This window comes from Sphingomonas phyllosphaerae, assembly GCA_036946405.1.
Taxonomy (GTDB): Bacteria; Pseudomonadota; Alphaproteobacteria; order Sphingomonadales; family Sphingomonadaceae; genus Sphingomonas; species Sphingomonas phyllosphaerae_D.
Genome location: JAQIJC010000001.1, coordinates 460,593 through 517,046, shown reverse-complemented (window position 1 = coordinate 517,046; position 56,454 = coordinate 460,593). Strand labels below are relative to the sequence as shown.

The following is a 56,454-nucleotide window of genomic DNA, read 5'->3' as shown; positions in this document are numbered from 1 at the left end:
GCTCGCGGTGGCGAGCGCGGTCGGCAAGCGTGACCTGACGCTCGACGTGACCGAGCGGCTGCGCGAGCGCGAGGCGGTGCCCGACCTGTGGCTGGTCGCCGCGCCGCTCAAGAAGGGGCGTGTCGACTGGATGGCGGAGAAGGCATGCGAGCTGGGTGTCGCCCGGCTGGTGCCGGTGGTGACGCGGCGGACCGTGGTCGACAAGCCCAATACCGAGCGGCTGCGCGCGCATATGATCGAGGCGGCCGAGCAATGCGGGCGGACCGCGGTGCCGGAGGTGGCGGAGATGGTGAAGCTGCCGGCCTTGTTGCGCGACTGGCCGGCGGAGCGCGCGCTGTTCTTCGCGGACGAGCTGGGCGGCGCGCCGGCGGTGGCGGCGATGCAGGCGCGGCGCGGGCCGGCGGCGATCCTGATCGGGCCGGAAGGCGGGTTCGACGACGAGGAACGCGCCGCGATCCGCGCGCACCCGGCGGCGGTGGGTATCGCGCTCGGGCCGCGGATCCTGCGCGCCGATACGGCGGCGGCGGCGGCGGTCGCGGTGTGGATGGCGGTCGCTGGCGACTGGTGACCCGGCTTTACCCATCGCAACCCGATCCGCTCTAGCGCCGGTGTTCATCGCGGCGTAAGGCGCGGCCATGACGACCAAGACGGTTTCGGACGCGCCGGCAGCGACCATCGAAACGCGCGACGCATTGATCGCGCGCTTCGCCAGTGGCGAGAAGCCCGCGGCGCGCTGGCGGATCGGCACCGAGCATGAGAAGTTCGTCTATGCCACGGACGACCATCACGCGCCGTCCTATGACGAGGCGGGCGGCATCCGTGCGCTGCTCGGCGAGCTGGAGCAGCATGGCTGGCGGCCGGTCACCGAAGGCGGCAACGTCATCGCGCTGAGCGGCGCGGACGGGTCGATCAGTCTGGAGCCCGCCGGGCAGTTCGAGCTGTCGGGCGCGCCGCTGGAGAACCTGCACCAGACCTGCGCGGAGACCGGGCGGCATCTGGCGCAGGTGAAGGCGGCGGGCGAGAAGCTGGGGATCGGCTTTCTCGGGTTGGGCATGTGGCCCGACAAGACGCGCGCCGAGCTGCCGATCATGCCCAAGGGTCGCTATGCGATCATGCTGCGCCACATGCCGCGCGTCGGCACGATGGGGCTCGACATGATGCTGCGCACCTGCACGATCCAGGTGAACCTCGACTACGCCAGCGAAGCCGATATGGTGAAGAAGTTCCGTGTCGGACTGGCACTGCAACCGCTCGCCACCGCGCTGTTCGCCAATTCGCCGTTCACCGAAGGCAAGCCCAACGGATTCCTTAGCTATCGCAGCCACATCTGGTCGGACACCGACCCGGCGCGGACCGGGATGCTGCCGTTCGTGTTCGAGGACGGCTTCGGTTACGAGCGCTATGCCGAGTATATGCTCGATGTGCCGATGTACTTCGTCTACCGCGAGGGGCGCTACATCGATGCAGCGGGGCTGAGCTTCCGCGACTTCCTGCGCGGCGAGCTGTCGGTGCTGCCGGGCGAGAAGCCGACGATCAGCGACTGGGACGATCACCTGTCGACCGCCTTCCCCGAGGTGCGGCTCAAGACCTTCCTCGAGATGCGCGGGGCGGATGGCGGGCCGTGGAACCGGATCTGCGCGCTGCCGGCCTTCTGGGTCGGGCTGCTGTACGATGGCGTCGCGCTGGATGCGGCGTGGGATCTCGTCAAGCACTGGACGCTCGACGAGCGGCAGGCGCTGCGCGACGCGGTCCCGAAGCTGGGGCTGGCGGCGCCGATCCCCGGTGGCGGGCAGCTGCGCGACATCGCCGGGGCGGTGCTCGACATCGCGCATGGCGGGTTGAAGGCGCGCGCGCGGGTCAGCGCGGCGGGCGAGGATGAAACAGGGTTCCTCGAGCCGTTGCGCGAGATCGTGCGATCGGGGAAGGTGCCGGCGGAGCGGCTGCTCGACCTGTACCACGGCGCGTGGGGCGAGGATGTGTCGCGCGTTTATGGCGCGGCGAGTTTCTGAGGCTTGCTCCCCTCCCCTTCAGGGGAGGGGCTGGGGTGGGGCGGGGTCTCACAGAGGGTTGCGCTCGTGAGTCCCCCACCCCAACCCCTCCCCTCAAGGGGAGGGGCTTTCATTCCGCGTGGGGCCAGCCTTCCTGATCCCATATCAGCCGCTGGATGCGTAGCGTCGGGGTGCCGTTCCGCTGCGTATCATAGGCATGGTAGACGATGCGGTCGCCGTCGGGCGCTTGCAGGATCGCATTGTGGCCGCGCCCGACGTAGCGGCTGCCGGTGCCCTGTCCCGAGGCGAGCACGGGGGTGCCGCCGCCTTTGAGCATCGGCGTCCCGGCGCGGTCGAGATACGGGCCGGTCGGAGCGGTCGCGCGGCCGACGACGGTGTTGTAGCTGCTCTTCGCGCCGCGACAGCAGAAGTCGAACGAGGCGAACAGATAATAGTAATGGCCGTGACGGATCACGAACGGCGCCTCGATCGCGCCGGGTGACGGGCGTCGGGCGAGGCTGTGCATCGGCGTGCCCGGCAGCCGCAGCCCGGTGGCGGGGTCCAGCGCGATCAGCTTGATCCCGCTCCAGAAGCTGCCGAACGCCAGCCATTGCTTGCCCTCGGCGTCGGTGAAGGCGGCCGGGTCGATCGCGTTGAAGTCGCCGCCGGTGGCGGATTCGACGACCGGGCCCTTGTCGACCCAATTGGCGGCGGGTGCGGCGGGGTCGAGCCTCCGCGCGGTGGCGAGCCCGATTGCGGAGCGGTTCTTCCCGAAGGTCGAGAGCGAGTAATAGAGGCGGTATTCGCTGCCGACGTGGGTGATGTCGGGTGCCCACATGCCGGCGGTGCCGGGGACGTGCTTGTCCGCCCATGTGGGGAGTGCAGGGAAGGATGCGCCGCGCAGCGTCCAGTGTTTGAGATCGGTGGAGGTGCGGAGCGGGATCAGCCCGTCGCGGCTGCGCACATGACCGGTGACGAAGAGGTAATAGGTGCCGTTGTCGGCGATGATCGCCGGGTCGTGGACGGTAGTCAGGTTACCGGTCAGCGGCGGCGGGACGGTCGCGGCGGGGACGGTGGCGAGCAGGAGCAGCGTGCTGGTGCTGCGGAGAAAGGTGCGCATGGCGGGGCTCCTGCCGGGAGGGCGGAAACGATTTGCAATACTCATACAATTAAGCGCGTGATCGCGGGGGAGCCGCGTCGTCATTGCGAGCGGAGCGAAGCAATCCAGGGCGTCCTGGTCCGGCTCTGGATTGCTTCGCTCCGCTCGCAATGACGGGCGAGGGTGGCGACGTCGTGCATCGCATCGCACCGCACCGCGCGATAACGGATTACGCCCCGCGCGGCAGCGGGCCGTTGGCGACCGGTGGGTCGAATTGCGGGACGCCGGCCGTGTCGTAGCGGATCGGCTGGACGCGGGTGTGACGGTTGGGATCGAACAGCGGGTCGCCGACGATCTTCTCGTAATCGCGCGCGTGGAACACCAGCATGTCGCGCCCGCGCTCGTCGACGGTGAAGCTGTTGTGGCCGGGGCCGAAGATCTTGTGCGCGCGCGAGGTCTTCATCACCGGCTCGGGCGATTTGGTCCACGCCGCCGGATCCATGATGTCGGCGTCGTCGCGCGCGGTGAGCATCCCCAGACAGTAGCGCGCGTCGGTGGCGCTCGCCGAATAGGTCATGAACAACCGGCCGTTGCGCGCCAGCACCGCGGGCGCTTCCGCGACCTTGTAGCCCTGGATTTCCCACGGCAGTTTGGGGATCGTCAGCCGCGCCGGCTTCGCCGCGAAGGTCAGCGGGGTGGCGAGCGGGGCGAGATAGAGGTTCGAGTTGGTGTCGATCCCCTCCTCGCGCTGCGCCCATGCGAGATAGCGGGTGCCGCGGTGGACGAAGCTGGTCGAATCGAGGTTGAAGCTGTCCCACGGCGTCTGGAGCTGCCCAAGCACCGTCCACGTGCCCGTCATCGGATCGGTGCCGTCGCAGACGACGGCGTGGGTGCGGATCCGAAACACATCCGCGCCGCCGCCGCTGGGGCCGGCGGCGAAATACATGATCCACTTGCCGTCGATCAGATGCAGCTCGGGCGCCCACAGGAAGCCCGAGAGCGGGCCGCTCTTCTCGTGTCGCCACAGCACCTTTTCGGTCGCGTTGGTGAGGCCCGCGATCGTCTTCGCGCGGCGCAGCACCAGCCGGTCATATTCGGGCACCGAGCCGGTCATGTAATACCAGCCGTCGGTGTGGCGGAACACCTGCGCGTCGGCGCGCTGGCGGACCAACGGGTTGACGATGGTGCCCGCCCCGGCGCGGGTGCGGGCCAGCGCGGGGGCGGCGGCAAGCGCCGCGCCCCCGGCCACGAACAGGCGGCGTGACAGAAGCGCCAGATCGTCGTTCATCAGTTGAGGTCCAGCATGACCACCGACTTGGCCGGCAGCGTGACGGTGAGCTGTCCACCGTTCAGCTGCGCGCCGTTGAAGGCGGCCGGAACGACGGTGTTGGGCTGGTCGAAGGTGTTGAGCGAATTGACCTTCGGTCCGGTCAGGATCGTGCCGCCGACGCGCGACGCGTTGACCCCGGTCAGCGTGGTGGTGACGGTGATCGTGCGGTTCGGATCGGCATTGGCGAGCGCGACGTGCGTCACCCCGGCCTTGTCGCGGACCGCCGAGGCGCTGACCGCCGGGATCGTCCACTGGTCCTTGTTGTACCACGGCGACTTGATGTCGATCGGCAGCACCGTGCCGTCCATGTACGGCTTGTACATCTTAAAGACATGATAGGTGGGCGTCAGCACCATCTTGTTGCCGTCGGTCAGGATCATCGCCTGCAGCACGTTCACCATCTGCGCGATCGCGGTCATCTTCACGCGATCGGCGTGCTTGGCGAAGATGTTGAGGTTGATCGCGGCGACCAGCGCGTCACGCAGCGAGTTCTGCTGGCGCAGGAAGCCCGGATGCGTGCCCGGGTCCTGACCGTACCAGGTGCCCCATTCGTCGACCGCCAGATACACTTTCTTCTGCGGATCGTATTTGTCCATGATCGCGCTGTGCTTGGTGACCAGCTCTTCCATCTTCCACGTGCCGGCGAGCGTTTCCGCCCAGCCCGTTTCGTCGAAGTCGATCGCCGACGCCCGTGGCGCCCAGCCGCCGGGGACGGTGTAATAATGGAGCGAGAGGCCGTCGAGCTTGTCGCCCGCCTCGCGCATCATCACCTCGGTCCAGTTGTAATCGTCGCCGTTCGCGCCGGACGCGATCTTCTCGATCCGGGTGTTGGCGGGCGCCTTGACGAAGGTGGCGTAGCGGCGCGTCACGTCGGCGGCATATTCCGGCTTCATGTTGCCGCCGCAGCCCCACAATTCGTTGCCGATGCCGAAATACGGCAGCTTCCACGGCTGCTTGCGGCCGTTCTTCGCACGCTCATCCGCCAGCGAGCCGGCCGGCGAGGTGATGTACTCGACCCACTCGGCCATTTCCTGCGGCGTGCCGTTGCCGACGTTGCCGGAAATGTAGACGTCGGCGCCGATCTGTTCGGTGACATCGAAGAATTCGTGCGTGCCGACGGTGTTCGGCTCGGTGACGCCGCCCCAGTGCGTGTTGATCTTGATCGGACGCTTGTTCTTCGGGCCGATCCCCTCGCGCCAGTGATATTCGTCGGCGAAGCAGCCGCCCGGCCAGCGGATGACGGGGGTGCCGAGGTCGCGCAGCGCGCCGACCACGTCGTTGCGGAAGCCGCGCGTGTTCGGGATCTTGCGGTCGTTGCCGACCCACAGCCCGCCGTAGATGCCGTTGCCGAGATGCTCGGCGAACTGGGTGAAGATGCGCTTGTCGTAGACCGGGCCCGGCGTGTCGCCGCGCACCGCCAGCGTCGCCGACTCGGCGGTGACGGCGGGGGCGTCCTGCGCGGTGGCGGGAGCGAGCGACGCGCACCCGATGGCCAGCGCTCCGGCATAAGCGAACAGACGTGCCTTCATCCTATCCTCCCGAAAGAAGCGCGGCGGGGCATTGCCCACCTCGCTGTTTTTGCTCATTACTCGGACATTAGGTTTGGGTATCGAGCATTGCAACGACCATTTGCCGGGCGGCGCGTGCTTGCCACGGCGCGATAAAGCAGGTCACAAGGGAGCGGTGATGGCGGATCGGGAGAGCGGCGTGCCGCAGGGGGAGGGCGATGCGAAGGAGGCAGCGCGCGCGTCGGTGCGGGGCACCGGACGGCGGCTGCACGGCGCGATCGCGCACAAGCTGGGCACCGCGATCGTCTCGGGCGAGTATCTGCCGGGCGACACGCTGTCGGGCGAGGTCGCCTTCTCCGAGGCGCTCGACGTGTCGCGCAGCGCGTACCGCGAGGCGATGCAGGTGCTCGCGGCCAAGGGGCTGGTCGAGAGCCGTCCCAAGGCGGGGACGCGCGTGCTGCCGCGCGAGCGCTGGAATCTGCTCGATCCCGACGTGCTCGCCTGGGCGTTCGCGGGGGCGCCGGACGTGCAGTTCGTCAGAGCCCTGTTCGAGTTGCGCGCGATCGTCGAGCCGGCGGCGGCGGGGCTGGCGGCGCAGCGGCGTGACCGCAACGACCTGAAGGCGATGAAGGACGCGCTGGCGGCGATGCGGCGGCATACGCTGGCGACCGAGGCGGGGCGCGCGGCCGACAAGGACTTCCATAATGCGGTGCTGCGCGCGACGCGCAACGATGCGCTGATGGTGCTGAGCGCGAGTATCGGCGCGGCGATCCACTGGACGACGCAGTTCAAGCAGCGCGCACGGGCGCTGCCGCGCAATCCGATCCCCGACCATGTCCGCGTGCATGACATGATCGCGGCCGGGGATGTGGTCGGCGCGACCGCGGCGATGCGGACGCTGGTCGATCTCGCGCTGGAGGATACCAAGTTCGCGATGGAGGGCTGACGGCGAAGACGCTGGCGATACGCGCAGGCTTCTGCCACGGAGCGCAAATGATTCCGTTTGCGTTGCTCCTGCTCGCCGCGGCCCCGGTGCAAGATACGCCGCAGGATGGCGACATCACCGTCCGCGCGCCACTGCCCGCCACCCCGCAGACCCCGGCGACGATGGTGGTCGAGCCGGTGGCGATGATGATCGCCGCCTGCGACCGCGACGGCGACGCAAGGGTCGAGCGCTACGAGCTGGAGGAATGCGTCGCTGCGTCGCTGGCGGCGTTCGATCCGAACAAGACCGGCAAGCTGCGCTATATCGCGTTCGGCGACTGGGCGCTCCGCTATCTGGGCGACCGGGCCGCCTTGCCGAGCCCGTATGAGGTCGATCGCGACAATGACGGCGAGGTGACGCTGGCCGAGTTGCAGGACCATTTCTCGCGGCTGTTCGCGCGCTACGACCGCGACGGCGATCACGCGATCAGCCGGTCCGAGCTGCTGACCTATCGCACGATGCCGGTCGATGCGCGCGGACCGACCGCGGGACGGCGGCCGGAGAAGAAGGATGACGCGCCCGACGCCGACAGGCCGCGACGCGGGGGGCGGCGATGACGCGCTTCGCGTTCGCGATCGCCGCGACCGATGGCGCGGCGCGCACCGGTACGATCACGATGCAGCGCGGCACGATCCGCACGCCGGCGTTCATGCCGGTCGGCACCGCCGCGACCGTCAAGGCGATGAAGCCCGGCGATGTCGAGCGCGCGGGTGCCGACATCATCCTGGGCAACACCTATCACCTGATGCTGCGCCCCGGCGCGGAGCGCGTCGCGCGGCTGGGCGGGCTGCACCGCTTCATGGGCTGGGACAAGCCGATCCTGACCGATTCGGGCGGCTATCAGGTGATGAGCCTGTCGGCGCTGACCAAAAGATCCGAGGAAGGCGTGGCGTTCGCGTCGCACCTCGACGGGACGCGGCACATGATCTCGCCCGAGCGCTCGATCGAGATCCAGCGGCTGCTGGGCAGCAACATCGTGATGGCGTTCGACGAGCTGGTGCCGACCACTTCGACGCGCGAGGTGCAGGCGGCGGCGATGGAACGATCGATGCGCTGGGCGCAGCGCAGCCGCGACGCCTTCGACAGCGGTGGCGACCATGCCGCGAACAACGCGATCTTCGGTATCCAGCAGGGCGCGCTCGACGAAGGGCTGCGCAAGGCCAGCGCCGACGCGCTGATCGACATCGGGTTCGACGGCTATGCGATCGGCGGGCTGGCGGTCGGCGAAGGGCAGGCGGCGATGTTCGGCTGCCTCGACTTCGCGCCGGGACAATTGCCGGCGGACCGCCCGCGTTATTTGATGGGGGTGGGCAAGCCGACCGATATCGTCGGCGCGGTCGAGCGCGGAGTCGACATGTTCGACTGCGTGATGCCGACGCGCTCGGGGCGGACCGGGCAGGCGTTCACGAGGCAAGGGCCGATCAACATCCGCAATGCGCGGTTCGCCGAGGATCAGGGGCCGCTCGACCCGGAATGCGCGTGCGCGGTGTGCACGACCTGGAGCCGCGCCTATGTGCACCATCTGGTGCGGGCGGGCGAGATGCTGGGCGCGATGCTGATGACCGAGCACAACATCGCCTTCTACGAAGCAATGATGGCCGATCTGCGCGCCGCGATCGTTGAAGGACGATTGGCGGCGTTCGCCAATGACTTCCGTGCGCGCTATGACGCGCCAAAAGGAGAGTGACGTGAGCGACGAGCAACCCAACGAGATCCTGGCAGCCGCCGCGGCCGCCAAGGCGCATGAGGAAGCCGGCGCGCCGGGGGCGGCCGCGCATCAGCGCAAGGGGCGGTGGCAGCCGGGCAAGACGTGGCTGGGGGTCGGGATCGGCTCGGCGGCGGTGGCGGCGGCGGTGCTGTTCGCGAACTCGCGCAAGGATGAGGGGAAGAAGTAGGGCTGGCGGGCGGGGCGCTCGGGGCGAACGTGCGGGCGGCCTCGGTTCGAAACGCGATCCATTTCAAGATCGAGCGTCACCCCGGCGAAGGCCGGGGCCCAGTCGGGGGACGCTGGTGATGGGCGCCGCGCTCCGTTTCTTGGGCCTTCCCAACTGGGCCCCGGCCTTCGCCGGGGTGACGAAGAAGGTGGCGCCATTGCGCGCGTAGCGAAGCAATTCAGGGCCACACCCGGACGCTCTGGATTGCTTCCCCCGGCCTGCGCCGGGGTCGCAATGACGATTGAGGATGTTGCGCCCTTAAGACATTCGGCCGCCGGCGTGGGGGGCACGCCGGCGGCCCCGACTGTCGCAGCCACGGGGCGACCCGAAGGGCTGTTCGGCCGGTACAAGGAGGAAGGGACCGGGACGCAGCCCGTTGGCCGCAGCCCGATCCCTCCCAATTCTTCAACGGCTTGCTAGACGATCTCTCAGTGCGTGACCAGATCAAAACGATCCGCGTCCATCACCTTGACCCACGCCCTGACGAAGTCCGCGACGAACTTGTCCTTCGCATCGTCGCAGGCATAGACCTCCGACAGCGCGCGCAGCTGTGAGTTGGAGCCGAACACCAGATCGGTGCGCGACGCGGTCCACTTCTGCTCGTGCGTGGTGCGATCGGTGCCGACGAACTCCTCGTCGCTTTCGTCGCTGACCTGCTTCCATGCGGTGTTCATGTCGAGCAGGTTGACGAAGAAGTCGTTGGTGAGCTGACCCACGCGCTTGGTGAACACGCCGTGCTCGCTGCCCTGCGCATTGGCGCCGAGCACGCGCAGCCCGCCGACCAGCACCGCCATCTCGGGCGCGGTGAGGCCGAGCAATTGCGCACGATCGACCAGCAGTTCCTCGGTCGGCACGTTGAACTTGACCTGCAGGTAGTTGCGGAAGCCGTCGGCCTTGGGCTCGAGCACGTCGAAGCTTTCGGCGTCGGTCTGTTCCTCGAGCGCGTCGGCGCGGCCCGGCGTGAACGGGACGGTCACGTCATGCCCGGCATCCTTCGCGGCCTTCTCGACTGCGGCGCTCCCGCCGAGCACGATCAGGTCGGCGATCGACACCTGCTTGCCGCCGGTCGCTGCGCCATCGAAGTCGGCCTTGACCTGCTCGATCACGCCGAGCACGCGGGCGAGGTTCTCCGGATCGTTGACTTCCCAGTCACGCTGCGGGGCGAAGCGGATGCGCGCGCCGTTCGCGCCGCCGCGCTTGTCCGACCCGCGATAGGTCGAGGCCGAGGCCCAGGCGGTCTTTACCAGATCCTGCACCGACAGCCGGTCGAGCAGCGTGGCCTTGAGCGACGAGATATCGGCGGCGTCGATCAGCGGATGGGTGACCGCCGGGATCGGATCCTGCCAGATCAGGTCTTCCTGCGGCACCTCGCTGCCGAGATAGCGGAGCTTCGGCCCCATGTCGCGGTGGGTCAGCTTGAACCACGCGCGCGCCCAGGCGTCCGCAAAATAGGCAGGATCGGCACGGAATTTCTCCATGACCGCGCGGTATTTCGGGTCGACCTTCAGCGCCATGTCGGCCGAGGTCATCATCGTCGGCACCTTCTTGCCCGGCGTGTGCGCGGCGGGGGCGAGCGTGTCGTCGGGGTTGCCGACCGGCTGGAACTGTTGCGCGCCGGCCGGGCTCTTCACGATCTCATATTCGTGGTCGAGCAGCATGTCGAAATAGCTCATGTCCCACGTCGTCGGGGTCGGCGTCCACGCGCCCTCGATCCCCGAGGTGATCGTGTGATCGCCCATGCCGCTTTCATGGGTCGACGCCCAGCCGAGCCCCTGCGCGGCGATGTCCGCGCCTTCCGGCTCGCGGCCGACCAGCTTGGGATCACCCGCGCCGTGCGCCTTGCCGAAGGTGTGGCCGCCGGCGGTGAGCGCGGCGGTTTCCTCGTCGTTCATGCCCATGCGCGCGAACGTCTCGCGCATGTCGCGCGCCGAGCCCATCGGGTTCGGGCAGCCGCCCGGGCCTTCCGGGTTGACGTAGATGAGGCCGTGCTGGATCGCGGCGAGCGGGCTTTCGAGCGCGAGCCCGGCTTCCTCGTCGATACGGGTCTGGCCGAGCCATTCCTCCTCGGTGCCCCAATAGACGTCCTTTTCGGGCTCGAACACGTCCTGACGGCCGCCGCCGAAGCCGAAGGTCGGGCCGCCCATCGATTCGATCGCGACATTGCCGGCGAGGATGAACAGGTCGGCCCAGCTCAGCGCGCGGCCGTATTTCTGCTTGATCGGCCAGAGCAGGCGGCGCGCCTTGTCGAGATTGCCGTTGTCCGGCCACGAATTGAGCGGGGCGAAGCGCTGCTGCCCCGCCGAGGAGCCGCCGCGGCCGTCGCCGGTGCGATAGGTGCCCGCCGAATGCCACGCCATGCGGATGAAGAACGGGCCGTAATGCCCGTAATCCGCCGGCCACCACGGCTGGCTGTCGGTCATCAGCGCGGTCAGGTCGGCCTTCACCGCCTTGAGGTCGAGCTTGAGGAATTCGGCGGCATAATCGAAGTCGTCGCCGAACGGATTGCCGCTCTTGCCTTGCTGGTGAAGGATATCGATCGACAGCGATTCCGGCCACCAGTCCTTCGACGTGCGCCCGAGCAGCGTGCGCAGCGCGGCGGGCTGCTTCTTGGGATCGTTGATCGGGCTACCTTCGGTGATGGCGTCCATGTCTCGTCTCCTCTCGCGACCGGTGTCCGGGTCTGCTGCTGCCACTACGCACGGGCGCGCACGACCTTTCCGGCGATCTGTGACGCCGGTGGTAGCGGACGGGGGGTAATCGGGAAAATGCGAAAAGATTGATGGTATGATCGAGTTTGTCGATCAGGGGCGGGATTACTCAGCCCGCCCCTTGATCGCGTCGGTGTAGGCGGCGCGATACGCCGCGACGATCCGGTCCTCCGCGAACCGCGTGAGCGCGTGCGGATCGCTGAGTCCGCCCGCGCGCCATGCCGCAGCGTCCGCTAGCGCGGTGTCCATCGCGGCGGCGAGCGCCTCGATATCGGTCGGCTCGTAGGTGATGGCGTGCGCTGCCAGGCCGGCGATCTCCGGAATGCCGCCGGCCGCGCTGCAGATCGCCGACAGGCCGTAGGACAGCGCCTCGATCAGCGTGCGCGGCAACGGCTCGGGCCAGACCGAGGCGATCAGCACGGTGTCGATCGCGCGGTAGAAGTCGCCGGGCGGCGCGAAGCCGAGCCACTCGATGCGCGGATCGGGATAGCGTGCCTTCAGCGCGGCGACATAATCGGGTGCGCCGACCCCGGCGATGCGCAGCCGCCAGTCGGCGCGGGTGATGCGCGTGGTCGCCTCCAGTACCACGTCGATGCCCTTTTCGGCCTCGATGCGGCCAATGAAGCCGAACACGAACGGCGCGTCGGGCGCTTTCGCATCGCGCGGCCGTTCGGCGAGGGGCACGATGTTGAAGATGCGTCGAGTGGGGACGCCGGGGAAGAAGCCCTCGGCATGGTGGCGACGGATGACGTAGTCGCTGTTCGCAACGAGCTGATCGACGCGCTCGGACCCGGTCTTGCCGGGTCCGGTGAGCAGGCGGCATTCGCGGCAGCGGGTCGTGCAGTTCGCGCCGTTCTTGAACAACCCCGATCGCGTGCACATCACGCCGTAATCGCGCAGCGTGTGGACGAGCGGCAGCTTGCGGCGCTTGATCTCGCGCCAGATCGACGGGCCGAAGCCGGTGATGACGTTGCAATGGACGACGTCGGGGCGAACCGCGTCGAGCAGCGTGCCAAGGCGACGCGCGGCGGCGCGGTTCCAGCGGTTGCGCGCGTGCCAGTACAAACGCTTCAGCGCCGGCTGAGCGGGCGCGTCGGGGTCATAGGGCCAATAGATGTTGTCGATCGGCAGGCGATGGACGGTGACGCCGTTCTTCATCTCGGCAAGCGGCGCGGCGATGTCGTCGAGCGTCGCGACGACTACCTCGTCGCCGGCGCGGACCAGCGCCTCGGCAAGCAGCGCCACCGACTTCTCCGCGCCGCCGATCCGGTGCGGGGGATAGAGGGTGTTGACGATCAGCACCTTCATCGCGTCGCAGCCGCCGCGCAGGCGTCGGCGAGGATCTGCGCCGATGCGCGCCATGTGAAGAGTGGGACGCGGCGCTTGCCCATCGCGACCCGTTGGCGGCGGAGCGCGCTGTCGTGGTCGTCGAGATATTCCTGCATCAGCCGTGCGAGCGTGGCATCGTCGTGCGGCGCGAAATATTCGGCCGCGTCGCCGCAGACTTCGATGATCGCCGATGCGGTGCTGGCGAGCACCGGGCATCCGTTGACGAACGCCTCGAGCGGGGGAATGCCGAAGCCTTCGTAGAGGCTCGGGAAGATCAGTGCGCGCGCGCCCTGCATCAGCCCGGCGACCTCGGCATCGTCGAGCCGGCCGGGGAGCAGCACGTCGGGGCCCGGCTCGGGCAGCCCGGCCGCGCCGAACACCGCGCGGTCGATGCGCCCGACCGCGACCAGCTTCGCGCTGCCGGGCTGGAGCCGCGCCAGCGCACGGAGCGCGACCGCGAGGTTCTTGTTGCGGGTGAGATTGCCGAGCGTGAGGAAATAGCCGCCTTCGGTCAGCCCGAGCCGTTCGACGATACCGGAATCGGGGGGGATCGAGAGATGCTCGGCACCGTTCGCGGCGACGACGATATCCGCTGCGGCGACCGGGAGCACGTCGGCGAGTTCGCGGCGCGAGAATTCCGATACGGTGGCGATGACCGCGCGGCGGGCGAGCAACCGGTCGAGCCAGCGATGCGCGACGACATAGGGCTTGCTGAAATGTTCGGGATGACGCTGGACCGCGGCGTCGTGGATCACCACCACCTGTCGGCGCAGCGCGACCGGGCCGGTCATCGCGAGGCACAAGGCGACGCCGGCACGCGCGGCGCGGGCGAACTCGACCTGATCCCAATAATGGCCGGCGCGCGTCCCGATCGTGCGGGTTTCGATATGGCGCAGCGGCAGCGTGCGCGCGCCCGGCGGGGTGAGCAGGACGTAGCGCGAACCGAGCGCACCCTCGCCGGCCAGCGTGTCGAGCGCGGTGACGATCTCCTGCGCATATCGCTGCACCCCGCTCACCGGCTGGGTGAGGAAGCGACCGTTGACGAAGACGGGCGGCATCAGCGCGGCTCGACCAATTGCCGGTACAGCATTTCGGTCTGGTAGATCATGCGCATCCCGTTCAGCTCGCGGCTGCGCCACACGGTGGCGGCGGCCATCGCGGCGCGCGCACCGCGGTCGGTGCCGATCAGGATCGCGGTGTCGGCGAGCCGCTCGATCACCGTGGCGTCGTTGGGGACGATCGTGCCGCAGCGGCTGCGGCCGATCACGTCGCGCGCGCCGGCCACATCGGTCGTGACGATCGGCACATGCGCGGCGAGGCTTTCGAGCAGGACGTAGGACAACCCTTCGTACCGGCTGGTCATCATCACCGCGTCGAACGCGGGCATCAGCTCCTGCGCGCGCGCGGCGCGTTTCCAGATGAAGCGCGCCGCATGGCCGGACGCGGCGAGGTCGCGCTCGACCGCAGCGGCGCATTCGCCGTCGCCGAGGATCACCGCGCGGAGATCGGGCACCTGCGTCATCACGCGGCGCATCGCCTCGACGAAGCGCTCGGGCGCCTTCTGGTAGGAGAGCCGGCCGACGAAGCCGATCACCGGCGCATCATCGGGCAGGCCGAGCGCCGCCCGCGCCTGTGCGCGCGTCACGGCTGGCACATCGATGATGCCGTTGCGGATCAGGTGGCAGCGGCCGGTGGCGATGCGCAGCTTGCGCGCGAACGCCAGCTCCTCGCTCGACACCGCGATCAGCGCGTCGGTGCGCGCCGCGCCGAGCACGATCTCCGCGCCGTTGAACATCAGCCGCGCAGGCAATGAGACACCGGGGTCGAGCCCGCGGAAGGCGTGCGGCGTGTAGACGCGTTTCGCCGGGCCGACATCGGCGAGGCGGACCAGCGCGCCGGCCTTCGAACTGTGCCCGTGGACGATGTCGAACGGCCCCGCGCGCCGCAGGGCCGCGGTGAGCGCGCGGGCCGCGAAGACGTCGTGCACGCCGGGCGCACGGCGCATCGTCACCGGCTCGCTGGTCACCGGCAGCGCAGCGATCTCGGCAAGATGTCGCGGCTCGGCACGATGTGGCGAGTAGATCAGGTGAACGTCATGCCCGCGTCCGTGCAATGCCCGCGCCAGATCGAGCACATGACGACCGGCGCCACCGCCGCCCGCCTCGATCACCAGGCAAATGCGCAAGTAGCGCTGGATCGTCAGCGGCGTGTCATCATCGCTGTGTCGGGCGGCAGGTGAGTCAAGCACGACTATTCACTCTCTGGCACAGGTCATCGAACCGATCGTCGTTCACCGCGTCGCCTCGATCGCAATGCGCGCGGAGGTGGTGGCGTCGATCCACAGACCGTTGCCACCGGCGAGGTATGCGCCGCGTGCGGGCAGCCGGGCGAGCGCGCCGGACACGTCGTCGCGATCCGCCAGCATCCGCATCGTCGCCGGCCGCCGGCCGAAACGCGTGCAGCGATTGTTCCGCAGCGTGACGTCGGTGGCGTTGGAGATGGCGATGCAGCCCTGATCGACTGCGTCGATCTGGTTGTCGCGGATCAGCAATCCGGCATTGAGCGGTTCCGCGGCGAGCGGTGCGGGGCCGCCGGGTGTGGCGGCCTCCAGCTCAGCGAAGACGGTGATCGCCGCCCAGACGCGGCCGGCGCGGTTGTCCTGCCCGGTGTCTTCGATCCGGTTGTCCGCGACCACGACGTTGAAGGCGCCGGTGCCTTCCTTCCACGCCGCGCTGGTGAGCAGGCGGATCGCATTGTAGCGCAGACCGGTGAAGCGGTTGTCCCGAACGAGGCCGTTCGGCGCCTGTGCCAGCACGCCGTGGCAGAGGCAGTCCGCAATGCGGTTGCCGACGATCGCATAGCGGGCGGACAGCAGGCCGAGATGACGCGCGTAGCGGACGGCACCCGCCGGCACCGGCGCGACCAGGGTGGCGCGAACCCGCCCGGCGGAATCGCGCGGCGTCCGCGTCGCGACGCTGGCGGTGCCCAGCAAGCGCAATCCGGCATCGAACAGGGCGAGCCGGGTGCCCGGAGCGACGCGCGACGCGACGCCGGAGAGCGTGAGGGTACGCCCGTCGGGGTCGAGGCCCGCGTCGATGATCGGCGTGGCGATGTTGATCGCGTCATCGCCCATGCCGGTGAAGTCGCTGTTCTCGACGAGCAGGTCGCCACCCGCCGCGGTGACGTGGATGCCATCATAGGCGATCGCGCTGCCACCCGCGCCGCCCAGCCTGGCACCGACGATCGCGAGGCCGCGGTCCATGAAGTCGACCGTGACGCCGCTGCCCGCGGAATCACGCACGGTGACATGATCGAGCGTGATGTCGTGCGACACGGGAACGTCGCCGGGGTCGCCGATGCGGATTGCGCCACCCCTGTACCAGCCGAGCTTCACCTGCACCGGGGTGTCGGGCGCGAAATCGTCCAGCGCGCCGGGCAGCGCGCCGTCCGCGCCGAGCGGTTGCCCGTGCCTGCCGAGCAGCCGCCGCGCGCCGGTGGGGCCGCGTGCCGAGACCTGATAGACCGGCGTGCCGGGGGCGGGAGCGGCACCCGCGAAGACCAGCCGTCCACCGGAAACGCGCGCCGCGACGACCGGCGGCTGCGCATAGCCGACCGACAGGCCGCGCAGCATCACCCGCGCCACATTCGAGAGCAGGATGCCGTCGCCCCATTGCGCGAAGACCAGTTGCGCACCGGGCCCGTCGATCAGCACGTCGTCGAGCCCGTCGAGCGACAGCCCGGGCGGACCAGCCGCGATCGGCCAGGTGCCGGGCGCGAGCCGCAGCGTGCCGCCGCCCGCCGCGCGCAGCCGCGCCAGCGCCGCGGCGATCGCGGGCCCGTTGTCGCCGGGGACGGGATCGAGCGCGATCACCGGGCGGCGATCGAGACGCGGCGCGAGCACCGTCACGGTCACCGGACCGCCATCCGCCCCGTTCCAGCTTCGCCGCACGCCATCGCCGCTGACGGGCGATTGCCGCGCCGCGGTGGCGAGCGCCGCCCAGTCGGTCGGCGCGCTGTGCGATGGCGTGGGCGCGCAGCAGGTGGTGAGGAGCGCGGCGAGCGCGACACGCCCTGGCGACGCGGGGACATGGGGCAAAGGAGTGTCCATGGCAGCGGCACGCTCTGCATAGAGCGGGCGGTGGCGCGGCGTGACGGCGTGCTGCCCCGAATTGGCGATTTGGCGCGTGGTTTGGCCGTTTTTTCCCGATGCCGCGGCCTGCGGAGCGACCCGGTGGAGTTGCGCAGGCGGTGGTGCGGACCGTATCGACGGCACGCAGACACGCCACCACGCAAGGACCCGGATATGGCGCTCGTTGGCGCAGACCGTTTGCCGTCCGGACGGCGCGCGCGACCGGCGAATGGGCGTCCGATGCCCTATGCCGCCCGCGCCCGGGCGTTCGGCGGCATGTTCGCGATCCATTTCGTGCTCGGCGCGCTGGTCGCCTTCGGGGCGGCGACCGCGCCGTCGCCGGGCTGGGCGTATGGGGCGCTGGCATTGTTCGGGTCGCTGTCCTTCGGGCTGCTGCGGACCGCGCCGGCGACCTTCCTGCTGTTCGTGCCGCTGATCGCGCTGCGCCTGACCGAGTTCATCTCCGGCGCGGCGATCGAGGGCGGGGCCTATATGGTCGAAACCGGGATCACCGGTCGCGCGACCGGGGCGTTCGCGCGGTTGCTGCTGATCTACGTGCTCTTCTTCCTGACCGCGACGATCGTGGTCGAGGCGGCGTGGCCGCGACTGAAGACGGCATTCCGCGAGGCACCCCGCCGCTGGCAGCCGCATGGGCGGGTCATCTGGACCGGGCTGCTGATCGTGATGGGCGCGGCGAGCCTGTATCTGGTTCGGCTGGGGATCAACAACGGCTTCCCGTTGCTCGATCACCTCGACCGGTTCGCCTATCTGCGCAAGATCGATTCGCCGATCTATTCGGCGTGGATGACCAACCGCCCCGTGCTGGTGCCATTCATCGGGGCGCTATTCTGCGTGCCCGGGTATCGCGTGCGCGCTGCGCTGATCCTTGTCTGGCTGCTGGCGCTGTCGGTGCTGTTCGGCGAGAAGTTCACCTCGCTGCTGATGATCCTCAGCATCTTCTCCATTCCGGTGGGGCTGGTGCATATCGCCAACGATCGGGCGATCCCGACCGGCGCGATCGGCGCGATCGTGGTGGCGATCGTCGTCGTGACGGTGCCGGCGGTGCTGATCGCCTATGGCGCGCTGACCGATGTCGACGCGGCGGTGCAGAAATACGGGCAGCGGGTCGCGCTGCAGGGCCAGCTCTGGTTCGTCGCGGACGACAAATATCTGACCAACGCGCGGTTCGACGATCGCGCGATCGGGGCGGATGTCGCCTCGTGGATGACGCCCGGCGCGCAGAATGCGGAGGGCGCGGGAACGCGGTTCGGCCTCTATTACGTCATGCAGCGCTTCACCCCGTCGCGGCTGCTCGGCTGGGCGATGGAAGGCGGCACGGGCTTCGTCTTCTCGCTCTATCCCTATCTGTTGATGACGATGGGGATCGCCGGGCTGCTGCTCGTCTCGTCGCTGCTCGCGGCGTTTCACGCGTTCGTGATGCGGATGGTCGCGCAGTCGATCGCGGAGAGCAACTGGATCGCGTCGATCCTGTTCGGTCGCGCGATGAGCTCGCTCTACGGCGGCTATACGACCGGCTTCCTGTGGAATTTCTTCGGCATCAAGAATCTGGTGACGATCGCCGTCGCGCTGTTCCTGATCTGGGAAGGGCGGCGGCGTGACAGTCGCGTGCGCCGGATGATGCAGGCACTGGCGCGACGGGGCTGACCGTCGTCACGGCACCCGTGGACGATCGGGGGTGCTTCGCCTACGTCGCCGACGGGCTTCGGGAAGGATCGTCGGTGCGGTTGTTCGTCTTCGGACCAGGCTATGCGGCGCGGGCGGTGGCGGCGGCGGCGGGTGCGCCAATGCTGGCGACGACGCGCGACGGGCGCGACGGGACGATCCGCTTCGACGACGCGGACGCGGTGCGCGCCGGGCTGGCGGCGAGCACGCATGTGCTGTCGTCGGTGCCGCCCGACAAAGTGGGCGATCCGGTGCTGCGTCAGTATGAGAACGCGCTGACGGGACGGTGGCTGGGCTATCTCTCCTCTACCGGCGTCTACGGCGATACCGGCGGCGCCTGGGTGGACGAAGATGCCGCCGCGGATCGCGGGCGGCGGCCGCTGCGCAACCGCGCCGATGCCGACTGGATGGCGCTGGGCGCGCGGGTGTTCCGGCTGCCGGGCATCTATGGTCCCGGGCGGTCGCCGCTCGACCGGGTAGCGCGGGGTGAGGCGCATCGCACCGGCGTCGCGGGGCAGGTGTTCAGCCGCGTGCATGTCGCCGATCTGGCGCGCGGGGTCGTCGCCGGATTTGAGGCGCCGGCGGGGGCGTACAACCTCGCCGACGATCTGCCGGCGGCGCAGGATGAGGTGGTGCTGTATGCGGCGCAATTGCTGGGGATTGCGCCGCCGCCGATCGTGCCGCTGGAGCAGCTCTCACCGGCGGCGCGCGGCTTCCATGCCGAGAACCGTCGCGTGGCGAGCGGCAAGGCGAAGCGCGTGCTGAACTGGCAGCCGCGCTACCCCGATTATCGCGCCGGCCTGCGCGCGCTGAGCGCCACCACCAGCCCGACCGCGGCAAGCCCTGCGCCGGCCGCCGCCAGCGACGTCCAGCGATAGCCCTCGAACACCGTCGACAGCAGCATCGCGATCACCGGAACGATCACGCCGTTATAGGCGGCCTTGGCGGGGCCGATCGTGCGGATGATGCGGAAGTATAAGGTGAAGGCGAGCGCCGAGGCGATGATGCCGAGGTACAGCACGCCCGCGACGTATCCGGGGCGGAGGTCGAACACCGGTGCGCCGGTGGTGATCCACGCCCAGCCGGCGTCGATCGCCGCGCCGATCAGCATCGCGGTGGCGAGCGTCGGGACCATCGGATAGCGCGCCGCGGTCTTCGTCGCCTGCATGACATTGGCGGTCGATGCCGACAGGATCGCGCAGAGCGTGAAGGCGATGCCGATCAGCGATTCGGCCGGCCCGCCGGGGTCGCCGCGCGCTTCCTTGATGAACAGCAGCGCTACCCCGCTCATCGCGATCGCCGAGCCGAGCAGCAATTGCCGCCCCATCCGCTGACCGAGGAAGAGGCGCGCGAACAAGGCATTGGGGACGAGCAGCAGCGCGAAGATCACCGCGACCAGCCCGGAGGTGATATGCTCCTCCGCGCGGTAGACGAAGTTGAAGTTGAGCACGAACTGGAAGACGCCGAGCAGCGCGGCGAACCGCCAGAAGCCGGGTTGCGCAAAGAGCGCGCGGGTGCCGGGCGCGCGCTGCCACGCCGCGACCGCCGCCAGCGTGAGCCCGGCGACGAGGAAGCGATAGCTGACCGACCAGCTCGCCGGCACCGCGACCGCGCCGCCGTGCAGCTGGTCGCGGATCACGATCCAGGTCGAGCCCCAGATCAGCACCACCAGCGCGAACGGCACCAGCACCGCGGCGCGCGTGCTGTTGGGGGGATCGGCGGGGCTCATCCCAGCGCGGCGATCGCGTCGGCGAGCGGGCGGATGTCGTCGGCGCGCTGGTTCCAGCTGACCACCAGCCGCGCCTCGCCGACGCCCCAGTCGTAGAAGTCGAACCCGGCGGCGCGCAGCGAGGCGGCCTCGCTGGCGGTGACGCGCAGGAACACCTCGTTCGCCTCGACGGGGTGGAGCAGCCGCGCCCCCGCCGCCTGCGCGAGCAGCGCCGCGCCGGCATTCGCGCCGCGCGCGCAGTCGAGCCACACGTCGTCGTCGAGCATCGCGAGCAATTGCGCGGCGAGATAGCGGCCCTTCGACAGCAGATGCCCGGCGCGCTTGCGGCGATAGAGCGTCGCGTCGGCAAGGTCGTGATCGAAGAACACCAGCGCCTCGGCGTTCATCCCGCCGTTCTTGACGAAGCCGAAGCTGAGCGCATCCGCGCCGCCGCGCCATGTGAGATCGGCGGGCGACGCGCCGGTCGACACCACCGCATTGGCGAAGCGCGCGCCGTCGATATGGAAGCCGAGCTTGCGCTCCTTCGCGAGCGCGCCGAGGGCCGCGACCTCGGCGGGGGCGTAGACGCGGCCATATTCGGTGGCGTTGGTGATCGACAGCGCGTGCGGGCGCTGTTGGTGCACGTCGTAGCGCTGGCGATCGAGCACCGCCGCGGCGCTGGCGGGGGTAAGCTTCGCGCCGTCGCCCTCGGCGAGCAGCAGCTTGGCGCCGTGCGTATAGAATTCGGGCGCGCCGCATTCGTCGTTCTGGATATGCGCCTCGCGGTGGCAGACGACCGAGCCGTGCGGCGGGCACAAGGCGGCGAGCGCGAGGCAATTGGCGGCGGTGCCGCTCGGCACCCACAGCACGCGTACCGCGGTCTCGAACAAGGCCGAGAAACGTTCGTCGAGCGCCTTCGACCAGCGATCGCCGTCATAGGCGGTATCGAGCGTATCCGCCGCAGCGATCGCGCGCAGCACGGCGGGATGGACCGGGGCGGCATTGTCGGAAAAGAAGCGCATGGCCCGTGCCTTCGGGCAGCGACGCGGGCGGGTCAATATCCGTTGGGGATCGTCCGGTCAGCGCAGCGTCGCGCTGTCGATCAGCGCGCGATAACTGGGGGCGACGCGGTCGAAGTAATGCAGCCGCGGGGCGTCGAGCGTCGCCATGTAGAGCTGCCCCTTAACCAGCGCGGCATGTGCCTCCCCGCGGCGCGGCAGATTGTCGTCGTCGACATATTCATAGGCGAAGCGGATGCCGTCGGTGCCGAGGAAGCGTTCGGGCCGGGCGTCGTGGAGCGTGAAGCTGGCGATTGCGCGATCGGTGCGATAGGTGGCCTCGAGCAACTCCGGCACCTCGGCGAGCAAGGTCTCGCGGGTGAGCTTTGGCAGCGGCCTGTGCTTCCGGTCGCGTTCGCGGAGCAGCGGTTCGCCCGGTGCGATCCCGCCGTAGAAGGTGACCTGATCGAGCTGTTCGCCGTCCAGCGTCCATCTCTCGGCCTTCTTGCCGGGCTTGCCCGCGAGCTGGTTCCAGTCGCGGTTCGGGATCACGACCAGCGTCGACGCGGCGACCGCGACCGGCTTGCCCTGTTCACGATAGCCGTGCGCCGCCGCCGGCATCGCGAACAGCGGCGCGGCCGCCGCGAACAGTGCCAGCGTGGCGGTCCTGGTCCTCGTCATCGTCATTGGCCCTGTCCTGCGGTGGCAACCAGCATCCCGATCATCGCGGCATCGGGCGCCGCGGGTTTGAGCTGGAGGTAGCGGCGCAGCGCCTCGGCACCCTCGGCCCGCCGCCCGGTCTTGAACAGCGACAGGCCCAGTCCGCGTTGCGCCTCCGGCAAATTCGGATCGAGCGCGATCGCGTTGGCGTAGAATTCGGCCGCTGACACCAGATCGCGCGGATAGCCGCGGGCGCGGTACAGGTCGCCGCGTGCGACCCATAATGGCGCGGTCGCGCCATGTTCGCCCAGCATCCCGATCAGATAGTCGCTGGCGCCGAAGTCGTTGAGCTTGATCTGATCGTCGAGGAACAGCGGCAGCCATGGCGCCAGCGCCGCGGCATAGCGCGCCGCGCCGTCGTCGCGCGTCGCGGCGTCCGGCCGGGCGAGCGCGGCCATCGTCGCGGCACGCTCGGCATCGGCGGGATGCGAGGCGAAGAACGGAATGCGGTCGAAGCGCGGGTGCGCCTGCCCGCGCGCGGCGGCGGAACGCTCCGCCTCGGTCATCACGTTCTGCCACACCACCGAGGCCGCCTGCGGGCGCAGCGCGCTGCCGTTCAAATAGCCGATGCCGTGCAGATCGGCGTCGCGCTCCTGATCGCGGCTGAAGCGCGAGAGCCGACCGTAGATCGAGATCTGCATGTTCCGAAGGCTATACGCTCCCTGTGCATAGGGGAGCATCCCGGCGAGCACCGCACCCCAGCTGAGGACATCGGTGCCGGCGCGGTGGGCCTTGAACGCGGCAAGCGAGTGGCGCTGTTCGAAATGGCCGAATTCATGCCCCAGCACCGCGCCGAGTTCGGCCTCGCTGCGCACGCGGAGCAAGAGCCCGCTGAACACGCGCATCGTGCCGTTGGGCGCCATGTTCGCGTTGAACAGCGGCGTCCGCAGGATGTAGAGGCGCGCGGCCTTGCAGCGATCCGCGCCGACGGTGGCGCACAGCACGCCGCGCACATAGGCGTTGAGCGCCTCGTCGCGGATCAGGACCGGCGAATTGGCGAGGACGCGCTCGTCCTCGTCCATCTCTTTCCACAGCCCGATCTCGTCGACGCCCTGCGGTTGATAGGCGCCGGTATAGGGTGGCGGCGGCGGCGCGGGTGTCGTCGCCGCCGCCAGCACGGGCGCGAGGACAGGCAATATGGCGCAAAGGCCGGCGCGACGGCGCGTCATTTCGTCGACGCGGCGGGTGCCGCCGGGGCGGCGGTGCTGCCGGGAAAATCCTCGAGCAACTGACCGATGCGCTTCTGCGCGCCCTCCGGCGTGCGAACGTCGCCGCCCATCGCCAGATCGGCGTTGAGCCACACCACGTCGCCGGACCTAAGGTCGACCAGCCCTGCATAGCCGGCATGTTCGCCGGACTTCACCGGAATTCCGGGACCGAGCGCGGCGAAGATCTGCAGGATCTTGCGACCGGTCGAGCCATAGGCATCCTTGTCGTAGATGAAGAGCGCGTAGTCCGCGTCCTTCGCACCGGGCAGTGCGGACACGCCGCTGCCCAGCGACCAGTCGAACACACCCGCCTTGTTCTCCCGCTTCTTGGTGGGAAGGCGGTTGCCACGAAAGAACTGGTATCCGATGACGGCGCGGGAAAGCGCACCGAACAGCGCCTGATATTCCTCCACCAGCCGGGCGTCGTCGCCGAACGCGACGGGCGCGGCGAGCACGATGTTGCCGAGTGCCGCCTGTCGCGCGGCGAGCGCGGCCTCAAGATTGGCGCGCGCGCGATCGGTCCAGTCGCCATTGGGTTCGAACAGGCCGCCGGTCGATTGCGCGCCGACCCGCACGGCAGGACGGAAGACGAGGATCGTCTTGCCGCTGTTCGCCGGGAGCGCAAAACCGGCCTTTACCGCGGTATGTTCCTGCGCGGCGGCGGGTTGAGGATAGAGCGCAGCCAGCGTCATGGCCGCAGCGACAAGGCGTGCGCGCTTCTTCATCCGGCTATCCCCCCGTCCGCCCCCGCGGACCCGATTTGCTATCGCGCGCTTGGGTGCGCGGCAAGGTCCGGTAAGGACCCATTTTGGTGAAGTGACGATCGGGCGTGTTCGGGCGACACGCGGCGAGATGATTTTCGCAGCCAACGCTTAAAGACATAAAGATATCTTTATGTCGATGTTGACAGCGGGTCCTCGATGGTGTTCATCCGCCCGGTCGAGGTTCCTCGTTCCAGGCATGGCGACGAGGCTAAGACGGGAAGCCGGTGCTGTCTTTCGGGGCAAATTCCGGCGCTGCCCCCGCAACTGTAAGCGGCGAGCGGCGGCTCCATTTCGTGTCACTGGACGCTCGCAAGGCATCCGGGAAGGCCGGAGCCACTGCGTCGACCCGTAAGCCAGGAGACCTGCCTGCGACGCGATAACGTTCCTCGGACGGGGGTTCCTCCGGTGGATCGCGCTCGACGCATGGCGCGTGGCGTAAGGCCGTCCGCGCCGGTCTTCGCCTGGCGCGCTCTTCCTGGACCCCTGCCCGCAACAGCAGGTGTGTCATGACGAGCAACGCATTGACCTTCACGATCAGCAGCATCCCGTTCGACGAGGATTACCGTCCCGCCGACAACACGCGCGTCACCACCAATTTCGCCAATCTGGCGCGCGGCGAAAGCCGTCGCGAGAATCTGCGCAGGACGCTGGCGATGATCGACCGCCGCTTCAACGCGCTGATGCACTGGGACAATCCGGCAGGCGACCGTTACACGCTGACGCTCGGGATCATCTCTGCGGCGTTGCGGATCGGCGACGAGCAGGGCGACCACGCCTTTCCTTTGATCGAGATCCTGCATACCATCGTCACCGACCGGCGCAGTGGCACCCGCACCGACGGCATGGTCGGCAACAATTTCTCGTCCTACATCCGCGATTACGATTTCAGCGTCGTGATGCCCGCGCATGTCGCGCAGAACGGCGGCGGGGCACCCGAGCAATTCGGCGAACTGCACGGCAATCTGTTCAAGCTTTTCCTCCGGTCGGACGCCTATCGCGAGCGCTTCGGCAAGCCGCCGGTGATCTGCCTGAGTGTGTCGAGCCGGGAGGTCTATCACCGCACCGCGAATGCGCATCCGATCCTGGGGGTGGAATATCGCAACGACACGCGGTCGGCGACCGATCTCTACTTCGCGAAGATGGGGATGAAGGCGCGCTACTTCATGCCGCCGCACAGCGTCGCGCCGCTGGCCTTCTATCACATCGGCGATCTGGTCGCGGAGTATTCCGCCCTGGAACTCGCCAGCACGATCAGCACGATGGAAAGCTTCCAGAAGATCTATCGTCCCGAAATCTATAACGCGAACTCGGCCGCGGCCGAACGTTACCAGCCGAGCCTTTCCTACCAGGACTATTCGCTGACCCGCATCGTCTACGATCGCGAGGAGCGCAGCCGACTGGCGGTCGAGCAGGGGCGGTTCGCCGAAGAACATCTCATCAAACCGCACGGTGCGGCGCTGGCGCGCTGGTCCGCGACCTGCGGGCTTTGATCCGCACCATCGACGAAAGGGATCGCATGACCATGACCTTGTTGCCGACCACGACCGCGGGCAGCCTGCCCAAACCCGCATGGCTGGCGCAGCCCGAAACCCTGTGGTCGCCGTGGCGGCTGGAGGGCGAGGACCTGCGCACCGGCAAGCAGGATGCGTTGCGGCTGGCGCTCGACGATCAGCGGCAGGCGGGGATCGATATCGTCGGCGACGGCGAGCAGACGCGCCAGCATTTCGTCACCACCTTCATCGAGCATCTGAGCGGGGTCGATTTCGCGAAACGCGCGACCGTCCGCATCCGCGACCGCTACGATGCCAGCGTGCCGACGGTGGTCGGCGCGGTGGCGCGGCCGGCGCCGGTGTTCGTGGAGGATGCGCGCTTCCTGCGCGCGCAGACCGACCGGCCCGTCAAATGGACGCTGCCCGGGCCGATGACGATGATCGACACGCTGTACGACGACCATTACCGCAGTCGCGAGAAGCTGGCGTGGGAGTTCGCCTGTATCCTGAACGAAGAGGCGCGCGCGCTGGAGGCGGTCGGGGTCGACATCATCCAGTTCGACGAGCCGGCCTTCAACGTGTTCTTCGACGAGGCCAACGACTGGGGGATCGCGACGCTGGAGCGCGCCGCCGCGGGGCTGACGGCCGAGACGGCGGTGCACATCTGCTATGGCTATGGCATCGAGGCCAACACCGCGTGGAAGAAGACGCTCGGTGCGGAATGGCGGCAGTATGAGCAAACCTTCCCGAAGCTGCAGCGCTCGGCGATCGACATCATCTCGCTGGAATGCCAGAATTCGCGCGTGCCGATGGACTTGATCGAGCTGGTGCGCGGCAAGAAGGTGATGGTCGGCGCGATCGACGTTGCGACCGACACGGTCGAGACGCCCGAACAGGTCGCGGCGACCTTGCGCGACGCGCTGCACTTCGTGGATGCCGACAAGCTGTTGCCCGCCACCAATTGCGGCATGGCGCCGTTGTCGCGCGCGGTTGCGCGCGGCAAGCTGGACGCGTTGACGGCAGGCGCGGCGATCGTCCGCGCCGAACTGGGCGGTTGAGGCGCCGTTCCGACCCGTAGATCAACGCGTCGTATCGGCCACAGACCGACGGAGCCGTGCAGTAGCGGTTCCGTCGGATGCGGCCATTTCGCCGCGCCGCCTGCGCGTTCGTGGAAGGTGACGGGACGGTGCCGCTTTGTCAGTCTGTGGCGACGGGAGCGATCGTCACGGCGACCAGCCTTACGCCGCCAGCCGTTCCGCGACGATCGCGCGGTCTCTGCCGGCGCGCTTGGCGCGGTAGAGCGCGGCGTCGGCGTCGGCGATCAGCGGAGCGTTTTCCCTGCCAAAGGGCGGGTGCCATTCGGAAATGCCGAACGAGAGGCTGATTGGACCGAGCAGTTTGCTCCCTTGCCGCGGGCGAAGGTCGGCGATGTTCGCGCGGAGCCGCTCGATCCGGGGGATGAGCACCTCGGCGGAGGCCCCGGGCGCGATGATCGCGAACTCCTCGCCGCCGAACCGGCATGCGACATCTCCGTCGCGGAAATGCTCGCGCATCGCCGCGCCGACGAGCTGCAGCACGGTATCGCCGGCATCGTGCCCGAACTCATCGTTGAAGCGCTTGAAGTGGTCGACGTCGCACATGACGAAGGTCAGCGGCGATCCGGCCCGCGCAGCGCGCGCGATCTCGAGATGAAGCGCCTCTTCCATGTAGCGACGGTTGTGCAGCCCGGTCAGCGCGTCCCGGACCGTCTGCTCCTTCAGATCGCGCTGCAGGCGATGATTGACCAGCGCCGACGCGATGTTCTCGCCCAGCGCCGCCAGTCGGAACGCTTCTTCGCTTCCGATCACGCCCTTGAGGAAAAGCAGGCCGATGACCTCTCCGCCGGCGAGCAGCGGTTCGCAGCGATAGGCGCCCATGTCGCCGGCGGCGTGACGGCATGCCACCTCGCGCCCGTCGCCGAGCACGACATGGCCCTGTCCCAATCGCAACGCCCAGCAATCGTCCGGACCGAAATTTTCCGGCAGATCGTCGCTCACGCCCCAGCCCGCCAGGCGCACGAGCAAATTGCGCGAATTGTTGTGGGCGTAGAGCGCGCCCGCGACGCCCGGCAGGACCTGCGGAACGAAGCAGTCGATGATCTGGGCGAGTTCCGCGTCGGTACGCGCCGCCTGCAGGCGATGCGCCATCTCGCCAAGCCGCTCGATCACCTGACCACGAGCCTCCAACGCGGCATGCTGCGCAAGCAGGTCCGCATTCGCGGCTTGCAGCCGGGTGTCGGTCTCACGCTGATCGGCGACCGCCTCGGTGAGCCGATCCGCCATCCGGTTATACCCTGACGCGAGCCGATCGAATTCGTCCGAGCCGGTGCGCGCCGTCAGCCGCTGTTCGGCCTGCCCGCGTCCCAGCGCCTCCATCGCCTCGAGCGTGCGGCCGAGCGGACGGCGGACCCCGAGCGAGATCGTCGCGATCAGTGATGCGAGGAGCGCTGTGACGACAAGTCCGCCACCCAACGCGACATATTTGGTCCAGGTCAGTCGCTTGTCCGCGTCGTCCGCGCGTTGCGCGAGCAGATCGCGCTCGCGTTGCAGCAGGGCGCCGGCCTGCCGATCGACCTGCGCCATCAGTTCGCGGCCCCGGCCACCGGCGATGCCGCGAGCAGCGACCACAAACTCGCCGCGACGCGCGAGCCGCATCGCTTCCCGCGTGAATGCCACCTTTCTGGATCCGGCATCGCGAACCGCTCTGGCGCGCTCGTTCTGGAGCGGATTGTCGGTGGTGAGGCTGACGAGATCATCGAAATGACGCATCACGTCAGATAATCGCTGATCGACGGTCGCGGCGAAGCGCTCATCATGGGTGAGGAGGTAGCCTCGCTGCCCCGATTCGGCTTCGCGCAATTCTGCCAGCGCTTCGTCCAGCGCAACGATGACTTGCTGCGAATGGCCGACCCAGGCGAAACTCTCGCGTGTGCTCCACGAGGACTGTAGCAAAACCGCCACCAGGCAGAGCAGCGCTGCCGCGATCAGACCGCCAATGGCGATCACTCGAGATATCAGCGAAGTGAACACGACTTTTGATCCAGATCAAAATTGCTGATCCGCTCTACGAATCCATTGTTCGCAACTGGTTAACGCGGGGCGTTGGATGCGGTGAGCCGCATGTCGGCGTCACGGAGTTGGGCGCGGCCTGAGGCGGATCATGCCGCCGCCACCATCGATCGCGATGCCGCGACGGAACGCGGCGGCGCTGCGCCACGGTGACGGCACCGGTTCGGCGTACCGGCGGGCAGTCGGGACACCGACACACGAGCCGCTGTCGCGCAATTTCGCCGATCTGAGAAGCGCGATCTCCGCGCAGCCGATGGGCCGCGCCGGACAGATCCTAGCGCCGCAGTCGCTCTATCCGGTCAGGCCAGGGGTGACCTCGAAATGACCGGATAGAGCTGACTTGCGTGGTGGGCGTGGCAAGGATTGAACTTGCGACCCCTGCGATGTCAACACAGTGCTCTACCACTGAGCTACACGCCCTCCGTAGGGGTGCGCCTCTAACGGGTGGGTCGGAGGGGCGCAAGCGGCTTTTTACGCTTTTGTTGCCGGAGCGTCAGATCAACTCGTTCGCGGTGCCGGTGTCGAAGAGGCGGTCGACCTCCAGCACCAGATCGCGCAGGTGGAAGGGCTTCGACAGCACGCGCGCCTGCGGCATCGCATTGCCCGCCTTCAGCGTCACCGCGGCGAAGCCGGTGATGAACATCACGCGCATCCCCGGCGCCAGCTCCTGCGCCTTCTGCGCGAGCTCGATCCCGTCCATCTCCGGCATTACGATGTCGGTGAGCAGCAGATCGAACCGCTCGCTTTCCAGCAACGGCAGCGCGGCGGTGCCGCGATCGACCGACGTGACCCGATAGCCCGAACGCTCCAGCGCGCGTCCGAGATACTCGCGCATCACCGCGTCGTCTTCGGCCAGAAGAATCCGTATCATCGCAACCACAACTCCCGTTCGGCACATTATATGCGCCAGGGACGTTGATTTTTCCACCATCGGACATGGTGAACGGCTGCTCCACGACGACACGTTGCAGCAGCGCGGCGGCTTCCATAGGGTAGGGCGGAATGACGCGTTCCTTCCGCATGTTCGGCGAGATGCTGCCCGAAAGCCCGGTGGTGCTGTCGGTGCCGCATGCGGGGCGCGACTATCCGCCGACGTTGCGGATGGCACTGCGCGCACCGCTGGCGAGCCTGGCCGCGCTGGAGGATCGCCACGTCGATGCGATCGCGCTGGCGGCACGCGACACGGAGACGTTGCTGCTCCAGACGTTGCCGCGCGCGTGGATCGACCTGAACCGCGCCGAGCACGAACGCGACCCGTTGATCGACGAAGGGGCATGCCGGGCGGCGTCGGGATCGGCCAAGGTGCGTGCGGGGATCGGGCTGGTGCCGCGGCGCACCGCCGCAGCGGGCGAATTGTGGCGGTGCCGGTTGAGCGCAACCGAGGTGGAGGCGCGGATCGCCGCCGACCACCGGCCGTACCATGAGAGGCTGTCGCAGGTGCTGGCCGCAGCGCGCGCACGATTCGGCTGTGCGGTGCTGCTGGATGTCCATTCGATGCCGCCGATCGCGGGCGGGCGGGCGCGGGTGGTGATCGGCGACCGGTTCGGGCGCGCCGCCGGGGCACGGTTCGTCGCGCGCGTCGAGGAAGCGCTCGGGCGCGAGGGGCTGCACCATATGCTCAACTCGCCATATGCCGGCGGGCATATCCTCGAACGCCACGCCGCGCCGCAGATCGGCATCCACGCGATCCAGCTGGAGATCGACCGCGCGCTGTATCTCGACCGGCGGCTCGACCAGCCGGGGGCGGGGGCCGCGGCGACGGCGCGGATGCTCCGTGCCATCATCGACGCGCTGACCGAGCAGGCGCTGAGCGACGGTGCGACGGCCCCACCGATCGCCGACGCCGCCGAATAGCCGCGCCCACAAAAAACCACCGGATGCACGCACCCGGTGGCCAAGGTTCAGGGAGGAGACACGCCGAAGCGTGTCATACGGGCCCGCGAAAGGGGGGACACGAGCGCCGTACATGCTTAACTTAGGGAGCCTGCTTTTGGTTGCAAGAGCCCGGCTGCAAAAGGTTCGAAGCGTGCGGTGAATCGCCGAAGAGGATGGGTTTCGACCCAGCGGCGGCGGTCCGGCCCGAATGGTGGCCCGCGATTATCGACAGGCATGGGCCCCTGCCTGCGCAGGGGCGCCGCGGATCAGCGTGCGCCGCGGGGCAACATGCGGAGCAGGACCGAGTCGCGCAGGATCAGGTGGTGGCGCAACGCCGCGGCGATGTGGAGCACCACCAAGATGAGCATCGTCCAGCCGAGGATCTCGTGCACTTCATGCCCGGCGCTCGCGCCACCGGCGTCGACGGGCAGATACGGAAGGTCGGTGACACCGAACCAGCTCAGCGGGCGACGTCCCTCAGGACCCGACACCATCGCCCAGCCCGATAGCGGCATCAGCAACAACAAGGCGTACAGCGCCCAGTGCGTCGCATGCGCCAGACCCCGCTCCCATGCCGGTGTGAAGGCCGGCAGCGGCGGCGGGCGATGCAGCAGCCGCCACGCGACGCGCAGCACGGTGAGCGCCAAGACGGTAATGCCGATCGCCTTGTGCCCCGGCATCCATGCCCGGAGCGCCGGCACGGCGTCATGCCCGATGCCGACGATCAGGTTGACGATCACCAGCACGGCGATCGTCCAGTGGAAGGCGATGGCCACCGTCGAGTAACGCTCGGTCACGGGTATCCGGGTGGCCATCGTCATCCTTTCGATCAGGCGTTCAGCTGCGGCTGCGGCATCTTGCCCAGCTTGACCTGGCGCGCGAAGATGTCACGCATCAGCGCGAGCGAGAAGAGGTGCGCGTAGAGCAGCGGGAGCATGCCCGACTGCGAAATCTTGCGCAGCTGGTCGCCGCGCAGCTCCGACAGCTTCTTCTCGTCGATCATCTGGAAACCGCGATAGACGAACGGCTGTTCGATGCCGTCCTGCTGGATGGTCACTTCACCCTCCATCAACAGGTCCAGTTCCTTGATCTCCTTCATGAACTGACCGGTGCGCGCAGCGGCCTGCTCGAAGTTCTCGTTGAACTTGAGGATGTTCTGGGTCAGCTCCGACGGCTGGCCATCGGTGAAGAGCGCATCGCCCTCCTCGAAGGCGCCGATCGTCGGCGACGACGGGTCGAAGCACAGCGACAGCTCGTCGGTGTCGGGACGCAGGCGTGCCAGCATGTACGGATAGCGGCGGACATAGGCGGGGACGTAGATGGTCTCGTCGAGCAGCCGGCCTTCCTCCGACACGAACACGTTCACGCCTTCGTTCAGGCCCATCAGCGCGATCGGAATGGCATCCTCGCCGGACGAGAAGACGATCGGCATGTCCCGCTGGATCAACGGAAATTCTTCGACCGTCACCGGGATTGCATGCTGGTTGACCAGGAACGTCGCGGTGTCGGACGGCTTCACCTTGTAATTGGCGTGAACCTCGCTCGAAAGCGGTTCGAGGCCGTTGTAGAAAAGCGGAAGTTGCGGCGCGCTGGCCATGAGTGTCTCCAGAACGGACGGTATCGTGTGTATTTGCGCAAGGGGACGTCACGTCCTGCCGCCCCCCCGGACATCGCAGGTGCTATTGAATGGGCGCGTCCGGCGCAAGCGTGACGAGCTTCCCGGGATTGAGCAGTTCGTGCGGATCGAAGGCGCGCTTGATCGCGCGCAATGCCGACAATCGCGCCGGCGGGCCGAGCCGTTCCAGCTCGCGCCGCTTCATCTGCCCGATGCCATGTTCGGCCGAGATCGACCCGCCCGCCGCGACGACAAGGTCGTGGACGAAGGCGGAGACGACTGGCACTTGTTCGCTATACCAATGGCTTGGGTCGGTGCCCGGCGCGGCGCGGACGTGGAAGTGGACATTGCCGTCGCCGAGGTGTCCGAACCCCGAGGCGTGCGTGCCGGGAAAGCGCGCCTCGCACGCCGCGGCAGCCTCGATCATGAAGCGCGGCATCGCCTCGACCGGGACCGAAATATCGTGCTGTGCGGCGGGGCCGGTGGCGCGCTCGGCATCGGAGATCGATTCGCGGATCCGCCAGAGCGCATCGGCCTGCGATTCGCTGGCCGCGAGCGTCGCGTCGGCGGCGAGCCCGTCCGCGAGCGCGGCGGCGAGGACATGCTCGACCAGCGCAGCGGGATCGTCATCAAGGGTGTCGGCGGTGACCTCGAGCAGGACGTGCCAGGGGTGCGCGCCGGCCAGCGGCGCGCGGGTGCCGGGAATGTGCGTCAGCACTGCGCCGAGCGATTCGGCGGGGAGCAGCTCGAAACTCTCCAGCGCGGGCGTGGCGCGCTGGAAGCGCCGCAGCAGCGTCAGCGCCGCCTCGGGCGAGGCGAGCCCGACCCAGGCGACGCAGCGCGCGGCGACCGCCGGCACCAGCCGCACCGTCGCGGCGGTGACGACGCCGAGCGTCCCTTCCGCACCGATCAGGAGCTGGTCGAGGTCATAGCCGCGATTGTCCTTCTTCAGCGCGGACAGGCCGTCGTACAGCGACCCGTCGGGCAGCACCGCCTCGACCCCGGCGACCAGCGCGCGCATCGTGCCGAAGCGCAGCACCTGCGTGCCGCCGGCATTGGTCGATACGAGACCGCCGATCGTCGCGACGCCCTTCGCGCCCAACGAGAGCGGGAAGCGGCGGCCGTGCTCCAGCGCCGCGGCGTGGAGGTTGGAGAGGATCACGCCGGCTTCGGCGATCGCCAGCCCGGCCTCGGCATCGAGCGTGCGGAGTCGATCGAGGCGGCGCAGTGACAGGATCGCGGCGCGTCCGTCGCCGGGCGGGGTCGCGCCGCCGACCATCGAGCTGTTGCCCCCCTGCGGCACCAGCGGCACGCGCTCCTCGCGGGCGGCGGCGACGATCGCCTGCACCTCCGCGACCGAGGCGGGGGCGAGCAGCAAAGTGGCCTTGCCATGGAAGCGGGCGCGCCAGTCGGTGAGCAGCGGCGCGATCGCATCGGGGTCGGTGACGATCGTCCGCGGCGCGACGTGCGGGGCGAGCCGGGCGGCGAGGCGATCAAGTGCGGCGGAGGGGGCGAAGGCGTGGGTCATGCGATTTCTCTTGGCTGCCGAGCGATGTGCGTCCAATTCATCACGCGTTCAACCGCCGATGGTCAGTGCTGCTGCCCCAAGATGACCTTGCGTAATCCGTCCGTTCTGCTGCTCGTGTCGGCGGCGCCTTTCGTGCTGTCGGCAAGCCCGCCGCAGCTGGACGGTGTCGAATATGCGCAGCTGACGATCCACGAGCGCCTGATCATCCGCGTGCCACGCGTCTCGCCCGCCCCGATGCGCGGACGAAGCGCACCGGCGCAGCCCCTGGTACGCTGGGACGAGAAAAAAGGGCCGGAATGCGTGGCGATGAGCGCGCTGACCGGGGCGGCGGTGGAGCGCGAGGGGGAGGTCGATCTGGTCGTGGGGGGCGCGCGGCGGATCCGCGCCAAGCTGGACGACGATTGCCCGACGCTTGATTTCTATCGCGGATTCTATCTGAAGCCGACCGCGGATGGGCAATTGTGCGCACGCCGCGACGGCATCCGCTCCCGATCGGGCGCCTATTGCGCGGTGACCCGCTTCCGCGCGCTGGTCCCGCGCAAGGCCAAGAAATAGCCCGCTGCGGAGCGGCCGGGGCGCAAATTCCTTGACTTTCGACGGCGGATCGGGAAGCGCGGAAGGCGATGGGAACCGCCACGCCGCGCCACCCGACAGCCCGGACATCTGCATGAGCTTCGCCGACCTCGGCCTTTCCGACGAACTTCTCCGCGCCGTCGGCGACACCGGCTATACCGAGCCGACGCCGATCCAGGCGAGCGCGATCCCGCCGGTGCTGATGATGCGCGACATCATCGGCATCGCGCAGACCGGGACCGGCAAGACCGCCAGCTTCGTGCTGCCGATGATCGACATCCTGGCGCACGGACGCAGTCGCGCGCGGATGCCGCGCAGCCTGATCCTGGAGCCGACGCGCGAACTGGCCGCGCAGGTCGCCGAAAACTTCGAGACCTATGGCAAATACCACAAGCTGAGCATGGCGCTGCTGATCGGCGGCGTGCAGATGGGCGATCAGGTCAAGGCGCTGGAAAAGGGCGTCGACGTGCTGATCGCCACCCCCGGCCGCCTCATGGACCTGTTCGGGCGCGGCAAGATCCTGCTGACCGGCTGTTCGATGCTGGTGATCGACGAGGCCGACCGGATGCTCGACATGGGGTTCATCCCCGATATCGAGGAAATCTGCACCAAGCTCCCCGCGCAGCGCCAGACGTTGCTGTTCAGCGCGACGATGCCGGCGCCGATCAAAAAGCTGGCCGATCGCTTCCTCAACAATCCCAAGACGATCGAGGTCGCGCGCCCCGCGTCGACCAACATCAACATCACCCAGTGGGTGGTGCCGGTGAAGGGCCCGTCGTTCGCGAAGCGCAAGGCGCTGCGTGCGCTGCTGGGGCAAGAGGAGGTGCGCACCGCGATCATCTTCTGCAACCGCAAGACGACGGTGCGCGAGCTGAACAAGAGCCTGCGCGAGCACGGCTTTTCCAGCGGCGAGATCCATGGCGACATGGACCAGCCGGCGCGGCTGGCCGAGCTGGAGCGGTTCAAGAAGGGCGACGTCAACATCCTGGTCGCCAGCGACGTCGCGGCGCGCGGGCTGGACGTGAAGGGCGTGAGCCACGTCTTCAACTATGACGCGCCATGGCACCCGGATGATTACGTCCACCGCATCGGGCGCACCGGGCGCGGCGGCGCGACCGGAGTCGCCTATACGTTCGTCGGGCCGGACGATGCCGAGAATATCGAGAATATCGAGAAGCTGACCGGGCAGAAGATCGCGCGGATCGCAGAGGTGCCCGAGGCCGCTGCGCCTGCGGAGGAAGCCCCGCGTCGCGAGCGCGGGCGGCGGCGCGAGCGGGTCGAGGCGCGTGCGGAAGCGTCGCCGGTCGAGCCGCGTGAGGAAGCACGACGGCGGGAGCGGTCGCGGCGGGATCGCGACGAGCGCCCGCGTGGCGGGCGTGAGCGCGAGCGGGCACCGGTGGTGGCCGAGGCTGCCGACGATGGCGGCTGGAACGGGCCGGTGCCGGACTTCCTGAGTGTCGGGCTGCGCTACTGACAAGCGCCGCTCGTCGGGTTGACCGGCGGCGGTGGTTCGTGGCAGGGACACTCCTGTCGCGGGTATAGTACAATGGTAGTACAGCAGCCTTCCAAGCTGAATACACGGGTTCGATTCCCGTTACCCGCTCCATTTCCCCATACCGATACATGTCCGTTCATGCGTGAACGCTGAGATGGAAAGCGGTTTGCGCTTCGCCTGCTACGGTGTGATCCATCCCGATTGAACCATTTCCCGCCGTCACCCCGGACTCGTTCCGGGGTCTACCGTCCCGCAAGAGCAACCGCCCGTCTGCTGGCGGAGCGGTGGATGCCGGAACGAGTCCGGCATGACGGGTGGTGGCGCCGCTTCAGTGTTGATGGATGACGCTTGAACCGGCCGGTTGACGTGGCCCGTGCTTCGACAAGCTCGGCATGAACGGGGCAAAGGTCGCACGGAGGGAGCGACGATCCCGGCTGGCGAGCGCCGGGTGCATCCGGCGCTTGACAGCGTCACGCTGTTTGTGTACAAACAGAGAACATCGAGATGGTGTGAACGGGCCGGGCGGCTCGGGGCCGCGGGCCCCGGTCGCGCCGGCCCGTTTGCGTTTCGATGCGCGGGGCAGCGGGCGGGAGGGTGCAGATGGGTGAGGGAGCGGGAGCCGATGGCGTGTCGGTGGCCAGCGTCGCGGTCGCGCGGGCGGCGAAACCTTCGCAGCGCTGGTCGCGTGAGGATCGCCTGACGTTTCTCGACCATTTCGCGATCGCTGGCGATGTCGCCAAGGCGGCGGCGGCGGCGGGCAAGACGGCGCGGTCGGCCTATGCGCTGCGGCGGCGGAGCACGAGCTTCGGCGCGCAATGGCGGCTGGCGCTGGACGATGCCTATGAGCGGATGGAGGCCGCCTTGGTGCGGCAGGTGCTGGGCGATACCGACACGAAAATGGACGTCTCGGCCGCGTTGCTGCTGCTGGGGCGGCGGCCGCCGGCGGTGATCGACGTGGCGACGACGCCGCGCAAGGTCGCCGATCGCAACACCCCGCGCGCCAAGGCCGAGCGTGAGTTGGTGCGGCGGTTGGAGGCGATGTCGAAGCGGTCGCGCCCGAAGGTCGCGGAGTGAGCGGCGCGGACCCGTATGGCGGGATCGCCGGCGTACGGAAGCTGGCGACCCTTGGCGCCGTGGAACGGAACGCGGTGCTGTCGACGCTGAGCGCCGATGCGAAGAGAGAGCTGGTGCAGAATTGGCCGCTCTGGGCACATGACGGCCAGTTGCCGCCGCCGGGCGACTGGCGCGTGTGGTTGATGCAGGCCGGGCGCGGCTTCGGGAAGACGCGGGCCGGCGCGCAATGGGTCGGCGCGATGGCGCGGGCGGTGCCCGGCGCGCGGATCGCGCTGGTCGGCGCGACGATCGAGGATGCGCGCAAGGTGATGGTCGCCGGGCCGAGCGGCGTCGTCGCGGTGGCGCGCGACGACGATGCCGTGGTGTGGCGGCCGTCGAGCGGCGAAGTGCGGTTCGGCAATGGTGCGGTCGCGACGCTCTATTCGGCGGCGGCGCCGGAGAAATTGCGCGGGCCGGAGCATCATTTCGCCTGGGCCGACGAGCTGGCGAAGTGGAGCCATGCCTCCGCCTGGGACAATCTGACGATGGGGCTGCGGCTGGGCGTGCTGCCGCGCGTGCTGGTGACGACGACGCCGCGATCGACCACGTTGATGCGGCAGGTCTGCGCCGGGACGGGGACGGTGGTGACGCGCGGAAGCACGCGCGACAACGTCCACCTTCCCGACGCCTTCGTCGCGGCGATGGAGGCGAGCTATGGCGGAACGCGGCTGGGGCGGCAGGAGCTGGACGGCGAGTTGATCGACGATGTCGCCGGGGCATTGTGGTCGCGTGCGCTGCTCGAACGCCAGCGCGTGCGTGAGGTGCCGGAGCTGGCGCGCGTGGTGGTGGGAGTCGATCCGCCCGCCGGGGTCGGTGGCGATGCGTGCGGGATCGTCGCCGCCGGGCTGGGGCGCGACGGGCATGGCTATGTGCTGGAGGATGCCAGCGTGACGGGGGCGAGCCCCGAACGCTGGGCCACTGCGGTGGCGGCGTGCGCGGCGCGGGTGTCGGCGGAGCGTGTGGTGGCGGAGGCGAACCAGGGCGGCGCGATGGTCGAGCAGGTGCTGCGCGCGGCGCAGGCGGAACTGCCGATCCGGCTGGTCCATGCGACACGCGGCAAGGCGGCGCGCGCCGAGCCGGTCGCGGCGCTCTACGAGCGCGGGCGGGTGTGGCATGTGCGGGCGTTTCCGGCATTGGAGGACGAACTCGCCGGGCTGGTCGCCGGGGGTGGGTATGAGGGGCCGGGGCGGTCGCCGGATCGCGCGGACGCGTGCGTCTGGGCGCTGACCGCGCTGATGCTCGACCGGCAGGGTGAGGTGCGGGTGCGGTCGGTTTAGCGGGGACGGCTCCTCGTCATTGCGGGCGTAGCGCGGCAATCCAGGCGTCCTGATCCGGTACTGGATTGCTTCGCTACGCTCGCAATTGTCTGTTGGAGATGACGTAGGGGGGTGGTGTCCTGCATGAGCGGGATGCCCGGCATCAGGTGGCCACCTGATGCCGGGCGCGGGCAACCGGGCCGTCTCGCAATAGGGCTTTTCGCCCGTCGTCATCCCGGTCGGTTGCCCGCTTCCCGTCACGCCTGGTGAGTTGCAGGGGCCGCTCGACGACGCCCGCAGACAATCGCAGGCTATCGCCGAGGATAACCGTCATGACCCGCTCCGCCAACCCCGCCACTGACGCCGCCGCCACCACGCCGACCGGGTTCGTCGGCTGCGACGTCGGCAAGGCCGGCATCGCCGTCTTCGACAGCGTCACCGGCCGCGCCACCACCATCGCCAACACGCCGCTTGCGCTCGACGCCTTTGCCGCCGCGCTGCCGCCCGGGCGCCTGCTGGTCTGCGAGGCGACCGGCGGCTACGAGGCCGCGCTGCTCGCGGCGGCGTCACGCGCCGGCCATGCCATCCACCGTGCCGATGCCCGCCGCGTCAAGGCGTTCATCCGCTCGCTGGGAACGCTGGCCAAGACCGATGCGCTCGATGCCCGTGCGCTCGCGCGCTACGGGCAGGAGCGCCACGAGCGCCTCGACCGCTGGCACCCGCGCGATGAACACCGCCAGGAGCTCGCGACGCTGGTCAACACCCGCAGCGATCTCGTCCGTGCCCGCACCGCGTGCACCAACCGCCTCAAGGCCCCCGGCGCCGGCCCGGTCGCCGCCGAGCTGCGCGCGCTGGTCGCCGCGCACGACCAGGCCATCGCCGCGCTCGAGGCCCGGATCGAGGCGCTGCTCGCCGGCTGCGCATCACTCGCCCGCACCGCCAGCGTCCTGCGCACCATCCCCGGCATCGGCGCGACCACCGCCGCGGCGCTCATCGCCCTCCTGCCCGAACTCGGCACGCTCGGACGGCGCCAGATCGCCAGCCTCGCCGGCCTTGCACCCCATCCCCGCCAAAGCGGCACCGTCGATGGCTATCGCCGCACCCGCGGCGGCCGCCCGGAGGTCAGGCGCGTCACCTTCATGGCTGCCCTCTCCGCCGTCCGCTTCGCGCCCGACATCAAGGCCTTCTACCAGCGCCTCCGTGACAGCGGCAAAAAACCCATCGTCGCCCTAACCGCCGCCATGCGAAAACTCATCACCATCGCCAACGCTAAAATCCGCGATGATGCCGCGCAACTGAGTTGATGACGGTGGGGTAGCGGGCGATTGTTGCGCTTCATCACGTGCTTCGAGACGATGATCGGGTGAACATGCCTGGGGCATGTTCACCCGATCATCTCGGCGTCGCTCGATGCCTCCTCAGCACGAACGGCATTCTTGAGATAACCTTCTCGGAGAAATCACATGGCTTGGTTCGGATGGAAGTCCGGGCGCGCAGCGGCGCGTCCGGCGTTGGGGCGTGTCGGTGGCGTGGCGCGGCCGGTCGGGGAGTGGCCGCAGGGCTATGAGGCGCAGGTACGCGCCGGTTATTGCGCGAATGCGATCGCGCAGCGCGCAGTGAAGCTGGTCGCCGAGGGCGTCGAGGGCGCGCCGCTCGATGCCGGCGATGCGCGGTTGCGCGCGCTGGCGGGCGGCCGCGGGGTGCTGGAGGCGGTGGCGGCGCAATTGCTGCTGCACGGCAATGCCTTCGTGCAGGTGTTGCGCGACGGCAACGGGCAGGTGGTGGAGCTGTTCGCGCTGCGCCCCGAGCGGGTGCGCACGACGCAGCTCAGCGTCAACGGCGAGGCGGTGGCGATCACCAGCAAGGATTCGGGCGGGTGGCGCGACCTGCTGTCGGGCGCGGGGGTGCGGTCGGTGAGCGTCGCGGCGGCGGGGGTGTTCACCGGATCGGCGGCGGAGCAGCGCGTCAAGGCGAGCGCGCTGGCCGGGACGCTCGACGATTACCGGCTGACCTTCGAGAGCGGCGAGACGATGACCGGGCGGTTCCTAGTGACGCGGCTCGACTATGCCGGGGATTACAATGGTGAGCGCAGCTACACGCTCGCGCTGGAAAGCTCCGGGCCGGTGGTGAGCGCATGAACCCGGTGCCCAATCACGTTCGGGGCGAGGCGGCGTTGCGCGTCGCGGGGGAGATGCTGGTGCTGCGGCCGACCTTCGCGGCGCTGGTGGCGGCGGAGCAGGAGCTGGGGCCGCTGTTCGCGCTGGTCGAGCGGGCCGCCGAGGGGCTGCTGCGGCTGGAGGAGCTGGTCGGCCTGTTCTGGCACTGCCGGCACGAAGCGCCCCCGGCGCTGACGCGCGAAGCGTTGGGCGAGGCGGTGGTGGCGGCGGGGGTGAGCGCGGCGACACCGGCGCTGAAGGTGCTGCTGACGCAGATCTTGTCCGGGCGATGACGACGTTCGCCGAGGCGGCAGTCAGGAGTTTCGCCGAAGCGGCGCGGCGGCTCGCCGGGCTGGCGGGAGCGGTGTTCGGATGGCGGCCCGACGATTTCTGGCGCGCGACGCCCGCGGAACTGGCGGCGCTGGTACGCGCGTGCGCGCCGGAGCCGACGACGCCCCCCGATGCCGCGACGATCGCGGCGATGCAGGAGGCTTTTCCCGATGGATGACGAGATCGAGCGGCTGGTGATCGGCGTGCGCGCCGACACCGGCTGCTTTGGACGCGACGTGGCGGTGATGCGCGCGACGCTGGAGGACGGGCTGGGACGGGGAGCGGAGCGCGCGGGGCGATCGGTCGAGGCGGCGCTGGCGCGCGCGGTGCGGACCGGCAAATTGGGGTTCGACGACCTGAAGTCGGTGGCGCTGCACGCGCTGGGCGAGATCGCGATGGCGGCGCTGAAGGACGGGGTCGCGAGCGTGCTGGGGGACGGCTCGGGCGGGGTGGCGCGGGTGCTGGGCGGGCTGCTCGGCCTGCCGGGGCGCGCGACCGGCGGGCCGGTGAGCCCGGGGCGTGCCTATCTGGTCGGCGAGCGCGGGCCGGAGGTGTTCGTGCCGACGACCAGCGGGCAGGTGGCGGTGCCGGGTGGTGGCGGTGCGCGCGACGTGCGGGTGGCGATCACGATCAACGCCGGTGGCGCGGGCGCGCCCGAGGCGATGGCGCGGTCGAGCCGGCAGGTCGCGCGCGCGATCCGGGCCGCGCTGATGGAGGCGGAGTGATGGCGTATTGGCTGACCGAGCGGCGCGCCGCGCAGGCGACGGGGGTAATGACGCGCTTCGATCCCGCTTACTGGACCGTCGACTTCCCGCGCCCGATGATGGCCGCGGTGACGACGGTGGCGGCGGATGCACTGCGCGTCGATGCGGTGTTCTACCATCGCGACGATCTGGCCGGGTTGATCTGGGAAAGCGCGGACCGGCATGACCATCCGCTGCTGCGCTACGACACGGCGCGGGATTATCGCGGGTGCCGGTTGTCGTTCCGGTGGCGGTCGGCGGGGGTGCTGGCGCTCGACGCGGTCAACGGTCCGGTGCTGACGATCGAGGGGCGTGACGCGAATGGCGTGCCGCGCGCCTGGTATGTGCGGCTGTGGAATTATGCGCGCGGCACGCCGGAGGATGCGCGGGTGTCGATCGACTTCGGCACGGTCGACGGCGGCTTCCTGCTGCCGGGCGAGCGCGATCCGGTGTGGGCGGGCGATATCGACCGGTTGTTCGTGTCGCTGGTCGCGCCGGGCTATGACCCGGCCGGCGGTGCATTGCCGCAGCCGGTCGAGGCGTGGGCGGAGCTGAGCGAGATCGCCTGCGACGGCGCCGGGGCGGTGCTGACGGTCGGTGATGTCGTGCTGCCCGAACACGATCTGCGGATCGCGAGCGGTTATGACGACAGCTATCACCTGACGCCGGCGCGATTGCTGCGCAACGCGCTACAGCTCGGCTATCGCGGCGCGATCGTCCATTATGTCGGGATGAGCCATTATTTCCGCCTCGACAGCGGGATGGTCGTGGGCACGATCAATGTCGCGTGCGCGGCATGGCATCGCGATCTCGCGACGCGCGCGAAGGCGCTGGGCTATGACATGATCTGGTCGCTGTCCTACGAAGTGTTCGACGCGCATTGCCCGGCGGCGTGGAAGCAGCGCGCGGCGGACGGATCACCCGCGCTGACCGGGTGGGTGCCGCCGTCGACCTTGCTGTCGCCCGGCAATGCGGCGGCGATGGCCTATCTGCGCGGGATCGCGCTGGCGTTCGTCGCGATCGGTGTCGCCGCGGGGCTCACGCCGCGCTTCCAGATCGGCGAGCCGTGGTGGTGGGTGCTGCCCGACGGGCGGCCGTGCCTGTACGACGACGATGCGAAGGCGGCATTCGCGCCGGTGGCGATCCGGTGACGCAGCAGGAGTATCTCGCGGGGTTCGTGCTGCGCGCGGTGGATCGCGGGCAATGGCGCGCGATCGTCGCGGCGGCGGGCGCGGCGCAGGCGCGCGGGGTGGCGCGCGTCTATCTCTGGGCGCTGCCGCAGATGCTGCGCGACGGGCTGGTCTATTGGCAGGAGGAGGATGCGGTGGAGGCGTTCGACGACGTAATGTTCCCGCTCGCCCTGGGGCGTGAGGCGGAGGTGACGCCGACCTTCTCGACCGGCGTGACGACGAGCGCGGGCGGGCGCGAGACGCGGCAGGTCGGCTGGGCGGAGGCGCGGACCCGCTACGACGTCGGGCCGGGCGTGCGCAGCGAGGCGGATGTGGCGACCTTGCTCGCCTTCTATCGCGCGCGGCTGGGGGCGGCGCGCGGGTTCCGGCTGCGCGATCCGTTCGACTGGCGCGCGACGGGCGAGACGATCGGGACCGGCGACGGCGTGACGCGGCGCTTCGCGCTGGTGCGACGCTATGACGCGGCGACGCGGCGGATCACGCGGCCGGTGGCGGGGAGCGTGCGCGTGACCGTCGGCGGGGTGGCGACGGGGGCGTTCACGCTGGCGGCGGGCGGGATCGTGACGCTGGATGCGGCGCCTGCGGCGGGCGTGGTGGTGGCGGCGTCGTTCGACTTCGACGTGCCGGTGCGCTTTGCCGAGGATCAGTTGAGCGTGACGCGCGCGACCTATCTGGCGGGTGCCGCGCCGTCGGTGCCGCTGATCGAGGTGCGCGAGGCATGAGCGATCAGTTGCTGACGCAGGCGCTATGCTGGCGTGTCGAGCGGCGCGACGGGGTGATGCTGGCGCTGACCGATCACGATCGCGACCTGGAGGTGGCGGGCGTGCGCTATCGCGCGGCGCCGGGGATGGTGCCGTCCGCGATCGTGCGCGGCGAGGGGCTGGACGCCGACACGATGGAGGTGAGCGGCGCGCTGGGCAGCGGCGCGTTCCGGCGCGACGACCTGCTCGCCGAGCGCTGGGACGGTGCACGCGTGGTGATCGTCGCGGTCGACTGGAGCGATCCCGCCGCGGTCGCGGTGCCGCTGGGCGAGGGGCGGATCGGCGAGGTCGAACTGACCGAGCAGGGCTTCACCGCCGAGCTGCGCGGCGTGCAGGCGCAACTGGAGCGGCCGGTGAGCGAGGTCACCTCGCCGTCGTGCCGCGCGACGCTGGGTGACGCGCGGTGCCGGGTGGCGATGGCGGCGCGGCGGCGGTTCGCGCGGGTGCTTGCGTGCGCGGGGGCGGAGGTGACGCTGGATCGCGGCGAGCCGGTCGACGATGCTTATGGCGAGGGCGTGCTGCGCTGGTTCGGCGGAGCGAACGCCGGGCTGGCGAGTGCGATCGAGCGCTCGGCGGGCGCGGTGCTGACGCTGCGCACCGCACCGGTGTTCGTGGCGGAAGCGGGGGTGCTGATCGAGCTGGTCGAGGGGTGCGACCGGCGGCTGGCGACCTGTGCCGCGCGGTTCGCGAACGTCGCGAACTTTCGTGGCGAGCCGCATCTGCCGGGCGTCGACCTGCTGACGCGCTATCCGGGCGGATGAGCGCGGGCGAGCGGGTGCTCGCCGCCGCGCAGCAACTGGTGGGGGTGCGATTCCGTCTGCAGGGGCGCGACCCGGCGCTGGGGCTCGATTGCGTCGGGCTGGTCGCGGTCGCGCTGTGGCGTGCGGGCGCCGTGGTGAGCGTGCCGCGCGACTATGCGGTGGCGCGGGGGCGGTTGCCGGGGGGCGCGGTGCCGGCGGAGCTGGTGCGCTGCGACGGCGCGCGGCCGGGCGACGTGCTGTTGTGCCGGGTGGCGGCGACGCAGCTTCATCTCGCGATCCGCGCGCCGGGCGGGATCATCCATGCCGATGCGGTGGCGCGGCGTGTGGTGGCGCGGCCGGGGGCGGTGCCGTGGCCGATCGAGACAGCGTGGCGCTGGACGCCACGGGGAGGGTGAGATGGCGACATTGGTGCTGAAGGCGGTCGGCGGCGTGGTCGGCGGACGTCGCGGCGCGGCGGTCGGGGCGGTGCTCGGCTATGTGATCGACCGCAGCCTGCTCGCGCCGACGCGGCGACGTGGCGGCGAGCGGCTCAGCGATCTCAAGGTGCAGACCTCATCCTATGGCACGCCGCTGCCGCGGATCTTCGGGACGATGCGCGTCGCGGGATGCGTGATCTGGTCGACCGACCTGATCGAGACGCGCAGCGTCACGCGCGGGGGCAAGGGGCGGCCGGGGGTCGAGGGCTATCGTTACGCCGCGTCCTTCGCGGTCGCGCTGTCGGCGCGCGCGATAAGCGCGATCGGGCGGGTCTGGGCCGACGGGCAGTTGCTGCGCGGGGCGGCGGGCGACTGGAAGGTGCCGGTGACGATGCGGCTCTACCGTGGCGACGAGGCGCAGCGCCCCGACCCGTTGATCGCCGCGCTGGAGCCGCAGGCGCCCGCCTATCGCGGCCTCGCTTACGCGGTGTTCGAGAACCTGCCGCTGGAGACGTTCGGGAACCGCATCCCGTCGCTGAGCTTCGAGGTGATCGCCGACGCGGCTGCCCCGACGATCGGCGCGGTCGCGGCGGCGCTTGGCGGCGGCGCGGTGACCGGCGTCGGTCCGGCGATGACGTTGCCCGGCTATGCGAGCGGCGGCGAGAGTGTCGCGAGCGCGCTGGAACTGCTGGCGACGATCGCCGGCGGCTGGTGGGTGCCGACCGGCGGGACGCTACGGCTGGAGAATCGGCCGGGCGCGACGCTGACGATCGCCGACGATGCCGCGATCGACGAGCGGCGGCAATCGATCGAGACGGTGCCACGCCGCGTGCGCGTCTCCTGCTACGATCCCGCGCGCGATTACCAGATCGGGGTGCAGCAGGCCGCGCGCCCCGGTGCCGGCTGGCGCGAGGAGGCGCAGGAACTGCCCGCCGCGCTCGAGGCGGGGCAGGCGCGCGGTCTGGCGCAGGCGATGCTCCGACGCGCCGAGCGCGCGCGGGTGACGCGGCGTGCCACGCTGGATGCGGGCGCGATCGGGATCGCACCCGGCGATACGGTACGCTGCCCGGGCGAGGCGGCGGCGTGGCGGGTGACGCGCGTCGAGGTCGGCGGGCAGGGCGTGACGCTATCGCTGGCCGCGCTCGATGGCGCGGCGGGGGCGTTGCCCGCGGACGCCGGGCGCGTGCTGGCCGCGCCGGATCGCCCGCTGGCCGCGACGATGCTGGTCGCCGCCGAGCTGCCGCCGATCGACGAGCCGCGCGGCGAGACGCTGCGGATCGCGGTGCTCGCCACCGGCGATGCGCCGGGTTGGCGCGGCGCGGCGCTGATGACGAGCGATGACGACGGCGCGACCTGGCAGGAGGCCGGTGGCACCGCCGGGCCGGCGATCGTCGGTCGGCTCGCGATGCCGGTTGCGGCGGGAACGGCGTGGCTGATCGATCGCAGCGCGACGATCGAGGTGGTTCTGGCGCACGACGCGCTGACATTGCTGTCGATCGACGATGCGGCGCTCGATCGCGGCGACAATCTCGCGCTGCTGGGCGATGAGCTGATCCAGTTCCGCGATGCCGAACAGATCGCGCCACGGCGCTGGCGGCTGTCGACGATCCTGCGCGACCGGCGAGGGAGTGGCGCGCGAGCGCACCCGGCCGGGACGGGCTTCGCGCTGATCGAGCGCGGGTGCGTGGCGACGATCGCGCTGCCACGCGCGCGGGTCGGCGACACGATCCGCCTGCTGGCGAGCGGCGTCGGCGATCCGCAGCCCGTCGCGGTGTCGGTCGTGACCACCGGCCGCTCGGTTGCGCCCCCGGCGCCGGTTCGGCTGCGCGCGATCCGGCGTCAGGACGGCGGGCTCGACGTCAGCTGGGTGCGGCGGAGTCGGCTCGGCTGGCGATGGAGCGACGATGGCGACGCGCCCCTGGGCGAGGAGCGCGAACGCTATCGCGTCACGATCGGCGCGGGCGCGGGTGCGCGGGTGATCGAGAGCGATGCGCCCGCGCTGACGGTGTCCGCCGCCTCGTTACCCGCTGGCGCGATGCAGGTGGCGGTCCTTCAGCTCGGCACGCTCGCCGTCTCGGCCGCGACCATCACCCTGATCGAAGGAGAGTGACGATGACCGATGAGGATAGCGCGCGGCTCGCACTGCCGCTGCTCGCCGCCGGACAGGCGCAGAAGGAGGTGTGGCACAATGAGGCGCTGACGCTGCTCGATCTCGCCGTGCAGGCAACGGTCGAGGAGGTCGACCGCAACGCGCCCCCGGCGGCGCCGCAGCCGGGGCAATGCTGGATCGTCGGTCCGGCTCCTTCGGGCGCGTGGAGCGGCCATGCGGGCGCGATCGCGGGATGGACCGCGGGGGGATGGCGGTTCGTCGCGCCGCGAGCGGGACTGCGGGCACAGCACCTTTCGAGCGGACAACTCGCGACCTGCGACGGGTCCGGCTGGCGACTGGGCGAGATACGCGCGGCGCAGGTGATGGTGGACGGCGTGCAGGTGGTCGGCGCGCGGGGTGCGGCGATCACCGTGCCGACCGGTGGTGCGACAATCGACGCCGAACTTCGTACCTGTGTCGAAACGATCTTGATTATGCTGCGAAAGCATGGACTTATCTCAAATTGACCGTTGTCGATGCAGCGGTTCGGGTGTGGCAATTGCATCACACCGAGCGGTATTTGTCGGCTTGTGACGAAACCATCCTTTCGATAGTGAGTTTGCGCTGTCCGTAGTGACACCATGGAAAGGGGATTATGATGCGTAAGCTAGCCATGATCATGGCGCTTGCCTCCACCGCCCTCGCCACGCCCGCGCTTGCGCGCGACAAGGCGTGGTATGTCGGCGTTGAAGGCGGCGCGATGATCGTTGAGGACATCGACTGGAGCGTCGTTGGTACCGCAGCGAGCCGCAGTGGTACCGCCACTGTCGACCACGATTACGGTTGGGATGTCGACGGCGTCGTCGGCTACGATTTCGGTGCGTTCCGCCTCGAAACCGAAGCCGGTTATCGTCGCGCGAGCATCGACAGCCTCCGCACGACCGCGGGCGTTCCGACCAGCGGCGCGACGCAGGCGAACCCGGGCACCTATGATGGCGTCGGCGGCCGTACCTCGGCGCTGAGCTTCATGGTCAACGGTCTGCTCGACTTCGGTGAGGACGACGGCCTGCAGGGCTTCGTCGGCGGCGGTGCGGGTGTGGCCCGCGTTCAGGCCCGCATGTCGGCGCCGAACGCCTATCGCTTCCTCGACGACTCGGACACCGTGTTCGCCTGGCAGGCGCTGGCCGGTATCCGTGCACCGCTGAGCGAGAACGTCGACGTTTCGCTGAAGTATCGCTTCTTCAACGCCGACAACGTTAACCTGTTCGACGCGCGCGGCAGTTCGTACGACGGTCGTTTCCGTTCGCACAGCCTGCTGGGTGGCGTGACGTACAACTTCGGCGCTCCGGAAGAAGCGGCTCCGCCGCCTCCGCCGCCGCCGCCGCCGCCTCCTCCGCCCCCGCCGCCGCCGCCTCCGCCGCCGGAAGTGGTCTGCTCGCCGGGTCCGTTCATCGTGTTCTTCGAGTGGAACAAGTCGGACGTCACCCCGGAAGCGGCGTCGATCCTCGACAACGCGGTTACCCAGTACCAGAGCTGCAACAACGCGCAGGTCATGCTGGCTGGCTACACCGACACCTCGGGTTCGGCGAAGTACAACGTGGGCCTGTCGCAGCGTCGTGCAGACGGCGTGAAGGCGTACCTCGCGTCGAAGGGTATCCCCGACGGCGTGATGACGACCGAAGCGTTCGGCGAGACCAAGCTGCGCGTCGAGACCGCCGATGGCGTCCGCGAAGTGCAGAACCGTCGCGTCGAGATCACCTACGGTCCGGGTTCGGGCCAGTAAGGTCGATCACGTTGACCGAAAAGAGGGAGGTCGGCGCAAGCCGGCCTCCTTTTTTGTTGGGCGGTGGGTTGCGTGCCAGAACCGATCGACATTTATGATTGCCTTCCCGGCCCTCGCCCCTCTTCGAGGGGAGAGGGCTGCGCAGACTTAGGCTTTGCGCAGCAAAGTCTTAGTCGGAGCTGGGTGAGGGGTGGCGCTCGCGCAAGCGAGCGCGCGAGCCTTCGGCTCGCTCAACCCCTCACCAAAGCTGCGCTAGCCAGCACGCTGGCAAGCTCCGCTATCCCTCTCCCCTGTCCAGGGGAGAGGGCAGCACCACCACGAATGTCGATCGGCCTTAGCTCAGGGCATCCCAGGCGTCTGTTCCGACCGCCGTCGCCAGCCAGTCCGGTATGCGCGCGTCGCCAAGCGTGTCGACGCGGCGGAGCGTTACCATCAAACCCGAATCCGGATAGACCGAACGCTTGCGCGCGTCGCTTTCGTCGATCGGTGCGACGACAAGCCGACGGCGGACCTTATCGCGGTGGTGCATCCGCGCGGTATTCTCCTGCCCGACGTAGCAGCCCTTGGTGAAGCTGACGCCGTGCAACTCGCGCGCGTTCGCCTCCAGCCACAGCGTCTCGCCGGCTCCCACGTCGGCCACGCCCTCCGCGACGCCCAGCGACAGGCGGTGTTCGTGCCACCCCGAGGCGGGGGCTGCGGGCGGTGCGATCCAGCGCATACCGAGTTCGGGCAGGCGCGGATCGGGCGCCTGCCCTTCGGCGTCACGCGCCCAGTGCACCGCCAGTCCATTGTCCGGCACGATCGTGATCGCGCGCCGCAGCCGGTACATGGTCAGCCGGCGCGCGATCGCATCGCGCTGCTCCTGCTCGACGTCGAGCAGGATGTCGTCGCCGTCCGCCCAGACGATCATGTCGAACAGCGCCTTGCCCTGCGGCGTCAGCAACCCCGCCCAGACCGGGAGCGCGCCCGCGACGTCGTTGGTCAACAGGCCCTGAAGGAAGCCGCGTACATCCTCGCCGGACAGCCGCAGCAGCGCGCGGTCCGCCAGCATCGTCGCCGGGGTGGTATCGTCCATGGCACCAAGGTAGGGAGAGCGGCGACCCCGCGAAAGAGCCGGAAAGGGCTGACAATGGCGACCTACGATCTCCTGCTGACCGGTGGCACGGTGCACACCCCGGGCGGACCGGTGGATGCCGATGTCGGCGTGCGCGACGGGCGGATCGTCGCGATCGGTGCGCGCGGCGACGCGGGGCGCACGGTCGATTGTACGGGGCTCGACATCCTGCCCGGGGTCATCGACACGCAGGTGCATTTCCGCGAGCCGGGGCTGGTGCACAAGGAAGATCTCGCCACCGGCAGCGAGGCGGCAGTGATGGGCGGCGTGGTCGCGGTGTTCGAGATGCCGAACACCAAGCCGAACACCGACTCCGCCGAGGCGATCGAGGACAAGCTGACCCGCGCCAAGGGGCGGATGTGGTGCGACCATGCCTTCTACGTCGGCGCGACCAACCACAATGCGCGCGATCTGGCCGAGCTGGAGCGGCTGCCTGGCACCGCGGGGGTGAAGATCTTCATGGGCGCATCGACCGGCGACCTGCTGGTCAGCGAGGATGCGCGGCTCGCCGAGGTGCTCGCGAGCGGTCACCGCCGTGTCGCGATCCACGCCGAGGACGAGGACCGCATGAACGCGCGCGCCGGCGAGCGCGTCGAGGGCGATCCGTCGTCGCATCCGGTGTGGCGCGACGACGAGAGCGCGCTGCTCGCGACGACGCGCATCCTGCGGCTGGCGCGCGCGGCGCGGCGGCGGATCCACGTCCTGCACGTCACCACACCGGCCGAGCTGGAATTGCTCGGCCAGAACAAGGACATCGCGACCTGCGAGGTGACGCCGCAGCATCTGACGCTGGCCGGCGAGGAAGCCTATCCGCGAATCGGCACGCTGGCGCAGATGAACCCGCCGATCCGCTCGGGCGCGCATCGCGACGGGCTCTGGCACTGGCTCAACCAGGGTGTGCCCGACGTGATCGGCTCCGACCACGCGCCGCATACGCTGGAAGAGAAGAACAAGCCGTATCCGGCGAGCCCCAGCGGGATGCCGGGGGTGCAGACGCTGTTGCCGCTGCTGCTAGATCATGCCGCGCATGGGCGGTTGTCGCTGCAGCGCGTGATCGAGCTGACCAGTGCGGGGGCGCAACGGATCTTCGGGCTGACCGGCAAGGGTCGGATCGCGGCGGGCTATGACGCCGACTTCACGATCGTCGACCTCAAGAAGCGCTGGACGATCGAGGAGCGCTGGCTGCGCTCGCGCGCGGGCTGGTCGCCGTTCACGGGGATGGAGCTGACCGGCAAGCCGATCGGAACGATCGTGCGCGGGCAGGTGGCGATGTGGGAGGATCAGCTCGGCGACGCGCCGCAGGGCGCGCCGATCCGCTTCGAGACGACCGGCTTCCCCGGCGGGCGCTGACGCCCCGCCGGTCAGGCGTGGGTCAGAACGGCAGCCACTTCGACGTCTCGGTGAACTTCATGTAGCCGACGTTGACCCCGGCGCGCCAACCCACGCCGAGCCGCACCGGGATCAGCACGACATTGCCCTTGCGCAAATAGGTCGCGGCGAACCCGCCGACGAAATACAGCCGCCCTTCCGCGCCGGGGAAGCGCGTGAACAATTCGTGCGAATCGTAGAGGTTGTAGACGAGCACGAACACCTTGTTGGCGTCGCCGCCGACGTCGAAACCGACCGACGGACCGGTCCAATAGACCGGTCGCTGCCCCTCGACCTTGTGCGTCATGATTCCGGAACCGTAGCGGACGCCGAGGATGAATGCCCCCGACGCCTCGCGCCCGGCGATATAGGCGTTGGGCTCGCCCTGATCCTTCAGGATCTTCTCGATGATCTGCGCGAATCCCTCGGCCCCCTTGCCGAACACGCCCTCACCCGCGCCGATCAGGTCGTCGCGTTTGTACGTCGCGGCGGCGGTGGTGGCGGCGTCCGCACGGACCTCCGCCCCGGTGGTCGGCGCCGCGGTCTGCGGCAGCGGCGCGGGGTCGGTCTCCTGTGCCGGCGCGGCGGGAAGCGGGCGCGCCGGTGCGGGCGCGGTCGGGGTCCGCACGCTGCGCGGCGGCGCGGTCGAGACATCGCCGTCGATCGCGGCATTCGGGTCGATGGTGCGTACCTGTGCCGCGGCGCCGAGCGGCGCACCGATGAGGGCGACGATCAGCATCGCTGCCCCGATGCTGCGTTGTGCGATCCGCTTCATGCCTGCCCCCTCGATCATCGCGCGGTTATAGGCTGCCCGGTGCTGTCGCCGCAATGAACGGCACGACGACCGGAGTCGCAGGCGCGATGTGCGGAAATCGTCCGCGCCCAGTTGATCGCCGCGATCCCTCTCGCTATAGCCGCGCCTCACGCCGGCCCGGAGACGTGGGTGAGTGGCTGAAACCAACGCTTTGCTAAAGCGTCGTACGGGAAACCGTACCGAGGGTTCGAATCCCTCCGTCTCCGCCAATCCACCGCGACATTCCAGACTCCGCTGCCAGCGGTTGGCGCATCGGTCGGGTGGGGACGACGAGAAGGTCGACGACGATCGTTCCCGCTCCCGCCATTAGGCCAGTCGCATGTAGCGGCGCCCAGACCGACGATGTGCAACACATCCGAGCACGAGGAACGATCCGGGCGGGAAGATCGTGGATCGTGGGCACCAGATGAGCCGATCGGTGCACGCAGCGTTCTGTGCCGGGACGACACGACGATAGGAAACGCATGCGGTGGAGACGACGTAATCTGGCCTCGATGAGCGCGGACGTCGGCGATGGGCTGGCGCCGGCGGTCGAGGCGGTCACCAGTCGCGACGCCGACGCGACGACGACCGCGCCGGAAGAGACGCGGCCGCGCGGGTATCGCGTGATCGCGCTTGTCGTCGCATCGGCGTTGTTCATGCAGCAACTCGACGGGACGGTGCTGACGATCGCCTTGCCGACCATGGCGCGCGATCTCGGCGCTCCGGCCACCAGCCTCAGCCTCGCACTCACCAGCTACCTGCTCGCGCTGGCGCTCTTCATCCCGGCGAGCGGCACGCTTGCGGACCGGTTCGGTTCGCGCACGATCTTCTGCGCGGCGATCGGGGTGTTCCTGCTCGGCTCGGTCGCCTGTGCGCAGGCCGGATCGTTGCCCGTGCTGGTTGCCGCGCGCTTTCTGCAGGGGATCGGCGGCGCGATGATGGTGCCGGTCGGGCGGCTCGTCCTGCTGCGCAGCGTCGCTCGGGAGGACATGGTGCAGGCGCTGTCGTGGCTGGTGATGCCGGCACTGATCGGACCGATCCTCGGGCCGCCGCTCGGCGGATTCATCGTCACGTGGCTGGACTGGCGCTGGATCTTCTATCTCAACCTTCCCATCGGCGTCGCAGGCGTGATCGGCGCGCTGTTGCTGGTGCCGGAGGTGCGCGGCGACGCCCGCGCGCGGTTCGACCTTCCCGGCTTCCTGCTGTCGGGGCTTTCGCTCGGCTGCCTGCTGTTCGGGTTCGAACTGGCGAGCCGTCCGGGCACGGGCAAGGTCGCGCTGGTGCTGCTGGCGTCGGGCGTCGTGCTCGGGCTCGGCTATGTCCGTCACGCACGGCGCGCCGCCGATCCGATCCTCGATCCGACGCTGATGCGCGTGCCGACCTTTCGCCTGTCGGTGCTCGGCGGCTCGTTGACGCGCATCACGCAGGGCGCGCAGCCGTTCCTGTTGCCGCTGATGTTCCAGCTTGGCTTCGGTCTGTCCGCGGCTAGGACCGGGTCGCTCACCATGGAAGGCGCGGTCGGTGCGCTGGCGATGAAGGCGCTCGCGCCGCGCGTTTTGCGTCGCTGGGGGTTTCGGCGCAGCCTGATCGTCTCGGGACTGGCGAGCAGCGCCGGCTATGCGACCTGCGCGTTGTTCCGTCCCGACTGGCCGATCGCCGCGATCGTGGTGGTGCTGGGCATCTCGGGGTTCTTCACCTCGTTCCAGTTCACCGGTTTCAATGCGATCGCCTATGCCGATGTCGACAAGACGCGCATGAGCGCGGCAACCAGCTTCTACGCCACCTTCCAGCAACTGACGCTCTCGCTCGGCATCTGCACCGCGGCGACGGTGCTGGAGCTGGGCAGCGCGCTGGGCGGCACAGGTCAGCCGACGCTGACGACCTTCTCGATCGCCTTCGTGGTGGTTGCGACGATCTCCGCCTCCGCGATCGTCTTCAATCGCCGCTTCGCGCCCGATGCGGGTGCCGAGATGAGCGGGCATCGCGGACGATAGCGGCAGCGATATCCGACGGGGGTCAGCTTCGGCGGATCAGCGCGCGGGCCAGGCGGCGGTCTTCGAGCGAATAATAAAGCCAGATCGCGCCATCCGCGACGACCGCGGAAGCGGCGAAGGCGATGTCGGTCGCGGTGCGGTCGGCAACGGGCGGTGGCGTGACCAGTGGCTGAATGCCGCGCGCGACGACGTTCGTGCAATCGGCGTCGAACGCAACCCAGCCGATCCGCCACCGGGCGTCGCGGGTGGCGCCGTTGTAGAACATCACCGGCCTGGCGGGATCGTCGGTCAGTAACGGACCAGTCGAAAGGTGCCAGTCGTCCCAGCTCTCTTCGCGCGGCATGAACGGGGTCGGCTGCTCCTGCCAAGGCCCTGCCGGACCTGCCCCGATCGCCAGCCCGACGCGTGACGCCTCATCGGCGGCATATTCGTAGAACAACCGCCAGCGGCCGTCGACGGTGCGGTCGATCGTCGCTTCCTTGGTGTTACCCTCCGACTTGGTCGAAGCGAGCGCGACGCCGCTCTTGGTCAACCGATCGAGCGACGGGCCGGTCGCATAGGACAGTTCGCTATGGGCGTGGTCGGCACGAACGCCCGAATAATAGACGATATAGCCGTCATCGCCCCGGATCACGGTCGGATCCTCGACCCCGCCGGCGTCGTTGTCGTCAGGGCCGGGCATCAGCGAGGGTGCGGAGAGCATCGTGAAGCGCACGCCGTCGTCGCTCCATCCGCCCCAGATCTGGCCGGTATCGGTCAGCGGGGCGTCGGCCTTGACGACCGCGCGCACCATGATCCCCCAGCGGCCGTCCGGCTCGCGCCAGATATAGGGGCTCATCAGGTCGCGCGACATTAGGTCGGGCGGGCCGTCGAGCGATACCGTTTCGATCCGCTTGACGTTGAAGTCGAGCGCGACATCGGCATTTGCGACCGCGTCCTTGCGGTGCGGGTCGTCGATCGCCCGTCCGGTCATGCGCCGAGCGCCTGCATCAGCGACAGGCCGCCGTCGATCACGATCCGCGCACCGGTGATGTAGCGCGCGTGAGCCGAGGCGAGGAATACCGCAAGATCCGCGACTTCCTCCGGCTTGCCGGCGCGACCGAGCGGGATGTTCTTCTCCAGGGTCTGGCGATACGCATCGTCCTGCTGCGCACGCGCGTTCATCGGGGTCAGGATCATCCCCGGCTCAATGGCGTTCACGCGGACGCCATTGGGCGCTTCCTCGATCGCCAGCGTCTCGACCAGATTGGAAAGTCCGCCTTTCGCGGCACAATAGTCCGCACCGCCCGCGCGCACGGCATAGGCATGGATCGAGGAGATATGGATGATCGCGGCATCGCTCGTCGCGGTTCCGCGACCGGTGAGAAAGCGGCGCGAGGTGAGGAATGCGCCGGTCAGATCGGTGTCGAGCAGTCGCCGCCATTGATCGAGCGTCATCGCGCGTACGGTGACCCCGCTCATGTTCAGTCCTGCCGAGTTGACCAGCACGTCGGCCGGTCCCCACGTGGACTCGACATGGGCGAACGCAGCTGCGACCGACGCCTCGTCGTCGACATGCGCCTGCACGGTCAACGCGTTACCGCCGCCTGCACGGACGGCTGTGGCAGTCGTTTCGGCAGCGTCGCGATCCGCATAATAGAGGATCGCGACGCGGTCGCCGAGTTTGCCGAATCCGGCCGCGCAGGCCGCGCCGATCCCCGATTCCGCTCCCGTGACGATGATCGTTCGTTCGGCCATGCGCTGCGCCTTCTCTCATTGAACGCAGCGCCTAACGCGCATCAGCGCAAAACGTCCCCAGGCGGAGCCCGGACCTTTCTTGTAAACAAAAATGAAAGCGTTAAGCCTCTCCGGAGACGGCGGCTTGGGGCGCACGACGATGGTGGGAGAGTGAAGATGCGGTGGGCACTGGGCATCGCGGCGGCGCTGGTGATGACGACCTCGAGCGTGGCGCTGGCGAAGGACAACAGCCTGACCCCCGCCGAGCGCGCGCAAGGCTGGAAGCTGCTGTTCAACGGGCAGGATCTGTCCGGCTGGGGTGCGTTCGGAGGCGGGCCGGCGCCGTCGACGTGGACGGTGCGTGACGGGACGCTGCTGCTGACCAAGGCCGATGGCAAGATGAGTGGGACCGATCTGGTCACCGCCGATTTGCATGGCGCTTTCGAGCTGACGCTCGACTGGAAGGTCGAGAAGGGCGGCAATAGCGGCGTGCTGTACCTGGCGCGCCCCGTCGAGGGCGCGCCGCTGCTCTACCAAACCGGGCTGGAGATGCAGGTGCTTGACGATGCGGGACATTCTGACGGCAAAATTCCGACCCACCGTGCTGGATCGCTGTACGACATGACGGTGCCGCCGGCCGGCGTCTCCAAGCCGGCGGGTACGTGGAACCATGCGCGGTTGCTCGTCCAGAACGGCCGTATCCGCCAATGGCTTAACGGCGTGCCGACCGCCGATGTCTCTTATGGCGATGACGCGTGGCGGCAGCGGGTGGCGGGGTCGAAGTTTGCGAAGATGCCGCACTTCGGCACCTACGACAGCGGAGTCATCGGCTTGCAGGACCACGGCGAGCCAGTGGCGTTCCGCAACATCAAGCTGCGCCGGATCGGCGCGTCGGCGACGGGGGCCGGCAAGTAATGGCACGGTCGCCGAAGGTTGCGGAAAGCGCCGTCGATGTTGTCATCGTCGGGTCCGGCGCGGCGGGCGGGATGGCGGCCTATACGCTGACCAAGGCCGGCGTGCGCTGTCTGATCCTCGAGGCCGGGCGCGATTACGATCCGCAGGCCGAGGTCAACATGTTCGCGCCCGAAAGCGAC

At 69.2% G+C, this 56,454-nt stretch carries 50 protein-coding genes, 3 tRNA genes, 2 pseudogenes and 1 riboswitch (2 of these 56 running past the window's edge); of the genes and pseudogenes, 32 read left to right on the top strand and 23 right to left on the bottom strand.

Annotation, left to right across the window (positions count from 1 at the left end; genetic code table 11):
- Both PGN12_02285 and PGN12_02280 read left to right on the top strand, forming a co-directional pair.
- Nucleotides 1-568, top strand: the 3' portion of a protein-coding gene (locus PGN12_02285) for a 16S rRNA (uracil(1498)-N(3))-methyltransferase (GenBank protein MEH3102716.1). 173 nt of this gene lie to the left of the window's left edge; the window shows 568 of its 741 coding nt (coding positions 174-741); the start codon falls outside the window, past its left edge; the stop codon is at nucleotides 566-568.
- Between the two features lie 67 nt (nucleotides 569-635).
- Complete coding sequence (locus PGN12_02280; protein MEH3102715.1) at nucleotides 636-2,009, top strand: glutamate--cysteine ligase; 1,374 nt, start codon at nucleotides 636-638, stop codon at nucleotides 2,007-2,009.
- A gap of 109 nt (nucleotides 2,010-2,118) precedes the next feature.
- Here PGN12_02280 and PGN12_02275 read toward each other — a convergent pair whose 3' ends face one another.
- The 3 genes and pseudogenes from PGN12_02275 to PGN12_02265 form a co-directional block, all read right to left on the bottom strand.
- On the bottom strand, nucleotides 2,119-3,108 hold the full coding sequence (locus PGN12_02275) for an arabinan endo-1,5-alpha-L-arabinosidase (protein MEH3102714.1): 990 nt from the start codon (nucleotides 3,106-3,108) through the stop codon (nucleotides 2,119-2,121).
- Between the two features lie 220 nt (nucleotides 3,109-3,328).
- Nucleotides 3,329-4,375: pseudogene (locus PGN12_02270) on the bottom strand (glycoside hydrolase family 43 protein).
- Nucleotides 4,375-5,946 (bottom strand): alpha-N-arabinofuranosidase, encoded by a 1,572-nt coding sequence (locus PGN12_02265; protein ID MEH3102713.1) that lies wholly within the window; start codon nucleotides 5,944-5,946, stop codon nucleotides 4,375-4,377. The pseudogene PGN12_02270 and the gene PGN12_02265 overlap by 1 nt, the downstream one beginning before the upstream one ends.
- Before the next feature lie 157 nt (nucleotides 5,947-6,103).
- Here PGN12_02265 and PGN12_02260 point away from each other — a divergent pair, with 157 nt between their 5' ends.
- The 4 genes from PGN12_02260 to PGN12_02245 are packed head-to-tail and all read left to right on the top strand — an operon-like array spanning nucleotide 6,104 to nucleotide 8,805.
- Nucleotides 6,104-6,871 (top strand): FadR/GntR family transcriptional regulator, encoded by a 768-nt coding sequence (locus PGN12_02260; GenBank protein ID MEH3102712.1) that lies wholly within the window; start codon nucleotides 6,104-6,106, stop codon nucleotides 6,869-6,871.
- A 47-nt stretch (nucleotides 6,872-6,918) separates the two neighbouring features.
- Nucleotides 6,919-7,467 (top strand): EF-hand domain-containing protein, encoded by a 549-nt coding sequence (locus PGN12_02255; GenBank protein ID MEH3102711.1) that lies wholly within the window; start codon nucleotides 6,919-6,921, stop codon nucleotides 7,465-7,467.
- Nucleotides 7,464-8,597: a tRNA guanosine(34) transglycosylase Tgt gene (tgt, locus tag PGN12_02250; GenBank protein MEH3102710.1), complete on the top strand. Its 1,134-nt coding sequence runs from the start codon at nucleotides 7,464-7,466 to the stop codon at nucleotides 8,595-8,597. The genes PGN12_02255 and tgt overlap by 4 nt, the downstream gene beginning before the upstream one ends.
- 1 nt (nucleotide 8,598) lies before the next feature.
- Nucleotides 8,599-8,805 carry a hypothetical protein gene (locus tag PGN12_02245; protein ID MEH3102709.1) on the top strand — a complete coding sequence of 69 codons (207 nt, stop codon included), beginning with the start codon at nucleotides 8,599-8,601 and terminating at the stop codon, nucleotides 8,803-8,805.
- A 467-nt stretch (nucleotides 8,806-9,272) separates the two neighbouring features.
- Here the strand turns inward: PGN12_02245 and katG are convergent, their stop codons facing one another.
- From katG to PGN12_02220, 5 genes are all read right to left on the bottom strand, one after another.
- Nucleotides 9,273-11,492 carry a catalase/peroxidase HPI gene (gene katG / locus PGN12_02240; GenBank protein ID MEH3102708.1) on the bottom strand — a complete coding sequence of 740 codons (2,220 nt, stop codon included), beginning with the start codon at nucleotides 11,490-11,492 and terminating at the stop codon, nucleotides 9,273-9,275.
- 165 nt (nucleotides 11,493-11,657) lie between these two features.
- Nucleotides 11,658-12,860: a glycosyltransferase family 4 protein gene (locus PGN12_02235; protein MEH3102707.1), complete on the bottom strand. Its 1,203-nt coding sequence runs from the start codon at nucleotides 12,858-12,860 to the stop codon at nucleotides 11,658-11,660.
- Nucleotides 12,857-13,939 (bottom strand): glycosyltransferase family 1 protein, encoded by a 1,083-nt coding sequence (locus PGN12_02230; GenBank protein ID MEH3102706.1) that lies wholly within the window; start codon nucleotides 13,937-13,939, stop codon nucleotides 12,857-12,859. The genes PGN12_02235 and PGN12_02230 overlap by 4 nt, the downstream gene beginning before the upstream one ends.
- On the bottom strand, nucleotides 13,939-15,129 hold the full coding sequence (locus PGN12_02225) for a glycosyltransferase family 4 protein (protein ID MEH3102705.1): 1,191 nt from the start codon (nucleotides 15,127-15,129) through the stop codon (nucleotides 13,939-13,941). Before PGN12_02225 ends, PGN12_02230 begins: the two co-directional genes overlap by 1 nt.
- Before the next feature lie 42 nt (nucleotides 15,130-15,171).
- Nucleotides 15,172-16,989 carry a right-handed parallel beta-helix repeat-containing protein gene (locus PGN12_02220; GenBank protein MEH3102704.1) on the bottom strand — a complete coding sequence of 606 codons (1,818 nt, stop codon included), beginning with the start codon at nucleotides 16,987-16,989 and terminating at the stop codon, nucleotides 15,172-15,174.
- A gap of 261 nt (nucleotides 16,990-17,250) precedes the next feature.
- Here PGN12_02220 and PGN12_02215 point away from each other — a divergent pair, with 261 nt between their 5' ends.
- Both PGN12_02215 and PGN12_02210 read left to right on the top strand, forming a co-directional pair.
- Nucleotides 17,251-18,675 carry a DUF6418 domain-containing protein gene (locus tag PGN12_02215; protein ID MEH3102703.1) on the top strand — a complete coding sequence of 475 codons (1,425 nt, stop codon included), beginning with the start codon at nucleotides 17,251-17,253 and terminating at the stop codon, nucleotides 18,673-18,675.
- A 74-nt stretch (nucleotides 18,676-18,749) separates the two neighbouring features.
- Nucleotides 18,750-19,571, top strand: coding sequence for an NAD(P)-dependent oxidoreductase (locus tag PGN12_02210; protein MEH3102702.1), 822 nt, complete (start codon nucleotides 18,750-18,752; stop codon nucleotides 19,569-19,571).
- On the opposite strand, the gene PGN12_02205 is transcribed toward PGN12_02210, so the two are convergent.
- The 5 genes from PGN12_02205 to PGN12_02185 are packed head-to-tail and all read right to left on the bottom strand — an operon-like array spanning nucleotide 19,481 to nucleotide 24,052.
- Entirely contained in the window at nucleotides 19,481-20,422 is a 942-nt protein-coding gene (locus PGN12_02205; GenBank protein ID MEH3102701.1) for an EamA family transporter, read from the bottom strand. The two genes, PGN12_02210 and PGN12_02205, sit on opposite strands and share 91 nt — an antisense overlap.
- Nucleotides 20,419-21,423, bottom strand: a complete 1,005-nt coding sequence (locus PGN12_02200; protein MEH3102700.1) for a beta-eliminating lyase-related protein — start codon at nucleotides 21,421-21,423, stop codon at nucleotides 20,419-20,421. The genes PGN12_02205 and PGN12_02200 overlap by 4 nt, the downstream gene beginning before the upstream one ends.
- 57 nt (nucleotides 21,424-21,480) lie before the next feature.
- Entirely contained in the window at nucleotides 21,481-22,080 is a 600-nt protein-coding gene (locus tag PGN12_02195) for a hypothetical protein (protein MEH3102699.1), read from the bottom strand.
- Nucleotides 22,081-22,082: 2 nt separating this feature from the next.
- Nucleotides 22,083-23,255: a M48 family metalloprotease gene (locus PGN12_02190; GenBank protein ID MEH3102698.1), complete on the bottom strand. Its 1,173-nt coding sequence runs from the start codon at nucleotides 23,253-23,255 to the stop codon at nucleotides 22,083-22,085.
- A gap of 29 nt (nucleotides 23,256-23,284) precedes the next feature.
- Nucleotides 23,285-24,052 (bottom strand): hypothetical protein, encoded by a 768-nt coding sequence (locus tag PGN12_02185; GenBank protein MEH3102697.1) that lies wholly within the window; start codon nucleotides 24,050-24,052, stop codon nucleotides 23,285-23,287.
- Between the two features lie 200 nt (nucleotides 24,053-24,252).
- Nucleotides 24,253-24,476, top strand: a riboswitch (cobalamin riboswitch).
- A 121-nt stretch (nucleotides 24,477-24,597) separates the two neighbouring features.
- Here PGN12_02185 and PGN12_02180 point away from each other — a divergent pair.
- Nucleotides 24,598-25,581 (top strand): DUF1852 family protein, encoded by a 984-nt coding sequence (locus PGN12_02180; protein MEH3102696.1) that lies wholly within the window; start codon nucleotides 24,598-24,600, stop codon nucleotides 25,579-25,581.
- Between the two features lie 26 nt (nucleotides 25,582-25,607).
- A complete protein-coding gene (locus PGN12_02175; GenBank protein ID MEH3102695.1) occupies nucleotides 25,608-26,639 on the top strand; it encodes a methionine synthase in 1,032 nt (343 codons plus the stop codon).
- 180 nt (nucleotides 26,640-26,819) lie between these two features.
- Here the strand turns inward: PGN12_02175 and PGN12_02170 are convergent, their stop codons facing one another.
- The 3 genes from PGN12_02170 to PGN12_02160 form a co-directional block, all read right to left on the bottom strand.
- Complete coding sequence (locus PGN12_02170; protein MEH3102694.1) at nucleotides 26,820-28,649, bottom strand: diguanylate cyclase; 1,830 nt, start codon at nucleotides 28,647-28,649, stop codon at nucleotides 26,820-26,822.
- A 384-nt stretch (nucleotides 28,650-29,033) separates the two neighbouring features.
- Nucleotides 29,034-29,108, bottom strand: a tRNA-Val gene (locus tag PGN12_02165).
- A gap of 73 nt (nucleotides 29,109-29,181) precedes the next feature.
- The gene (locus tag PGN12_02160; protein ID MEH3102693.1) at nucleotides 29,182-29,559 is read right to left on the bottom strand and encodes a response regulator; all 378 of its coding nucleotides are present in this window, start codon (nucleotides 29,557-29,559) and stop codon (nucleotides 29,182-29,184) included.
- A gap of 131 nt (nucleotides 29,560-29,690) precedes the next feature.
- Between PGN12_02160 and PGN12_02155 the strand changes: the two genes are divergently transcribed.
- Nucleotides 29,691-30,542 carry an N-formylglutamate amidohydrolase gene (locus tag PGN12_02155; protein MEH3102692.1) on the top strand — a complete coding sequence of 284 codons (852 nt, stop codon included), beginning with the start codon at nucleotides 29,691-29,693 and terminating at the stop codon, nucleotides 30,540-30,542.
- Nucleotides 30,543-30,829: 287 nt separating this feature from the next.
- Here PGN12_02155 and PGN12_02150 read toward each other — a convergent pair whose 3' ends face one another.
- From PGN12_02150 to PGN12_02140, 3 genes are all read right to left on the bottom strand, one after another.
- Nucleotides 30,830-31,378 (bottom strand): cytochrome b, encoded by a 549-nt coding sequence (locus tag PGN12_02150; GenBank protein MEH3102691.1) that lies wholly within the window; start codon nucleotides 31,376-31,378, stop codon nucleotides 30,830-30,832.
- Nucleotides 31,379-31,392: 14 nt separating this feature from the next.
- Nucleotides 31,393-32,160, bottom strand: a complete 768-nt coding sequence (locus PGN12_02145) for a SapC family protein (GenBank protein MEH3102690.1) — start codon at nucleotides 32,158-32,160, stop codon at nucleotides 31,393-31,395.
- A gap of 82 nt (nucleotides 32,161-32,242) precedes the next feature.
- Complete coding sequence (locus PGN12_02140) at nucleotides 32,243-33,706, bottom strand: FAD-binding oxidoreductase (protein MEH3102689.1); 1,464 nt, start codon at nucleotides 33,704-33,706, stop codon at nucleotides 32,243-32,245.
- 81 nt (nucleotides 33,707-33,787) lie between these two features.
- On the opposite strand from PGN12_02140, the gene PGN12_02135 reads away from it, so the two are divergent.
- From PGN12_02135 to PGN12_02060, 16 genes and pseudogenes are all read left to right on the top strand, one after another.
- Nucleotides 33,788-34,261: a hypothetical protein gene (locus PGN12_02135; protein ID MEH3102688.1), complete on the top strand. Its 474-nt coding sequence runs from the start codon at nucleotides 33,788-33,790 to the stop codon at nucleotides 34,259-34,261.
- A 112-nt stretch (nucleotides 34,262-34,373) separates the two neighbouring features.
- Nucleotides 34,374-35,753: a DEAD/DEAH box helicase gene (locus tag PGN12_02130; GenBank protein MEH3102687.1), complete on the top strand. Its 1,380-nt coding sequence runs from the start codon at nucleotides 34,374-34,376 to the stop codon at nucleotides 35,751-35,753.
- A 58-nt stretch (nucleotides 35,754-35,811) separates the two neighbouring features.
- Nucleotides 35,812-35,885 (top strand) — tRNA-Gly (locus PGN12_02125).
- 489 nt (nucleotides 35,886-36,374) lie between these two features.
- The gene (locus PGN12_02120) at nucleotides 36,375-36,848 is read left to right on the top strand and encodes a hypothetical protein (protein MEH3102686.1); all 474 of its coding nucleotides are present in this window, start codon (nucleotides 36,375-36,377) and stop codon (nucleotides 36,846-36,848) included.
- Complete coding sequence (locus PGN12_02115) at nucleotides 36,845-38,164, top strand: terminase family protein (GenBank protein ID MEH3102685.1); 1,320 nt, start codon at nucleotides 36,845-36,847, stop codon at nucleotides 38,162-38,164. The genes PGN12_02120 and PGN12_02115 overlap by 4 nt, the downstream gene beginning before the upstream one ends.
- Nucleotides 38,165-38,475: 311 nt before the next feature.
- A complete protein-coding gene (locus PGN12_02110; protein ID MEH3102684.1) occupies nucleotides 38,476-39,447 on the top strand; it encodes an IS110 family transposase in 972 nt (323 codons plus the stop codon).
- Between the two features lie 450 nt (nucleotides 39,448-39,897).
- Nucleotides 39,898-40,281, top strand: coding sequence for a phage tail protein (locus tag PGN12_02105; protein MEH3102683.1), 384 nt, complete (start codon nucleotides 39,898-39,900; stop codon nucleotides 40,279-40,281).
- Nucleotides 40,278-40,592, top strand: coding sequence for a gene transfer agent family protein (locus tag PGN12_02100; GenBank protein MEH3102682.1), 315 nt, complete (start codon nucleotides 40,278-40,280; stop codon nucleotides 40,590-40,592). The genes PGN12_02105 and PGN12_02100 overlap by 4 nt, the downstream gene beginning before the upstream one ends.
- Nucleotides 40,589-40,807 carry a phage tail assembly chaperone gene (locus PGN12_02095; protein MEH3102681.1) on the top strand — a complete coding sequence of 73 codons (219 nt, stop codon included), beginning with the start codon at nucleotides 40,589-40,591 and terminating at the stop codon, nucleotides 40,805-40,807. The genes PGN12_02100 and PGN12_02095 overlap by 4 nt, the downstream gene beginning before the upstream one ends.
- Nucleotides 40,800-41,354 carry a tail tape measure protein gene (locus PGN12_02090; GenBank protein MEH3102680.1) on the top strand — a complete coding sequence of 185 codons (555 nt, stop codon included), beginning with the start codon at nucleotides 40,800-40,802 and terminating at the stop codon, nucleotides 41,352-41,354. Before PGN12_02095 ends, PGN12_02090 begins: the two co-directional genes overlap by 8 nt.
- Nucleotides 41,354-43,284 (top strand): annotated as a pseudogene (locus PGN12_02085) (DUF2460 domain-containing protein). The gene PGN12_02090 and the pseudogene PGN12_02085 overlap by 1 nt, the downstream one beginning before the upstream one ends.
- A complete protein-coding gene (locus PGN12_02080) occupies nucleotides 43,281-44,084 on the top strand; it encodes a DUF2163 domain-containing protein (GenBank protein ID MEH3102679.1) in 804 nt (267 codons plus the stop codon). Before PGN12_02085 ends, PGN12_02080 begins: the two are co-directional and overlap by 4 nt.
- Complete coding sequence (locus PGN12_02075; GenBank protein ID MEH3102678.1) at nucleotides 44,081-44,479, top strand: peptidoglycan endopeptidase; 399 nt, start codon at nucleotides 44,081-44,083, stop codon at nucleotides 44,477-44,479. The genes PGN12_02080 and PGN12_02075 overlap by 4 nt, the downstream gene beginning before the upstream one ends.
- A 1-nt stretch (nucleotide 44,480) precedes the next feature.
- Entirely contained in the window at nucleotides 44,481-46,610 is a 2,130-nt protein-coding gene (locus tag PGN12_02070) for a phage tail protein (protein ID MEH3102677.1), read from the top strand.
- Between the two features lie 2 nt (nucleotides 46,611-46,612).
- Nucleotides 46,613-47,116, top strand: a complete 504-nt coding sequence (locus PGN12_02065; GenBank protein MEH3102676.1) for a DUF2793 domain-containing protein — start codon at nucleotides 46,613-46,615, stop codon at nucleotides 47,114-47,116.
- A 131-nt stretch (nucleotides 47,117-47,247) separates the two neighbouring features.
- On the top strand, nucleotides 47,248-48,372 hold the full coding sequence (locus tag PGN12_02060) for an OmpA family protein (protein ID MEH3102675.1): 1,125 nt from the start codon (nucleotides 47,248-47,250) through the stop codon (nucleotides 48,370-48,372).
- A gap of 334 nt (nucleotides 48,373-48,706) precedes the next feature.
- Here PGN12_02060 and PGN12_02055 read toward each other — a convergent pair whose 3' ends face one another.
- The gene (locus tag PGN12_02055; protein ID MEH3102674.1) at nucleotides 48,707-49,447 is read right to left on the bottom strand and encodes a folate-binding protein; all 741 of its coding nucleotides are present in this window, start codon (nucleotides 49,445-49,447) and stop codon (nucleotides 48,707-48,709) included.
- Nucleotides 49,448-49,501: 54 nt separating this feature from the next.
- On the opposite strand from PGN12_02055, the gene PGN12_02050 reads away from it, so the two are divergent.
- A complete protein-coding gene (locus tag PGN12_02050) occupies nucleotides 49,502-50,836 on the top strand; it encodes a dihydroorotase (GenBank protein MEH3102673.1) in 1,335 nt (444 codons plus the stop codon).
- Nucleotides 50,837-50,858: 22 nt separating this feature from the next.
- On the opposite strand, the gene PGN12_02045 is transcribed toward PGN12_02050, so the two are convergent.
- Nucleotides 50,859-51,629: a DUF1134 domain-containing protein gene (locus PGN12_02045; GenBank protein ID MEH3102672.1), complete on the bottom strand. Its 771-nt coding sequence runs from the start codon at nucleotides 51,627-51,629 to the stop codon at nucleotides 50,859-50,861.
- 158 nt (nucleotides 51,630-51,787) lie between these two features.
- Here PGN12_02045 and PGN12_02040 point away from each other — a divergent pair.
- Both PGN12_02040 and PGN12_02035 read left to right on the top strand, forming a co-directional pair.
- Nucleotides 51,788-51,877, top strand: a tRNA-Ser gene (locus tag PGN12_02040).
- Nucleotides 51,878-52,162: 285 nt separating this feature from the next.
- Entirely contained in the window at nucleotides 52,163-53,644 is a 1,482-nt protein-coding gene (locus tag PGN12_02035; GenBank protein MEH3102671.1) for an MFS transporter, read from the top strand.
- 22 nt (nucleotides 53,645-53,666) lie between these two features.
- On the opposite strand, the gene PGN12_02030 is transcribed toward PGN12_02035, so the two are convergent.
- Both PGN12_02030 and PGN12_02025 read right to left on the bottom strand, forming a co-directional pair.
- Nucleotides 53,667-54,617 (bottom strand): glycosidase, encoded by a 951-nt coding sequence (locus PGN12_02030; GenBank protein ID MEH3102670.1) that lies wholly within the window; start codon nucleotides 54,615-54,617, stop codon nucleotides 53,667-53,669.
- Nucleotides 54,614-55,381, bottom strand: coding sequence for an SDR family oxidoreductase (locus PGN12_02025; protein ID MEH3102669.1), 768 nt, complete (start codon nucleotides 55,379-55,381; stop codon nucleotides 54,614-54,616). Before PGN12_02025 ends, PGN12_02030 begins: the two co-directional genes overlap by 4 nt.
- A gap of 156 nt (nucleotides 55,382-55,537) precedes the next feature.
- Between PGN12_02025 and PGN12_02020 the strand changes: the two genes are divergently transcribed.
- Entirely contained in the window at nucleotides 55,538-56,275 is a 738-nt protein-coding gene (locus PGN12_02020) for a DUF1080 domain-containing protein (protein MEH3102668.1), read from the top strand.
- Nucleotides 56,275-56,454, top strand: partial view of a GMC family oxidoreductase gene (locus PGN12_02015; GenBank protein MEH3102667.1) — the beginning only. The gene runs 1,524 nt beyond the window's last position; 180 of the gene's 1,704 nt are visible here — the first part of the coding sequence; it begins with the start codon at nucleotides 56,275-56,277; its stop codon lies off the right edge, out of view. The genes PGN12_02020 and PGN12_02015 overlap by 1 nt, the downstream gene beginning before the upstream one ends.

Coding starts and splice junctions, on each gene's coding strand:
- PGN12_02045 (MEH3102672.1), bottom strand. CDS start 51,629: ATGAAGCGGATCGCACAACGCAGCATCGGGGCAGCGATGCTGATCGTC.
- PGN12_02215 (MEH3102703.1), top strand. CDS start 17,251: ATGCCCTATGCCGCCCGCGCCCGGGCGTTCGGCGGCATGTTCGCGATC.
- PGN12_02060 (MEH3102675.1), top strand. CDS start 47,248: ATGCGTAAGCTAGCCATGATCATGGCGCTTGCCTCCACCGCCCTCGCC.
- PGN12_02090 (MEH3102680.1), top strand. CDS start 40,800: ATGGATGACGAGATCGAGCGGCTGGTGATCGGCGTGCGCGCCGACACC.
- PGN12_02235 (MEH3102707.1), bottom strand. CDS start 12,860: ATGAAGGTGCTGATCGTCAACACCCTCTATCCCCCGCACCGGATCGGC.
- PGN12_02080 (MEH3102679.1), top strand. CDS start 43,281: ATGAGCGATCAGTTGCTGACGCAGGCGCTATGCTGGCGTGTCGAGCGG.
- PGN12_02135 (MEH3102688.1), top strand. CDS start 33,788: ATGACCTTGCGTAATCCGTCCGTTCTGCTGCTCGTGTCGGCGGCGCCT.
- PGN12_02120 (MEH3102686.1), top strand. CDS start 36,375: ATGGGTGAGGGAGCGGGAGCCGATGGCGTGTCGGTGGCCAGCGTCGCG.
- PGN12_02055 (MEH3102674.1), bottom strand. CDS start 49,447: ATGGACGATACCACCCCGGCGACGATGCTGGCGGACCGCGCGCTGCTG.
- PGN12_02140 (MEH3102689.1), bottom strand. CDS start 33,706: ATGACCCACGCCTTCGCCCCCTCCGCCGCACTTGATCGCCTCGCCGCC.
- PGN12_02075 (MEH3102678.1), top strand. CDS start 44,081: ATGAGCGCGGGCGAGCGGGTGCTCGCCGCCGCGCAGCAACTGGTGGGG.
- PGN12_02265 (MEH3102713.1), bottom strand. CDS start 5,946: ATGAAGGCACGTCTGTTCGCTTATGCCGGAGCGCTGGCCATCGGGTGC.
- katG (MEH3102708.1), bottom strand. CDS start 11,492: ATGGACGCCATCACCGAAGGTAGCCCGATCAACGATCCCAAGAAGCAG.
- PGN12_02275 (MEH3102714.1), bottom strand. CDS start 3,108: ATGCGCACCTTTCTCCGCAGCACCAGCACGCTGCTCCTGCTCGCCACC.
- PGN12_02180 (MEH3102696.1), top strand. CDS start 24,598: ATGACGAGCAACGCATTGACCTTCACGATCAGCAGCATCCCGTTCGAC.
- PGN12_02030 (MEH3102670.1), bottom strand. CDS start 54,617: ATGACCGGACGGGCGATCGACGACCCGCACCGCAAGGACGCGGTCGCA.
- PGN12_02205 (MEH3102701.1), bottom strand. CDS start 20,422: ATGAGCCCCGCCGATCCCCCCAACAGCACGCGCGCCGCGGTGCTGGTG.
- PGN12_02100 (MEH3102682.1), top strand. CDS start 40,278: ATGAACCCGGTGCCCAATCACGTTCGGGGCGAGGCGGCGTTGCGCGTC.
- PGN12_02025 (MEH3102669.1), bottom strand. CDS start 55,381: ATGGCCGAACGAACGATCATCGTCACGGGAGCGGAATCGGGGATCGGC.
- tgt (MEH3102710.1), top strand. CDS start 7,464: ATGACGCGCTTCGCGTTCGCGATCGCCGCGACCGATGGCGCGGCGCGC.
- PGN12_02195 (MEH3102699.1), bottom strand. CDS start 22,080: ATGACGAGGACCAGGACCGCCACGCTGGCACTGTTCGCGGCGGCCGCG.
- PGN12_02230 (MEH3102706.1), bottom strand. CDS start 13,939: ATGCCGCCCGTCTTCGTCAACGGTCGCTTCCTCACCCAGCCGGTGAGC.
- PGN12_02260 (MEH3102712.1), top strand. CDS start 6,104: ATGGCGGATCGGGAGAGCGGCGTGCCGCAGGGGGAGGGCGATGCGAAG.
- PGN12_02200 (MEH3102700.1), bottom strand. CDS start 21,423: ATGCGCTTCTTTTCCGACAATGCCGCCCCGGTCCATCCCGCCGTGCTG.
- PGN12_02145 (MEH3102690.1), bottom strand. CDS start 32,160: ATGGCCAGCGCGCCGCAACTTCCGCTTTTCTACAACGGCCTCGAACCG.
- PGN12_02110 (MEH3102684.1), top strand. CDS start 38,476: ATGACCCGCTCCGCCAACCCCGCCACTGACGCCGCCGCCACCACGCCG.
- PGN12_02160 (MEH3102693.1), bottom strand. CDS start 29,559: ATGATACGGATTCTTCTGGCCGAAGACGACGCGGTGATGCGCGAGTAT.
- PGN12_02130 (MEH3102687.1), top strand. CDS start 34,374: ATGAGCTTCGCCGACCTCGGCCTTTCCGACGAACTTCTCCGCGCCGTC.
- PGN12_02255 (MEH3102711.1), top strand. CDS start 6,919: ATGATTCCGTTTGCGTTGCTCCTGCTCGCCGCGGCCCCGGTGCAAGAT.
- PGN12_02095 (MEH3102681.1), top strand. CDS start 40,589: ATGACGACGTTCGCCGAGGCGGCAGTCAGGAGTTTCGCCGAAGCGGCG.
- PGN12_02175 (MEH3102695.1), top strand. CDS start 25,608: ATGACCATGACCTTGTTGCCGACCACGACCGCGGGCAGCCTGCCCAAA.
- PGN12_02065 (MEH3102676.1), top strand. CDS start 46,613: ATGACCGATGAGGATAGCGCGCGGCTCGCACTGCCGCTGCTCGCCGCC.
- PGN12_02280 (MEH3102715.1), top strand. CDS start 636: ATGACGACCAAGACGGTTTCGGACGCGCCGGCAGCGACCATCGAAACG.
- PGN12_02020 (MEH3102668.1), top strand. CDS start 55,538: ATGCGGTGGGCACTGGGCATCGCGGCGGCGCTGGTGATGACGACCTCG.
- PGN12_02220 (MEH3102704.1), bottom strand. CDS start 16,989: ATGGACACTCCTTTGCCCCATGTCCCCGCGTCGCCAGGGCGTGTCGCG.
- PGN12_02150 (MEH3102691.1), bottom strand. CDS start 31,378: ATGGCCACCCGGATACCCGTGACCGAGCGTTACTCGACGGTGGCCATC.
- PGN12_02050 (MEH3102673.1), top strand. CDS start 49,502: ATGGCGACCTACGATCTCCTGCTGACCGGTGGCACGGTGCACACCCCG.
- PGN12_02035 (MEH3102671.1), top strand. CDS start 52,163: ATGAGCGCGGACGTCGGCGATGGGCTGGCGCCGGCGGTCGAGGCGGTC.
- PGN12_02070 (MEH3102677.1), top strand. CDS start 44,481: ATGGCGACATTGGTGCTGAAGGCGGTCGGCGGCGTGGTCGGCGGACGT.
- PGN12_02155 (MEH3102692.1), top strand. CDS start 29,691: ATGACGCGTTCCTTCCGCATGTTCGGCGAGATGCTGCCCGAAAGCCCG.
- PGN12_02185 (MEH3102697.1), bottom strand. CDS start 24,052: ATGAAGAAGCGCGCACGCCTTGTCGCTGCGGCCATGACGCTGGCTGCG.